General features: G+C 62.4%; 51 protein-coding genes and 2 pseudogenes (1 of these 53 only partly in view). 24 read left to right on the forward strand and 29 right to left on the reverse strand.

Features of this window, described 5'->3' with window-relative positions; genetic code table 11:
* A protein-coding gene (locus tag MNQ99_RS18515) for a FadR/GntR family transcriptional regulator (RefSeq protein WP_241915565.1) crosses the window boundary here: on the reverse strand, positions 1-356 show its start. It extends 373 nt beyond the left edge of the window; only the first 356 of its 729 coding nucleotides appear in the window; its start codon is at positions 354-356; the stop codon falls past the left edge of the window.
* An 81-nt stretch (positions 357-437) separates the two neighbouring features.
* Between MNQ99_RS18515 and MNQ99_RS18520 the strand changes: the two genes are divergently transcribed.
* The gene (locus tag MNQ99_RS18520; RefSeq protein WP_422387546.1) at positions 438-1,772 is read left to right on the forward strand and encodes an alpha-hydroxy acid oxidase; all 1,335 of its coding nucleotides are present in this window, start codon (positions 438-440) and stop codon (positions 1,770-1,772) included.
* A gap of 1,363 nt (positions 1,773-3,135) precedes the next feature.
* On the opposite strand, the gene MNQ99_RS18525 is transcribed toward MNQ99_RS18520, so the two are convergent.
* The 8 genes from MNQ99_RS18525 to MNQ99_RS18560 form a co-directional block, all read right to left on the reverse strand.
* Complete coding sequence (locus MNQ99_RS18525; RefSeq protein WP_241915584.1) at positions 3,136-4,149, reverse strand: Rid family hydrolase; 1,014 nt, start codon at positions 4,147-4,149, stop codon at positions 3,136-3,138.
* A gap of 19 nt (positions 4,150-4,168) precedes the next feature.
* Positions 4,169-5,653, reverse strand: a complete 1,485-nt coding sequence (locus MNQ99_RS18530; RefSeq protein ID WP_241915566.1) for an aldehyde dehydrogenase family protein — start codon at positions 5,651-5,653, stop codon at positions 4,169-4,171.
* 143 nt (positions 5,654-5,796) lie between these two features.
* Entirely contained in the window at positions 5,797-7,170 is a 1,374-nt protein-coding gene (locus tag MNQ99_RS18535; RefSeq protein ID WP_241915567.1) for an amidase, read from the reverse strand.
* Positions 7,167-8,711 carry a class I adenylate-forming enzyme family protein gene (locus MNQ99_RS18540; RefSeq protein WP_241915568.1) on the reverse strand — a complete coding sequence of 515 codons (1,545 nt, stop codon included), beginning with the start codon at positions 8,709-8,711 and terminating at the stop codon, positions 7,167-7,169. Before MNQ99_RS18540 ends, MNQ99_RS18535 begins: the two co-directional genes overlap by 4 nt.
* Entirely contained in the window at positions 8,708-9,511 is an 804-nt protein-coding gene (locus MNQ99_RS18545; RefSeq protein WP_241915569.1) for an enoyl-CoA hydratase/isomerase family protein, read from the reverse strand. Before MNQ99_RS18545 ends, MNQ99_RS18540 begins: the two co-directional genes overlap by 4 nt.
* Positions 9,508-10,002 (reverse strand): VOC family protein, encoded by a 495-nt coding sequence (locus tag MNQ99_RS18550; protein ID WP_241915570.1) that lies wholly within the window; start codon positions 10,000-10,002, stop codon positions 9,508-9,510. Before MNQ99_RS18550 ends, MNQ99_RS18545 begins: the two co-directional genes overlap by 4 nt.
* Positions 9,999-11,165: an LLM class flavin-dependent oxidoreductase gene (locus MNQ99_RS18555; protein WP_241915571.1), complete on the reverse strand. Its 1,167-nt coding sequence runs from the start codon at positions 11,163-11,165 to the stop codon at positions 9,999-10,001. The genes MNQ99_RS18550 and MNQ99_RS18555 overlap by 4 nt, the downstream gene beginning before the upstream one ends.
* 127 nt (positions 11,166-11,292) lie before the next feature.
* Positions 11,293-12,780, reverse strand: a complete 1,488-nt coding sequence (locus MNQ99_RS18560; protein WP_241915572.1) for a hypothetical protein — start codon at positions 12,778-12,780, stop codon at positions 11,293-11,295.
* Positions 12,781-12,800: 20 nt separating this feature from the next.
* On the opposite strand from MNQ99_RS18560, the gene MNQ99_RS18565 reads away from it, so the two are divergent.
* The 4 genes from MNQ99_RS18565 (at position 12,801) to MNQ99_RS18585 (ending at position 15,629) form a co-directional block, all read left to right on the forward strand.
* A complete protein-coding gene (locus MNQ99_RS18565) occupies positions 12,801-13,367 on the forward strand; it encodes an NIPSNAP family protein (protein WP_241915573.1) in 567 nt (188 codons plus the stop codon).
* Positions 13,364-14,476, forward strand: a complete 1,113-nt coding sequence (locus MNQ99_RS19115; RefSeq protein WP_338423138.1) for a flavin reductase — start codon at positions 13,364-13,366, stop codon at positions 14,474-14,476. The genes MNQ99_RS18565 and MNQ99_RS19115 overlap by 4 nt, the downstream gene beginning before the upstream one ends.
* Complete coding sequence (locus MNQ99_RS18580) at positions 14,473-15,213, forward strand: SDR family oxidoreductase (RefSeq protein ID WP_241915574.1); 741 nt, start codon at positions 14,473-14,475, stop codon at positions 15,211-15,213. The genes MNQ99_RS19115 and MNQ99_RS18580 overlap by 4 nt, the downstream gene beginning before the upstream one ends.
* 104 nt (positions 15,214-15,317) lie before the next feature.
* On the forward strand, positions 15,318-15,629 hold the full coding sequence (locus MNQ99_RS18585) for a hypothetical protein (protein WP_241915575.1): 312 nt from the start codon (positions 15,318-15,320) through the stop codon (positions 15,627-15,629).
* 191 nt (positions 15,630-15,820) lie between these two features.
* Here the strand turns inward: MNQ99_RS18585 and MNQ99_RS18590 are convergent.
* Both MNQ99_RS18590 and MNQ99_RS18595 read right to left on the reverse strand, forming a co-directional pair.
* Positions 15,821-16,309 (reverse strand): annotated as a pseudogene (locus tag MNQ99_RS18590) (IS3 family transposase); the annotation flags it as partial.
* 247 nt (positions 16,310-16,556) lie between these two features.
* A complete protein-coding gene (locus tag MNQ99_RS18595) occupies positions 16,557-16,832 on the reverse strand; it encodes a hypothetical protein (protein ID WP_241915576.1) in 276 nt (91 codons plus the stop codon).
* 141 nt (positions 16,833-16,973) lie between these two features.
* Between MNQ99_RS18595 and dctP the strand changes: the two genes are divergently transcribed.
* From dctP to MNQ99_RS18635, 8 genes and pseudogenes are all read left to right on the forward strand, one after another.
* Positions 16,974-18,080 (forward strand): TRAP transporter substrate-binding protein DctP, encoded by a 1,107-nt coding sequence (gene dctP / locus MNQ99_RS18600; RefSeq protein ID WP_241915577.1) that lies wholly within the window; start codon positions 16,974-16,976, stop codon positions 18,078-18,080.
* A gap of 57 nt (positions 18,081-18,137) precedes the next feature.
* Positions 18,138-19,493, forward strand: coding sequence for a TRAP transporter large permease (locus MNQ99_RS18605; RefSeq protein WP_241915578.1), 1,356 nt, complete (start codon positions 18,138-18,140; stop codon positions 19,491-19,493).
* Positions 19,490-20,029 (forward strand): TRAP transporter small permease, encoded by a 540-nt coding sequence (locus MNQ99_RS18610; RefSeq protein ID WP_241915579.1) that lies wholly within the window; start codon positions 19,490-19,492, stop codon positions 20,027-20,029. Before MNQ99_RS18605 ends, MNQ99_RS18610 begins: the two co-directional genes overlap by 4 nt.
* 81 nt (positions 20,030-20,110) lie before the next feature.
* Entirely contained in the window at positions 20,111-20,980 is an 870-nt protein-coding gene (locus MNQ99_RS18615) for an IclR family transcriptional regulator (protein WP_241915580.1), read from the forward strand.
* Between the two features lie 149 nt (positions 20,981-21,129).
* Positions 21,130-22,437, forward strand: coding sequence for a Rieske 2Fe-2S domain-containing protein (locus tag MNQ99_RS18620; protein ID WP_241915581.1), 1,308 nt, complete (start codon positions 21,130-21,132; stop codon positions 22,435-22,437).
* Positions 22,438-22,589: 152 nt separating this feature from the next.
* On the forward strand, positions 22,590-24,542 hold the full coding sequence (locus tag MNQ99_RS18625; RefSeq protein ID WP_241915582.1) for an alpha-ketoacid dehydrogenase subunit alpha/beta: 1,953 nt from the start codon (positions 22,590-22,592) through the stop codon (positions 24,540-24,542).
* Between the two features lie 780 nt (positions 24,543-25,322).
* Positions 25,323-25,663: pseudogene (locus MNQ99_RS18630) on the forward strand (Asp/Glu racemase); the annotation flags it as partial.
* A 137-nt stretch (positions 25,664-25,800) separates the two neighbouring features.
* The gene (locus MNQ99_RS18635) at positions 25,801-26,268 is read left to right on the forward strand and encodes a hypothetical protein (RefSeq protein ID WP_241915440.1); all 468 of its coding nucleotides are present in this window, start codon (positions 25,801-25,803) and stop codon (positions 26,266-26,268) included.
* A gap of 1,031 nt (positions 26,269-27,299) precedes the next feature.
* Here MNQ99_RS18635 and MNQ99_RS18640 read toward each other — a convergent pair.
* From MNQ99_RS18640 to MNQ99_RS18650, 3 genes are read right to left on the reverse strand one after another with little or no spacing between them, the layout of a single operon-like run.
* On the reverse strand, positions 27,300-27,602 hold the full coding sequence (locus tag MNQ99_RS18640) for a hypothetical protein (RefSeq protein WP_241915441.1): 303 nt from the start codon (positions 27,600-27,602) through the stop codon (positions 27,300-27,302).
* A complete protein-coding gene (locus MNQ99_RS18645; protein ID WP_241915442.1) occupies positions 27,581-28,060 on the reverse strand; it encodes a hypothetical protein in 480 nt (159 codons plus the stop codon). The genes MNQ99_RS18640 and MNQ99_RS18645 overlap by 22 nt, the downstream gene beginning before the upstream one ends.
* Positions 28,061-28,092: 32 nt before the next feature.
* A complete protein-coding gene (locus tag MNQ99_RS18650) occupies positions 28,093-28,473 on the reverse strand; it encodes a hypothetical protein (RefSeq protein ID WP_241915443.1) in 381 nt (126 codons plus the stop codon).
* Positions 28,474-29,217: 744 nt separating this feature from the next.
* Here MNQ99_RS18650 and MNQ99_RS18655 point away from each other — a divergent pair.
* The gene (locus tag MNQ99_RS18655; RefSeq protein WP_241915444.1) at positions 29,218-29,451 is read left to right on the forward strand and encodes a DUF1016 N-terminal domain-containing protein; all 234 of its coding nucleotides are present in this window, start codon (positions 29,218-29,220) and stop codon (positions 29,449-29,451) included.
* Entirely contained in the window at positions 29,448-30,077 is a 630-nt protein-coding gene (locus tag MNQ99_RS18660; RefSeq protein ID WP_241915445.1) for a hypothetical protein, read from the forward strand. Before MNQ99_RS18655 ends, MNQ99_RS18660 begins: the two co-directional genes overlap by 4 nt.
* A 372-nt stretch (positions 30,078-30,449) precedes the next feature.
* Here the strand turns inward: MNQ99_RS18660 and MNQ99_RS18665 are convergent, their stop codons facing one another.
* From MNQ99_RS18665 to MNQ99_RS18685, 5 genes are all read right to left on the reverse strand, one after another.
* Positions 30,450-31,043: a transposase gene (locus MNQ99_RS18665; protein ID WP_241915446.1), complete on the reverse strand. Its 594-nt coding sequence runs from the start codon at positions 31,041-31,043 to the stop codon at positions 30,450-30,452.
* Positions 31,044-31,269: 226 nt separating this feature from the next.
* Positions 31,270-31,980 carry an ABC transporter ATP-binding protein gene (locus MNQ99_RS18670; RefSeq protein WP_241915447.1) on the reverse strand — a complete coding sequence of 237 codons (711 nt, stop codon included), beginning with the start codon at positions 31,978-31,980 and terminating at the stop codon, positions 31,270-31,272.
* Complete coding sequence (locus MNQ99_RS18675; protein ID WP_241915448.1) at positions 31,977-33,764, reverse strand: branched-chain amino acid ABC transporter ATP-binding protein/permease; 1,788 nt, start codon at positions 33,762-33,764, stop codon at positions 31,977-31,979. Before MNQ99_RS18675 ends, MNQ99_RS18670 begins: the two co-directional genes overlap by 4 nt.
* Positions 33,751-34,611, reverse strand: a complete 861-nt coding sequence (locus MNQ99_RS18680) for a branched-chain amino acid ABC transporter permease (protein ID WP_241915449.1) — start codon at positions 34,609-34,611, stop codon at positions 33,751-33,753. The genes MNQ99_RS18675 and MNQ99_RS18680 overlap by 14 nt, the downstream gene beginning before the upstream one ends.
* Positions 34,612-34,681: 70 nt before the next feature.
* Positions 34,682-35,851, reverse strand: coding sequence for an ABC transporter substrate-binding protein (locus tag MNQ99_RS18685; protein WP_241915450.1), 1,170 nt, complete (start codon positions 35,849-35,851; stop codon positions 34,682-34,684).
* A 337-nt stretch (positions 35,852-36,188) separates the two neighbouring features.
* Between MNQ99_RS18685 and MNQ99_RS18690 the strand changes: the two genes are divergently transcribed.
* Positions 36,189-37,028: a helix-turn-helix domain-containing protein gene (locus MNQ99_RS18690; protein ID WP_241915451.1), complete on the forward strand. Its 840-nt coding sequence runs from the start codon at positions 36,189-36,191 to the stop codon at positions 37,026-37,028.
* On the opposite strand, the gene MNQ99_RS18695 is transcribed toward MNQ99_RS18690, so the two are convergent.
* A complete protein-coding gene (locus MNQ99_RS18695; protein ID WP_241915452.1) occupies positions 37,015-38,067 on the reverse strand; it encodes a zinc-dependent alcohol dehydrogenase in 1,053 nt (350 codons plus the stop codon). The genes MNQ99_RS18690 and MNQ99_RS18695 overlap by 14 nt on opposite strands.
* Positions 38,068-38,110: 43 nt before the next feature.
* A complete protein-coding gene (locus MNQ99_RS18700) occupies positions 38,111-39,208 on the reverse strand; it encodes an NAD(P)-dependent alcohol dehydrogenase (protein ID WP_241915453.1) in 1,098 nt (365 codons plus the stop codon).
* Between the two features lie 296 nt (positions 39,209-39,504).
* Between MNQ99_RS18700 and MNQ99_RS18705 the strand changes: the two genes are divergently transcribed.
* The 3 genes from MNQ99_RS18705 (at position 39,505) to MNQ99_RS18715 (ending at position 41,895) form a co-directional block, all read left to right on the forward strand.
* Positions 39,505-40,269 (forward strand): SDR family NAD(P)-dependent oxidoreductase, encoded by a 765-nt coding sequence (locus tag MNQ99_RS18705; protein ID WP_241915454.1) that lies wholly within the window; start codon positions 39,505-39,507, stop codon positions 40,267-40,269.
* Positions 40,270-40,844: 575 nt separating this feature from the next.
* Positions 40,845-41,339 carry a hypothetical protein gene (locus MNQ99_RS18710; protein WP_241915455.1) on the forward strand — a complete coding sequence of 165 codons (495 nt, stop codon included), beginning with the start codon at positions 40,845-40,847 and terminating at the stop codon, positions 41,337-41,339.
* A 181-nt stretch (positions 41,340-41,520) separates the two neighbouring features.
* Complete coding sequence (locus MNQ99_RS18715; protein ID WP_241915456.1) at positions 41,521-41,895, forward strand: acetyl-CoA carboxylase biotin carboxyl carrier protein; 375 nt, start codon at positions 41,521-41,523, stop codon at positions 41,893-41,895.
* A gap of 98 nt (positions 41,896-41,993) precedes the next feature.
* Here MNQ99_RS18715 and MNQ99_RS18720 read toward each other — a convergent pair whose 3' ends face one another.
* Positions 41,994-42,863, reverse strand: coding sequence for an SDR family NAD(P)-dependent oxidoreductase (locus MNQ99_RS18720; RefSeq protein ID WP_241915457.1), 870 nt, complete (start codon positions 42,861-42,863; stop codon positions 41,994-41,996).
* 268 nt (positions 42,864-43,131) lie between these two features.
* On the opposite strand from MNQ99_RS18720, the gene MNQ99_RS18725 reads away from it, so the two are divergent.
* From MNQ99_RS18725 to MNQ99_RS18735, 3 genes are all read left to right on the forward strand, one after another.
* Positions 43,132-44,022 (forward strand): AraC-like ligand-binding domain-containing protein, encoded by an 891-nt coding sequence (locus tag MNQ99_RS18725; RefSeq protein ID WP_241915458.1) that lies wholly within the window; start codon positions 43,132-43,134, stop codon positions 44,020-44,022.
* 211 nt (positions 44,023-44,233) lie between these two features.
* A complete protein-coding gene (locus tag MNQ99_RS18730; RefSeq protein WP_241915459.1) occupies positions 44,234-45,187 on the forward strand; it encodes an AraC family transcriptional regulator in 954 nt (317 codons plus the stop codon).
* Positions 45,188-45,192: 5 nt separating this feature from the next.
* On the forward strand, positions 45,193-46,116 hold the full coding sequence (locus MNQ99_RS18735) for a helix-turn-helix domain-containing protein (protein WP_241915460.1): 924 nt from the start codon (positions 45,193-45,195) through the stop codon (positions 46,114-46,116).
* A gap of 162 nt (positions 46,117-46,278) precedes the next feature.
* Here MNQ99_RS18735 and MNQ99_RS18740 read toward each other — a convergent pair whose 3' ends face one another.
* The 3 genes from MNQ99_RS18740 to MNQ99_RS18750 all read right to left on the reverse strand — a co-directional run bounded on the left by MNQ99_RS18740 (position 46,279) and on the right by MNQ99_RS18750 (position 49,749).
* Positions 46,279-47,928: a flavin-containing monooxygenase gene (locus tag MNQ99_RS18740; RefSeq protein WP_241915461.1), complete on the reverse strand. Its 1,650-nt coding sequence runs from the start codon at positions 47,926-47,928 to the stop codon at positions 46,279-46,281.
* Positions 47,929-47,940: 12 nt separating this feature from the next.
* Positions 47,941-48,858 (reverse strand): alpha/beta hydrolase, encoded by a 918-nt coding sequence (locus MNQ99_RS18745; protein ID WP_241915462.1) that lies wholly within the window; start codon positions 48,856-48,858, stop codon positions 47,941-47,943.
* Positions 48,859-48,999: 141 nt separating this feature from the next.
* Entirely contained in the window at positions 49,000-49,749 is a 750-nt protein-coding gene (locus MNQ99_RS18750) for an SDR family NAD(P)-dependent oxidoreductase (protein ID WP_241915463.1), read from the reverse strand.
* Between the two features lie 204 nt (positions 49,750-49,953).
* Here MNQ99_RS18750 and MNQ99_RS18755 point away from each other — a divergent pair, with 204 nt between their 5' ends.
* Positions 49,954-51,450 carry an aldehyde dehydrogenase family protein gene (locus MNQ99_RS18755; protein ID WP_241915464.1) on the forward strand — a complete coding sequence of 499 codons (1,497 nt, stop codon included), beginning with the start codon at positions 49,954-49,956 and terminating at the stop codon, positions 51,448-51,450.
* Between the two features lie 597 nt (positions 51,451-52,047).
* Here the strand turns inward: MNQ99_RS18755 and MNQ99_RS18760 are convergent.
* Genes MNQ99_RS18760 through mobC form a run of 3 tightly spaced genes read right to left on the reverse strand, consistent with a single transcriptional unit; the run spans position 52,048 to position 55,334 of the window.
* Positions 52,048-53,280 carry a hypothetical protein gene (locus MNQ99_RS18760; RefSeq protein WP_241915465.1) on the reverse strand — a complete coding sequence of 411 codons (1,233 nt, stop codon included), beginning with the start codon at positions 53,278-53,280 and terminating at the stop codon, positions 52,048-52,050.
* A 30-nt stretch (positions 53,281-53,310) separates the two neighbouring features.
* The gene (locus MNQ99_RS18765; protein ID WP_241915466.1) at positions 53,311-54,942 is read right to left on the reverse strand and encodes a relaxase/mobilization nuclease domain-containing protein; all 1,632 of its coding nucleotides are present in this window, start codon (positions 54,940-54,942) and stop codon (positions 53,311-53,313) included.
* 2 nt (positions 54,943-54,944) lie between these two features.
* Complete coding sequence (gene mobC / locus MNQ99_RS18770) at positions 54,945-55,334, reverse strand: plasmid mobilization relaxosome protein MobC (RefSeq protein ID WP_241915467.1); 390 nt, start codon at positions 55,332-55,334, stop codon at positions 54,945-54,947.
* Positions 55,335-55,901: 567 nt separating this feature from the next.
* Between mobC and MNQ99_RS18775 the strand changes: the two genes are divergently transcribed.
* Positions 55,902-56,225: a hypothetical protein gene (locus MNQ99_RS18775; protein ID WP_241915468.1), complete on the forward strand. Its 324-nt coding sequence runs from the start codon at positions 55,902-55,904 to the stop codon at positions 56,223-56,225.
* 374 nt (positions 56,226-56,599) lie between these two features.
* On the opposite strand, the gene MNQ99_RS18780 is transcribed toward MNQ99_RS18775, so the two are convergent.
* Entirely contained in the window at positions 56,600-56,752 is a 153-nt protein-coding gene (locus MNQ99_RS18780) for a hypothetical protein (RefSeq protein WP_241915469.1), read from the reverse strand.
* Positions 56,753-57,071 lie beyond the last annotated feature (319 nt).

The raw sequence follows: 57,071 nt of genomic DNA on the forward strand, positions 1-57,071 counted from the left end.
TCGAGAGCCGGAACCCCATGCTTTGCGTGCAGAGCCGCCCACGACTCAAGGAGTACTCGGGTCTCCACGATGTCGGCTATGGACAAGTGCTGTGTAGCAACGTGTAGCCTCAGCGCAGACCCGAGTGCTGTTGCCGGATTCGCTATCACCACCGTGCCTGCATCCTTTCCTGAACCCACCCCCGCCTTGATCACGCCCATAGCCTCCAAGACTCTGAAGGCTTCCCGGACCGAGGTCCGCGAAACGGATAGATGTTCAGCGAGTGCGCGCTCCCCCGGCAGCCGGCCTCCTATAGCAAGTTCCCCGTCGAACAATTGCTTCTCTACCCATTCCAGAACCAGCTGATACGCGCGCATGTGTTAAGTCTAGTTGAGTGGTCTGACCACATGTAATACTGTGGTTAGACCACATAAGCTTCTGACTGGCCAGAGGAAACAATGACACAAGCGCTTGAATCCGCTCACCCCGATATGCATGCGACCACGGCCGAGCCCGCGGCCGCCAACGACGTCGGCGGACATCGGCGGACGCCCTCCGCGCTCCAGCCGGCCATGAAGCGCCGCTTTCCGAAATATTCGGACCTCGCTCCCTTGATGCAATTCAAGAAGCCCGCATTCAGTCGTGATGCACGATTACGGCGGGCTAATACCATCTGGGATTTGCGTGGGATTGCTAAACGCCGCACGCCCAAGGCTCCGTTCGACTACACCGATGGCGCTGCGGAAACCGAAACCACTCTCCGCCGGGCTCGCGAAGCCTTCCTTGATATCGAGTTCCAGCCCGGGATTCTTAGGAATGTTTCCGCTATCGACCTCAGCACTGAGGTTCTCGGAAGGCTCTCCCGGCTCCCCGTTGGCATTGCCCCTACAGGATTCACGCGCATGATGCAGTCCGAAGGTGAGTACGCGGGCTCCCAGGCTGCAGAAGCCGCAGGCATCCCATACACGCTGTCTACGATGGGCACAGCGTCCATCGAAGACGTTGCAGCCGCGGCGCCCCATGGACGTAACTGGTTCCAACTCTACCTGTGGACCGATCGCGATCGGTCGTTGGAACTTATTGAGCGCGCTGCAAAGGCAGGCAACGATACTCTAATGGTGACGGTGGACACCGCCGTCGCCGGTGCTCGCCTCCGGGATGTCCGCAACGGCATGACCATTCCGCCTGCGCTAACGCTTAGGACGGTGTTTGATGCCTCCTATCGTCCTACCTGGTGGTTCAACTTTCTCACCCATGAACCCTTGACGTTCGCATCCCTCTCCCGATACACAGGGACGGTCGCGGAACTCATCAATTCAATGTTCGACCCCTCGCTCACCTTCGACGACCTCGATTGGCTGCGCGAAACATGGAAGGGCAACCTGGTGGTCAAGGGCATCCAGACCGTCGAAGACGCGCGCAAGGTGGCTGATTACGGCGCCGATGGTATCGTGCTCAGCAACCACGGCGGGCGGCAGCTCGATCGAGCACCCATTCCGTTCCACCTTCTTCCGAACGTTTCAGCTGCTCTCAAGGCGCAGAACAGCAAAGTGTCCGTTATTTTGGACACCGGAATCATGAGCGGAGCCGACATCGTAGCTGCACTCGCCCTCGGCGCAGACTTTACCCTGATCGGTCGCGCATACCTCTATGGCCTCATGGCGGGAGGCCGGGCGGGTGTGGACCGAGCCATCCAGATCCTGGAAAAGGATATGGCAAGGACCATGGCACTGCTGGGGGTCAGCCGAATCTCCGATCTTAGCCCGGACCACGTCCGGCTCTTGAAAGGCTAGAGCGCCGGTAGTTGATTAAGCGGCTCGTCGCAGATGGGAGTTAAGGCGGGGGGCGGCATGTCACACACCGTCGCTCCGGAAGACCTCGAAGTGCCTGACATTACCTTCTCCTGCCCTTTGCCGTCTGGACGAGCTCGGTTTGGAAATCGTTAGGCATCATCTGGCGCCCAGCCGGGCAGTGCTGGCCTGCTAGATGGTGCACAGTGATCAGTGGTGCCGCCCCCGCGGGCCGAGGAGCGCGCACCGGGGGACGGCTACCCGGCGCTTGGTGCAGTAACTGCTCAGGTCGCGTCCGACGATGCTGCTGATCCGCCTGCGCCGTTACCAGCGTGCCGGCCGGTGTCATGTCTGGCGGCAGGACACAGCCCAGGCCGCACACCATGCGCGAAGCTCTTTCGCCGGAGCCGCGGCGGCGTTGCGGGCCAGGGCTTGAGTAAAATTCAGTCAGTTATTCGGTCTGCCTGATGGTCAGATCGAGTCGGTGGGTGAACTTGGACGGCGAAAGTTTTGGCGCGCGATGCTATCCCGAGCGGGTTCCGAGCTCGCGGCCGCGATTGCTCTCGATTTCCGCTGCCCAGATAAGACCAGGGTGATTTTGTGCAGCTGGTAGTTGATCGATTCGATCTGATCCGTAGTGTAAAAGATCTTGCGGATTTCCGAGGTGAAGGCCGGGAATGGTGTGAGGTTCTCCTACGTGCCGCCATACCATTTCCGCGAACTGAACCGCCGGTTTCCGTCTACCTTCCGGACCCGCGGGACCGCGCCGGCCGACGCCGCATACAACATCCCACGAATAACACACGACTACGCTCGAATTGTTCCACTCTCGATTTCCCTTCAAATGGCACTCTGAAAGTGCCCTAAGTGGGGCCATTTCAGAGTGCCGTACTCGAGCGAGAGGATTATCTTCCACCCGCCCAGCTGGCGGACCAGCTTGGGAACGCACACCATCTGGAAGGAGCCGTTCTGGTCACTCGGCACGATGATCTCCACCCGCTCATGCAAGATGTGAATGGACATCGTGGTCTTGCCGCTGTGAGAGTGCCTGTGCCCTGTCGGGCGGCGTCCCGGACTTGTAGCAGAGTGGTCCGCTGATCTCGGTTCCTAAGGCGCGTTGAAGGACGGCCTGGCTGCTGCCAGGAACGCGAACTGAGCAAGGCGACCACCTGAAGATCGGCGTAAACCGAAACATCGGCATAATCAACGACCGCCGCGAGCATCTACGCGCGGCTTCGTCCTCGCAGTTTCGGAACTAGGCGAAATTCATCGCCCGCTCGCTCCCATGCGGAATCAGACCCTGGCTACGCGCTCAATGGCTATGAAGCCATACCGGCTGTGTCCTGCGCATCAGTCCTTGATCCGACTACACGGCTATCACCGCCGTCGCTTCGACCTCTCCCACCGTGAGGTTGGAAGGGACGATGACCCGTGCGGGCGGCCGAGATGTGTCCAGAAAGGAGCTATATATTCGATCGAACTCGGGGGCGTTCGACATGTCTCGAAGGTAGACAGTAACCATCACCGCCTGGCGAAGACTCCCGCCCCCTGAAACAGCGATCCTTTCCAGATTCTCGAGCACATGGCGTACCTGCGACGAGAAAGGCTCATCCATGAGTCTGACTCCTGAGGCTAGCCGCGGGGTCTGCCCGGAGATATACAGCATGTTGCCATGGCGCACGGCCTGGCTGTATGCACCGGCCGGCGGTGGAGCACTATCGGACTTAATCTGCTCTATCATCGGAGCAGCATTCGGTTGAGTCGCAACTTGATCTGAATCCGACACACCAGCAGTGCTTCCCTCGACGAGAGCTCCTTTAACAAAGAGTGAGTGGAGAGTCTCGCCGATCTTTTCGAGCGAATGTCGGCCATCTGGCCGATACCATCGGATGGTTCCGTTGAGCATGTCCAGAAGCGCGTGTGCAAGGATCTTACTCTCCGACGCGCCTACGCGCAGGGCCGGGACCGATGAGATCAGGTTGGCAACCGAATCCTGGTAAGCCCTCTCGTCGGCGATGATGATCTCAAGGTCCTGGTCGGGGAAGTGCGAGCGCTGGGAGAGTGCGACGTCGAAAACGGCCCGGTCGCCCATGATCGTGTGGAGGTGCCCTTGTACGAACAATCGGAGCTTCTCTTGTGGATCGTAGTCCAGCTCACGGATCTGTTCCAGCATCGTCGAGAGGTTCACGCCGGCACGGCGGAGCACGAGATAGGCTAATTCCTCTTTGCTCTTTACGTAGTAGTAAAGAGCTCCCCCCGTCACTCCGATTTCGGCGGCGATGTCTTGAATAGTCGTACCGGCGTATCCCTGCGCCGCAAACATCTTCGCGGCCGTTGCAATGATCTCATCGCGCTTGAGATCGTGCTTAGTCGATGCCATCGAAACCACGTTCTACTCCTCAGGTATCAAGCGCGACGACAACCGTCTTGCTCTTCGTATATTGTTCGATCCCGGCGCGACCCTTCTCTTGACCCCACCCGCTCTGCTTAAAACCGCCGAACGGGAGCGCTATGTCCATCGATTTGCCGTTGATCCAGACGGATCCGACATCCACAAGCTCTGCCATTTTATGCGCGGTGGACACGTTGCGGGTCCAGAGTTGTGCGGTAAGGCCGTATTCGGTGTCGTTCGCGATCGAGGCTGCTGCCTCGATGGTGTCGAATGGCATTGAGGTGATGACCGGACCGAACACCTCGCTCCGAGCGATCTCCATGGTCGGGTCAACGTTCGACACGAGCGTCGGTTCAAGGAAATAGCCCTTACTCGGCAGACGGCTGCCCCCTGTAACTATCGTCGCTCCCGCGGCCCGGCTACGTTCGATGAAGCCTTCAACATGTTGGAGATGCGACTCGGAGACGAGGGGCCCGACTTTCGACTCGGGTTCCATGCCCGGGCCTACAGACAACCGCGAGATCGCCCCAGCGAGCCGCTCGTCGAACTCTGCTTTGATGCGTTCCTGGACGAGGATGTTGGAGGGCGCCGTGCACACCTGCCCGGAGTTGCCGAAGGCAGATTGGAGGATGCCCTCGACCGCACGATCCATGTCGGCATCGTCGAGAACGATGCTCGCGTTCTTCCCTCCAAGCTCGAGCCCTACACGTTTGAGATTTCCCGCCGATGCCCGCACGATCGCCTTGCCAACCTCGGTACTCCCGGTGAAGGAGATTTTGTCGATGCCGTTGTGCTCGACCAAAGCAGTCCCCACGACCGAGCCCGAGCCGGTGACGATGTTCAGCACTCCTGGTGGGATGCCCGCTTCGAGCGCGAGCTCGCCGAGTCTGAGCGCGGAGAACGATGTGAGCTCGGCGGGCTTGAGGACAACGGCGCATCCCGCAGCCAGCGCGGGCGCGATCTTCCATGCTGCCATCCCGATCGGGAAGTTCCATGGAATGATCTGCCCGACAACGCCGATCGGTTCGACACGGGTATAGGCGTGAAACTGACCGGAACCGCCTATGTTGAACGTCTCACCGTCTAGTTTCGTGGCCCATCCTGCCATATACCTGAAGGTCTGGGCGCTCCCAGCGACATCGCCGTTTAGCGCAGACAGGTACGGTTTGCCTTGGTCGAGAGTCTCGAGTTCGGCGAGCTGAGCGCGATTCTCATCGATAAGGTCTGCGAGGCGCCAGAGCATCTCGGCACGGCGGGCAGCGGTAATGCCCCGCCATGCCGGGGACTCGAATGCGCTTCGAGCGGCGACGACTGCATCGTTCACATCGGAATCTGACCCGGAAACGATTTCACCGATAGCTTGGCCGGTCGCAGGGTCGAGCGACTGGAAACGCCCGGTCCCCGTGCCGTTGACCCACTCGCCACCGATGAGGATTCTGGCAGGCCGATTGAGGAATCGCTGAGTATCTTCGCGGATAGTGGTCGTGAGCATCACAATGCCCCCTGTCCTGCGCCGCCGGCCTTACAGAGCGTGAGCGTGGTATAGGTCTTTCGGGGTGGGTGTTGAACCCCTTTTCGAGTATGGGCAGGAGCGGTCTCTGCGCTCATGATGATATTCCTTTCCCTTGGTTCGCTTCAGTTTCCGGAGGTCTGTAACAGCGGCGCCGCCGGCAGCCACTGTCGCGCCGCCTCGAGGGCAGCGGCGAGATTCAATAGCCGGTGGTCATCACCCGGTTGTCCGATGATCTGGACAGAACTCGGCGGCTTCCCCGGGACCTCACCGATCGGAAGCACAATTGCGGGGTGTCCACTGTAGTTCCAAGGCGAGAGCTCGGGTGATTTCGGGCCGAGCCCGAGTCTGTCGACGGATGCGGGCAGAAGCACCGGCGTACTTCTGGTGGCAGTGAGCACCACGTCGTACGGGGCGGCCCAGGCGGTGAGCCTGCGGGCATACTCGGCGGAAAGGTTCAGCACTGAGCGGTACTCCCACGCGAGCGCCTTCGCGCCTTGCTTATACAGCGGGAGTGCGTAGGACGTGAGGAGTTTCGCGTTCCGGTCGAGGAATCCCGGCTGGAGGTCGTTGGCCGCGGCGAAGTGCTCCGCCCCAAATGGCCATAGTCCATCACCGATCGATTCCGGCAGCGGACTGGTAGGTAAAGGAGCGGCTTCGATAATCTTTGCGCCGAGCTGTTCAAGATAACCAACGGCGGCATCAACCGCTTCGTCGTCGTCGCGCCCAATCACTCCGACGAGCGGGGCTCCGAATCCAGTGTCAGTTTGGTGTCTGTGGCCGCTCAGCGTCGCGAAGGTGAGTCGCGCATCGGCGATAGTTCGGGTTATCACCCCGGGGTGGGAACGTGTAGGGGACGCCCGCCAGCGCTGGATGACCGGGATCGCCCCCCGAGTGGGTTTCAGACCGACCAGCCCTGTAACCGCGGCTGGGAACCGGATCGAACCTGCGGAGTCCGTGCCGATGGCGATTGGCCCGAGGGCGGCAGCGACCGCCGCCGCCGCACCGCCGCTGGAACCGCCCGGCGAAGCCTCGAGATTCCACGGGTTCCGTGTGGGCGGAGCGAGACGGTTCCACGTGACCGAGGACAGGGCAAACTCAGACGTGTTCGTCTTGCCCAAGATTATCGCGCCGGCCTCCCGCAGCCGGGTCGCAATCATCGAATCCTCGCTAAGGTGCTCCGCAAAAGCCAGCGATCCGTATGTGGTCGGCATCCCGCCGACCTCGATCGTATCCTTGACCGAGACGGGTACGCCGCACAATGGGCCGGGGGCCGGGCCGCGGCCGCGGCGGAAGTCTCTCCATGCCCGATCAGCCTGTACAGCCGCTTGCTTCGCCCCCACGCTGTCGACGGCGAGGAACGCGCTGAGCGTTGGATTCACGGATTGCACACGGTCGAGGATCTCTGCGGTCACGTCGATCGGAGATTTGGCTCCTGATCCGAAGTCTTCGAGCAGCGCCGCAGCGGAGCCCGCCCCCACCACTCCAGCCGAAGTCATGAAATCAACTGCCGTATCGTCGCCATCGATCGGACTTCGCCCCGGACTATTTTCCCGGAGGGACTGCGCGGGATGCTCGCCACAAAGACATACCTTCGAGGGCGCTTGTAGTCCTCGAGATCGCTCGATCGGCAGTGCAGGTCGAGCGCCTCTTCGCTCGTTCCGGCGCTGCCGCGAACGATGACGGCGGTCACCACGTTGCCCCAGGATTCGTCGGGTACACCGATCACTGCCGCATCGACGACGTCCGGATGGTTCATCAGCGTGGCCTCGACCTCGGCCGGTTTGATGCTTTCCGCGCCTGATCGGAACATCTCATCGAGGCGGCCATGGTAGAAGTAGTTACCGTCGGAGTCGGCTCGGAACAGGTCACCGGTACGAAACCACCCGTGATCGACCTTCTCGACCGTCTTGGCCGCGTTCGCCCCCCAGTACCCCTCGAAGACACCGGGGTTCAACATGTCGACCAACAGTTCACCGACCTCGCCAGGTCGTACGAGATCATCCGCACCGCCCCCGGATGTTACGATTCGGACGCGCTGGTCCGCGGCTAGCCGCAGCGTGCCGGGTGCTTGCCCCGCCATTGAAGAGGTCATGAAGGGAATGGACAACTCGGTGGTGCCGTAGCCTTCGTGGACGAGCGCGTTGGGGAAACGCTCGAACAGCAACTCGAGGAACTCTGCGCCACCCGGCGCGCTGCCAAACACGACCTCCCTGAAAGACTCAAGCTTCTCCGACGCCCCCAGATGCGAGATAAGCATGCGATATAACGTCGGCGGAGCGTGCATGTAAGTCAGGCGCTCGGACTTAACGACCTCCGCAGTTTCTGCATCGATTCGCTCGAAGGGGTAATAGGTTCCGCCCACGAACACCGTGTAGTAGAACAGCCAGTGCAGCCCGACAGTGTGGTAAAGCGGGGTTGCGCCGACAGTGCGGGTTCCATCGTCGAAGTGCGGGCCGACCGTCGAGGTATGAGTGATGATCCGTTCGTACACGGCTCGGTGTGTCACCGGCACGCCCTTCGGCAGCCCTGTGGTCCCAGATGTGTAGATGATCGCCGAGAGATCATTCTCGTTGGGCAACCGGCTTTCGTCTACAGCACCGTCAAGGTCCTCGAATCTATGCTCGAACGCTGCCGGGTCACCCTTGGCTCTGACCCAGTGGCACTCGACGCCCTGCCCACGCAGCTTGGCGGTCGTATCGGGCGAAACGGCGTCGTCAACGACGACGACTTTGCTCCCGGAGTCCTCCAGCACATGCTTGACACCCGCGGGCTTCAGCCGATAGTTGAACGGGACTGCGCATGCGCCGATCATCTGGGCCGCATACTGTAACGTGGCATGCGCGATGGAGTTGCGCATCCCAATCGCGACGCGATCGCCGCGGGACACACCCAGCGCCAGCAGCCCGCCCGCGACCCGTTGGATCTCTGCGTACCACTCCTGGTAACTCAAGTGCCGATTAGTTGTCCAAATCGCTGTTCGGTTCGGAAACCTTTCCACCGCCAGCGTGAGCGCTCGCCACAAACGTGAGTCGTTCATCGACGCTCCTCAGCGGAGGCGCGAGGGCGGCCCAGATGAGTGTTCAAGCTGCTCGTGGCTTCCTCCGTGCCGTAGTAGCTTTCGAAATCGGCGGCGGTCATCTCTTCGAGTTCGGCGTCCGACATCGTCATGCCTTGATTTACCGTTCGCTTGAGAGCGCGGAAGATGTGGGCCGGCTTCGCCGCCATCTCGGTGACCCAAGCGTCAGCACGGCCCAGGAGATCCTCGGGTTCGACGATCTCGTGCACGAGCCCGAGTTTCTCGGCCTCCGCGGCCGAATATATGGAGCCTTCGAAAAGAACTTTCTTCGCGTTGTTGTAGCCGAGCACCCTAACTAGCTGTTGGATTCCTCGCGCCATTGGCATGAGCCCGTGGTTGATCTCCGGCATGCCGAATCTCGCGGTATGGGAGGCGACGCAATAGTCCGCGAGTGCCGCCATCTCCATCCCCGAGCCGACCGCGGCGCCATTGACCGCGCACACGAGTGGGCATTCGAGCGCGCCAAGCAGCGATTTGAGCTGCGAACCGAGTCGAACTCGTGCCACGCCTTCGGCCGGGGTGATCGTTGCGAACTCCTTCACATCACCACCGGCCGTGAAGAATTTGTTCCCGGCGCCGGTGACCACTACACCGCGCACCGTGTCATCCGACACGACCAGGCCCAGCTCTGCCACGATCTCTCGGAGCAGCGCATTGTTCAGTGCATTTGCCGGCGGGTGGTCCATCGTCAACCAAACGACATCCGCGCGCCGTTCAACGTGCAACATTCGCTTCCTCGTCCCATTGATTTCGAAATTCATGATCTGACAGCCTCGGCCCTCGTGAGCCGCTGGTCGACACGCACTTCACCCCGGAGCTCGACCACCTCCAGCAGCACTCCGCCGAGTTCCTTCGGCAGCGCCCAGTTCAAAAGTGCCCGATCCGCGACGTAACGGGCCGCGCGTCCGCCCGGGATCTCGATGGGCTCCGGGACGGCCCATCGCAGGCCGAGCTTCGCCCAGTCCTCCATCGTCGCCTCAATGTCGTCCACGCGCAGTGCGATTGAATAGACCCCCTCGCCCCGCTTGTCGAGGAAACGGCCGACCGGTCCGAGCCCGGCTTCATGCGGCGAAATGAGTGAGATCCCTGTACCTCCGGGGACATCAAGGGTGATGTCGGTCATTGCGATCGGAAGCTCCGGCATGACCGACGGCTCAAGGTCGGTGAGCCCGAGAGCGCGGTAGATCGGCAACGTCACGTCAAGGGATGTGACTGCAACGTTGACCGTGAGAAACTCGACGACGTGGCTCATCCGTGCACCTTCCCCCGCGACGCCTCAAACTCGCGAAGCTTCTCCTCATGTACAGGCCGGAGCGCTCGGATCTCTTCGAGCGCGTCATCGGCGGACTTCGCGAGTGCCCAGGGCGTGCTGAAGTGGGGGATAACGTACTTGCCGATGTTCGCGATCGTGCGCATGATCACGTCGTGGGGCATCGAATCAATGCGCATGATCAGCGTGTCAATGCCGAGATCCGCAAACTTTTGGACCTGTCGGATGCACTCGTCTGGATCTCCAACGACGAATCCTGCCGATTCGTTCAACATGAAGTTGGTGTCGTGGAAGTCGACCCCGCTCACGGCGCCCATGTAGGCGTAGTCTTCCGAAAGCTTTGCAAGCCGCTCGTAGGCGCCTATGGCCTGTTTGGAATACTCGATCGCGGGCCCGACGTATTTCATCGCCTCTTCCATAGTCTCGAGGCAAATCACGGCGCCAAAATTGACTGCAGCCTTCGACCGCGTCGTCGGAAAATCAAAGGTCAAGCCGTCGTAAGTTTCGTCGTAAAGAGCCAACGTGTTCTTCATGTACTCGAAGCCCATGAAGCTCGACGAGGTCATCACACCGATGCCCTTCTGTGCTGCTTGGACGTGCGTTCCGGGACTCGTCGCTGCGACCGAAAGGGGTGGATGTGGCCACTGGACCGGCTTCGGAGTGAGGCTCCGCGGGGGGACCTTGTAGTGTTCGCCTTCAAAGTGAAAAGGATCATTCAGGAATGCGGCACGGATGAGGTCGAGTCCCTCAGACCATTGGGATTTGTTCTCGGTGACACCGACCTCGAACGCACGCAGCGCGAGCGTCGTGTTGCCGCGGCCCGTGCCGAGTTCGACGCGCCCATTGGAGAGGATGTCCTCGGTTGCGACCCGCTCGGCTACGCGCAGGGGGTGGTTGAAGTTCTTCGGAAGCAACGTGACGGCATGTAGGAACCGGATCCTCGAGGTGAGTGCCATCGCATACGGGTAGAGCGTCTCTGGCGCAGCCGAGGCGATCCCACCGATCGCGAAGTGCTGCTCTGACGTTCCGAACACTTCGAACCCGACCTTCTCTGCGAGCAGGATCTGGTCCACCAACTCGACGTATCGCTGGCGGTGCGTGGTTCCTGGAGAGGTCTCAGCCTCACTAAGAAATGCGAATCTCATTTTGGTTACCCTTCATCGAATGGTGAGCGGATGTTACTCGGCTTGATACCGAACGGAGACTCTCCGATGCGGAGAGGGTGCTGAACTCGTGGTTCAGGTAGATCAACGAGTGGCGACATGGCGAAGATCAGCCGATCACTGCCACCACGACTGCCGCAACGGCAAACCCCGAAACTACGGGGATGAACATCGAGCGAACGAGGTCGACGACTGGAACCCGGGCGAACGCCGCTACGGCGATGAGGCTCGACCACGTCAGGAGCGTTCCCCCGCCGGTCCACACAGCCGCATTCTGCCCCAGCGCGGCGAGCAAAGTCGCATCAATTCCGACGTGGTCAGCGATCTGCACGCTGATTCCTCCCACCAGCGGCAGCCCAGCCCAACCCGACCCGTCAAGTGAAATGAGCATGCCAATCAGAACAATGGCAAACGCCCCGATGAAAGCATTAGCTGGAATGTACGGTTGAATCGCTGCAACCGTATCGAAAAGGAACTGTGGGGGCGGAACTTCCTCTGGGAGGCCGAGGATGGCTCCGGAATAATCCGGGATGCCCAGGTAGAAGAACCCTCCGATCGGGACAACCACGCCCATCGCCTTGAACGCGTAGGAGAGCCCGTCGATGAGGTGCGTCGAGCCGTCCTCTAGCGCTACTTTCCGTTGGGACGTCACGAGTACTAGGATCATCAGCACCACGGCCGCGCCCCCGACAAACGCCGCTCCGGCCCCGTCGTCCCACGGCACAAGATCAGTGAACCGGCCCAACAGCATGTACACGAGCACCAGGACAAACGCGATGGGGACACCGACCGCCCATATTTTCGCGAGGCGACTGTACTGCCGGGGGAGTGCGCCATGCTCGGCGCTGCCGCCTGACGGTGCCTCCCCGGAGGAGCCACCGCCTGCCCCACTCGAGCCGCCGTCCATCGACCCTGCCGAAACCGTTTCAAATACCCGCAGCTCGGGAGCGATTCGCGCTTTCCGAATGAGCTTCCGCACGACCAGCACGTAGGCCAGCACGAATGCCACGGCACCGATGACCCAGGAAATCAAGAGGCTTGAGATAGCGACCGACTCGGCCGCGAGTTCTGCTGAGCCACTCGCCATGATGGCCGGTCCCATCCCTATCACATAGTCCGAGGCGATCGCCATGCCCTGACCGGCCAGTGCGATGGCTATGCCGGAGGCGAGCGGCGGCAAACCTGCCTTCACCGCGGCGGGTAGCAGCAGAGCGGCGACGAGCGCCAGCGCCGGCGTCGGCCAGAAAACTAAGGAGAGGGGGTACGTAACTGCAAAGAGCACTATGTAGGCCGTCGGGCCATTCAGCATGATTTTCGTGAATGGAACCGTCATTAGCACGTCTGAGCCGATGTTCCGCATAGCAGCGATCATCGCGGTGATACACGCGATTACAACGAACAAATCGAACAACGCCGTGCCCGCCTGTATCGAAGCCCGGAACACCGCCATCGTCGCCTGCACGACGTCGCCGTTATAGAAGAGCGCTGTTAAGAACGTCGCCACGATAGCCGGAACAACCACGTTCTTGCGGCACACCATGGCGACCACCAAAGCGAGAACACCTAAGAGAAAGACAACTGTTGAGGGGGTCATCATTGACAATCCTTGTTTGAACAGTGGATCAAATTGTGGATCGCTCGAAGTCTACACACGTTCAAACTTATTTATCAAGCATTCAATTTGAGGCCGCTTCTACCGCTCTCTCTCGTCGCGACGGCTGCGACGTGGCCGCATGTCCGCGCAACGGAAAGCGCACCCGCATCATCATCCTGCAACCTGTTGACACCAGCATCAGACTATTGAATGATCATTCAATGAAGACTGAAGTCGCGCCCCGGAATATGAACGTTTGGGAGCTTCGGCGTTATCGTGCCCCAGCTGGCCGAGCAGAAGACCTCCGTCGCCGCTTTTTAGAAGCTGCCCTGCCCGGATTCGAGCGAAATGGGATGCGCCTGCTCGGCCTGTGGCAATCGTTCGACAACTCCCACGAGTTCTGGTACATCCTCGGCTTCAAGAGTAAGCAGCACCGGGAGGACGCTTGGAGCAGTTTGCGACAAGATCCAGTCTGGCAAGAAGCTCGAGAATCCAGTGAGTTCCACGGGCCCATAGTCCTCGAGCAGGACAGTGTGTTGATGAGGGGTCTCGCCGAGTGCGAGACGTTAATTGAGGAGGTTCAGGAATGATTCCGTCTGCAGACCATAAAGTCGTCGATGCTACTACTTTTCGTCATGTGTTGGGGCACTACCCGACCGGGGTTTCCGTGATCACGGCCGCCGATCAACACGGCTCGCCCCAGGGAGGCATGGTCGTTGGAACATTCACTTCGGTCTCGCTTGACCCTCCATTTGTAGCCTTCCTACCGGACAAGGGATCGTCGAGTTGGCCGAAGATAGAGAAGACGGGACGTTTCTGTGTCAATGTTTTGAGCGAGGACCAGGAACAGGTTTGCCGCCAGTTCTCGTCGCGAGGCGGTGACAAGTTCGCAGCCTCAAGCTGGCGGCCGTCCCCCTCAGGAAATCCGATTCTCGATGGGGTTGTTGCCTGGGTCGATTGTGCCATCGAGCAGGTTGTCGAGTCCGGAGACCATTACATCGTCGTCGGACGGGTGCTCGACCTTGCTCTCGAGAGAGTCTCCTCGCCGCTGACATTCCACCGGGGACGTTTCGGGCAGGTGACGGAAATGGCCCCGGAGGCCGCTTCTAACCCAAAGCAGGAAATCAGCCGTTTGACCGCCACCTTATTCGACCAGGATTTTGCGAAGGACTACCAAAGCGAGATCTCACGGCTCGCCGCGCAGTATGTCGACGGCTATGAGCATACGGCTCATTCACGGTCCGAACTGGTCTCGAAGGTCCTCGTCGACTACCTCGAGCATCTCGTTGACAACTACGAATTAGCCCAGTGTCACGAGGACCCGGTGAAGCGCTTGGCTGCGATGGTGGAAGTTACCTTGATGGCCACTCGCGATCACCGAGCAGCGGCGATCTTGTACCAAAGCGAACGTCAGACCCTAGTGGACGTCGACACCACTTCCCTGAAAGCTCTCGAAAGTTCGGCACAAGTGATCTGGGTTGAGACAATCAGCGAGGGGATACAAACCGGGCGGATGCGCAATGTCGATCCGAGAATTGCCTATTTCCTGTTCCGTGATGCCTTGTTCTTGGTCGCCCGCTGGTATCGCGATAGTGGCCGACTCGACCTCGAAGAGATCACGGCACGATATCTCGATCTAATTTGTCATGGCCTGCTGACCCCAGACTCGTCTGCTGACCGCCCGGAGACTACACAATGACGGGCGCGAGGTTGGATGGAAGGACGGCGCTGATCACCGGTGCGAGTGCAGGTATCGGTCGGGCCACTGCACTCGCCCTGGCGGAGGCCGGCGCCGCGCTAATCGTGACAGGGCGTCGTGAGGCCCAACTCAGGATCGTGGCAGAAGAATGCGAGGCGCAGGGCGCGAAGGTGTGGGCAGTCACCGGCGACCTGAACGACCCGGCCTTCGTACGCAGGCTTGCGGACGCAGGCACGGGGGTCGACATCCTGGTCAATAATGCAGGCGTGCTGACATATGCGCCCATTTTGGAGACGCCGCTCCCTGACTCTGAGGCGATGTTCCAGACGAACGTGTTGAGTGCCCTACGACTGATCCAAGCGATTGGCCCAGCTATGGTGAAACGCAAGCGCGGCCATATCGTCATGATGAGCTCGACGGCGGCGCGGGAGGTTTACCGACTAGGCGCCGTTTATTGTGCCAGCAAGCACGCCATGTCCGCGCTCACCCGCGGCCTGCGGCTCGAGTTGCAGGCAAACGGCATCAAGGTCACCGAGGTGGCACCCGGCATTGTGGACACAGGTATTCGAAGTGCCAGTGACCACCCGGACGTCATGGCCGCCCGGGAGGCGGCCGGCACCGTCTTGTCGCTGACGGCCAAGGATGTCGCAGCGGCGGTCGTCTACGCGTTGACCGCACCAGAGGATTGCTGCCCCGACCTCATTGAACTGCGTCCTCGCGGTGCGGCAACGGGGTGAACCGCAGGCAAATATTGTTCTCGCCAGCACCCGGAATCTCTCAAACGCGGTAGCGAAGCGGGCCTCAAGTTCGATACCCAATCCCTCCAGACCAAAGGAATCCAATGATCGTTGTAATCCATAACCAAGCCGTTCTCCTCACCGAGGCCAACGATTTCCAGCGGTTTTCCCTCGACGTGGGCGGGTCCGGCCCGGCCGACGTCGACTCGGCACTTCGCACAAACAACGCCGGCTACCTCAAAGACGAACACGCATTCATCAGTGCCGACTTCATTCGGCAGCATGCCCCCGACACGGGTGAGCGGGAGTCCTGGCTGTCTCGGCTTCAAGGGATGGTGGACTATGCCAGTTCAAAGGGATGGTTGTCCAGGGAGGGCGACATCCGCGCGCATATCAACAACTTCGCTGCCGAGTAGCCGGTGGCGGACTTGGTTCCGCTACTTCAGTTCGATCTCGACGAACGCGAAGAGCGTCGGAGACGCGGACGACGTTGTGCTCGCTGCCGTCCATCCGCGTGTTAGACGCTCCAGGCAGTAACGGGCTGTCGGCCACACCTAAGCGTGCGGCGTTACCTAAGTTTGTGAGACAGTTTGATTGATTTTTCTTCTTACGCTGCTGCTTGTTCGATCTGGTTCTGGTATTCGCTCAGGGCCTTTGCCGGTGGCAGTCCTTCGTTGTAGGAATGGGGCCTGCGCCGGTTGTACCAAGATTCGATGTATTCCATGACCGCTGTCCGTGCTGCCATGTGGTCGGGAAAATTGTGGTGGTGGTACATTTCGGTCTTTAGGTGCGAGAAGAACGACTCGGCCACCGCGTTATCCCAGCACACACCGACCTCACCCATGGACTGGGTGACGTTGTTCCCGGCGCACCATTTTTGGAAGCTTCCGGAGGTGTATTGGCTGCCGCGGTCGGAGCCGAAAATGGTCCCGTCGGGGTGAAGGCGGCCATGGTCGCGGGCCATGGCGATGGCGTCGACAATCAGCTCTGTGCGCATGTGGGAGGCCATCGACCAGCCGACGACCATCCGGGTCGCCAGGTCGATGACGGTGGCCAAGTACAGCCAGCCGGAGTCGGTTTTCAGGTAGGTTATATCCTATGCCGACCGTCGGACGATGCCGATGATGGCTGGGGGTGCCGGGGTCGGCAGGGGTTTTTGGGGTAGGGATGTCGGCATAGTCAAAGTGGGGTCATGCTTCAGGCACGGAGTGTCTGGAGGTGAGTTCCGTGACGAAAAGATCGCCAACGGCTCGGCCGCAAGTGGAACGTATTCCGCGGACTCCGATCGGACCGTTGGCGCCATCGGTGCTGGCCGAGTGTTCATCTTGGTTGGCCGGGCAGGGCTATTCGCCGGGTACGGCAGCGGGCATCGTGAACCTGGTCGCCCGGTTGAGCGTGTGGATGCAGGCGGAGGCCGCGAGCGTCGACGACATCTGTGAGGAACTGCTTGGCCGATTCGTGGCCTCGGAGCGGTCGCGCCCCGTGGCGGCGGCTGCGGTGAAGACGCCGATGAGGACGATGCGCAGGTTCTTGACCGACGCGGGATACCTGAGCGCGAACCAGAGCGAGGCGTGCGCGGCCACCGGCGCGCGGGCCGCCCAACGCGCCTCGTGGCGCACTGGTATTACTCAAGCTTGACACGTAGATGTGACGCAGGGCACGATGACTTCATCGTTCATGAAATTTGATTTCATCATATGAAATCCGACACGAACTAGGCCCGTCCCCGTTGGGCTGAACACATCGACAAGGGAGTCTCCATGAACCGCAAGATCGGACTAGTGGTCCTCGCAGTAACAACACTCGGCCTGGCGACAGCGTGCAGTCCAGCAAACACCGACGCAGCTGAAAGAGAGGTCATCACGTTGACCTTTGGGGTGGGACTTCCCGCTCAACACGTGATCATCTCCGACTTGGCCGAGCCCTGGCTGGAGCGCGTCGAAGAACTGACGGATGGTCAGGTTGAGTTCGATATGTTCGTCGGCGGTGAACTTGTCGAAACAGGTGAGGAAGAGGCCGCCCTGAACGCCGGGACGATCGACATGGGAATGCTTCATCCCCCTTATGCCACCGCCCAGTACCCGTTGGGAGGCGTGTCAATGCTGCCACTTAGCGATGCCACGTCAACGGAAGCGAGCTCGGCCTACCTTGCCATGCTCAACGGAGACGATGAGTTCAGCGACGGGACGACCTTCAAGTCCCAGTTCACGGACAAAGGATTCCACGTCTGGCCAACGCAGCTGGCGGTTGCCAACCGGCTGGCGACCGTGGATAAGCAGCCCTACTCGGTCGACACAATCAAAAAACTTTCACTCCGTGTCTCGGGCCAGGTACCGGAAATGTACGCAGCCAATGTCGGATACAGCACCGTCACGTTGCCCGGCCAGGACATGTTTGATGCGGTGAGCCGTGGAGCAATCGACGGAACCACAGGCTCGACGTCCGATTGGGTGACCTACGGTCTGCACGACACCCTCAAGTACGCCATTGCAGATCTTGACCTGGGCCACTTCGCTTCGGTATTCGCCATCCCGCTAGACACTTGGAATAAGCTACCCGAGAACGTGCAGGATGCGATGGAGCAAGCGTTTGAAGAAACGTACATGGACGGCACTCAGGCGCTTGACGACGCCGGCGAGGCAGCCGTCGCAAAGTTCGAGCAGGCCGGTGGCGAGATGAAGTCACTGGCCGAGATCGATCCAGACGCTCGGGATCGTTACCTCTCTGCGGTCACGGACACCTGGATGGACTTCATCGACGACCTCGAAGCCAATGGCCACCCGGGCAAGGAAGTAGCACTGCTGTGGCGTGACCACCTGGTCGAGGCTGGAGCTGATGTGCCCGACGGAATCATGAGCCTCAAGTGACATCCATCCAGCACAGGTTTACTCCTCGACCTCTTCGAAAGCCCGGAGGAGCCCCACATGACGATTGAACTCGCCGTCGGAATCGCAATGGCCGTCTTCATCCTGTCGCTCCTGTGCGGAATGCATATTCACTCGGTCCTACTCCTATCCGGCGCTGTCGGCTTGATATGCATTGCCGGCACCGGACTTCTCGCAGGTCTCATCGGGGCGCAACCCATTGGCGCGGTCTCCTCATACTCCCTGAGCACAATTCCACTCTATGTATTGATGGCACAGTTCATCGTACAGGCGGGAATTGTCAAAGACCTCTTTCAGGTCGTCCACAAACTCTCTCGGGGCCGAACGGGAGTTCTCGGGGCCTTGACCTTCGGCGCGGGTGGCGTGTTCGGCGCCGTCTCGGGGTCCGGAGTAGCAACGGCAGCAGCGCTTGGCCAGGTCGCTGTACCGGAGCTCAGGAGCCGAGGCTTCAGTCCCCATCTGGCGGGCGCAACCGCGGCCGCGGCCGGCTCCCTGTCCAGCATTGTTCCGCCCAGCCTCGCGCTGATCGTGTACGGCGTCGCAACGGAGACGCCGATCGGCGATCTGTTCATCGCTGCCGTGATTCCAGCGCTCCTCATGCTCACGATCTATACCATGGTGATGATCGGGCTCCTCCGGCGGGAGAGCAGGGCTGCGGGGATACCCCGAACGAAGATGAGACTGAGCGAAGGTGGCGAGACGATTTCACGCTATCGCCTGAGCGTGGCAATCGGCGTCGTCACGATCGTGGGCATTGTGATTTTCGGCGGAATCTACTTGGGGTTCGTCACTCCGACAGAAGCGGGCGCCCTCGGCGCCTTCACCGGCCTCGTAGGTGCCTTTCTGATCGGCCGCGTGGACCGAAACTATGTCGTCAGAAGCATCTCCGAGACGGTCAAGCTCACCTCAATGGTGATGCTCATCCTCGTCGCTGCGCAGATATTCGGACGCTTCATCTCAGTGTCTCGCGTTCCGCGAGACCTCATCGCGGGGCTGGCACCTCTGGTGGAAAGACCTGCCCTGATGCTTGCGATTCTCGCCGTCGCCTTCTTTGTGGCGTTTATGTTCCTTGAGGGTGCGGCGGTCATCCTCATGTCTATTCCCGTGGTGATTCCGCTGGTGGAGACCATGGGGGTGGATGTTCTCTGGTTTGGAATCTTTATCTGTGTGATCTCGACGATCGGACAGTTGACCCCGCCTGTCGGCCTATGCGTCTACGCCGTGTCCAGCACGGCGCGAATATCAGCCAATAAAATATTCCGACCGGCGCTCGCTATGGCGATCATTGCAACGATCGTCATGGCGGCGGCTCTGGTCCTTTTCCCCGATATGACAAATTGGCTGCTCGATGCAGACGATGGCGGCCTGATGACAGAAGGGAGTCCATTCAAATGATTCTTAAAGCTTACAAAAGTTTCGAGCACGCCAAACGGGCCGGCGTCTATGTCAGCGGTGCTGCCATCATCGCCATGATGCTGCTCATCGTCGCCGGCATCGTTATGAGAAACACGGCCGGGCATTCGATTCCGGCAAGCTACGAGATCGTAGAAAAATACCTGATGCCGCTGGCCGTGTTACCGCCCCTTGCCTATATCTACGGCGCCGGGTTCATGCCGAGGATGGACCTGCTGCTTCCTCGTCTTTCCTCGAAAGCCCGAGGTTACGTTATCTCCGTATTGACCGTGGTCGAGATTGTCCTCTTCTCATTCGCCACCGTCTTGACGTGGAACTACGCTGTCAATGGAATCCGTGGAGGCGACAGCTTTACCGCGGCCGGCTCCGTGTATATCCAGTGGCCAGTCTACTTCTTAGTCCCCCTAGCGTTCGGTGCCATCGTCATCGAGCTCTGCTTCGTGCTGGTGTCGAACCGTCGTCGGACGGAGAAACGTTGGACTGTGACGGATACGGGGGGAGATTTCATCGATGTGTGAGTTTCAGGTCAGTGCGCTGGATCGGGTCGTGCCGAAGGGCGAATCAGGCAGCGTGGGTGCTCGTAGGACAGGCGACCGGGCATGACAACGCTAGAAGAGGGCACCAATATGTCGAACCCGGACCAGTCGCCCACCCCGGGTGAATCCAGGGCGGCTCCTACCCGCATCAGGTCTGTGGAGCGCGCCGTCTCGTTGCTCATGAACATCGCGGAGCAGGGCCCGAACACAGGGAAGAAGGTGGCCGAATTGACCGGCTTGGCGCAGTCGACAGCGCATCATCTGCTCAATACTCTGGTCCAGCAAGGGCTCCTCATCAAGGACGCATCAGCCATTTATCGGCTCGGCCCTCGTATCGCCTTGGTATCCGATGCATACTCAAGGGACACCACCCTTCCCCCGTACCTCGACAAGCCCCTGCAAGCGCTTGCCGAGGGAACGGGAGAGACGTCCTTCGTCGCGAGTATCCGTGAAGGAGAGATCAAGCTCCTCGGCTCGGTTCCAGGTGCCGGGGCGGTGCGCGTGTCGACGCCTACGACCGGACCCTATGAGCATCCGACGGCGCGAGCCTCGGGCAAGTTGCTGCTGGCGCTAGGTTCCAGCTCGCGGTGCGACCGTACCCTTCGGGAACCTCTACAGGCCCTTACCCCGCAGACGGTCACGGATCCCCTTCAACTCCGGCAGGAGTTCGCGAGAATTCGCGAACAAGGATTCGCCACGGATCAGGAGGAGTTCCAAGTCGGGGTGAGCTGTATCTCGGCACCGATCAAGGATGGGGACACAGTGGTCGCTGCCCTGGCCGTATCCATGCCCAGTCAGCGAATGCGTGATCAATTCGACGAGATCCTTGGGGTTCTCCTTGGTGTGTGTCGGGAGGCCCAGGCCGAGTTCTACCCCTCGGGGGTTTCCGAGATGGTGTCATCAGTAACGGTAACGGGAAGGAGGGATGACTGAATCGTCTCACGGTTGCTCTTATCGAAAATCCGTCCACCAAGTGCGGCGGTAGGGCGTCTTAGGACGTAGGCACGGAACTGTCAGTTCTTCATAGTTTTGAAAGGTGATCATATATGTTTACGCAGGAAGATTCGCATAGGCTAACGAAGGTGGGTCCGTCCACTCCGATGGGCAAGCTGATGCGCAACTACTGGCTGCCGGCGTGTCTGTCGGAGGAGCTGCCCGAACCTGGTTGCGATCCGATTGAGGTGACATTGCTGGGTGAGGAGCTCGTCGCCTTTCGTAACGAAGACGGCGAAGTGGGCCTCATGGATCGATACTGCCCGCACCGTCGCGCAAACCTCGCCTGGGCCCGGCCTGAGGGCTGCGGACTCAGATGCATCTACCACGGCTGGTACATCGGCGCTGACGGTCAGGTGATTGAGACGCCACCGGAATCCCCGAACAGTCAGCGAGCCCGGACAGCAAAGACGACGTCCTACCCCACGCGCGAGCACGCAGGCATCGTCTGGGCCTACCTGGGCGCCACTAAGGGGAATGAGGTCCCCGACATGCCGCCCTTCCCCTTCATGGACCTGCCCGACGATCGGATCGTGAGCTTCAAGCTCGTACAGCCCAACAACTGGGTCCGTGTCCTAGATGCGGAGATGGACGCAGGGCATGCCGGATACCTTCACTACTCCGAAGATCTGCACAAGTCCGAGCTTGAGAAGCACTACGACGGGCACAAGTTCCTCTTCGACCCGGTGCCATCAGTATGGGTCAAGAGGTACCCGTGGGGCTTGGAGAACGTCATGCGCTTCGGGCTGGAGGACCCGGACCGGTCGACGTTCTGGGTAAGACACTTCATCGCTCCCTGCTTCGGCATCTCTGGACAGAAAGACGGGGCACGAGGCCGCGTCGTGGCCAAGATCCCCAATGACAATAACTCCACCACCGTCTACTACATCTACTTCCGAGCCGATGCAGCCATGTCCCGTGAGGAAGTCATCGCCCATGACAAGTACCTCTTGGCCACGTCGGGCGACCCGAACAACGACTACTACAGCACCGAGTGGATCGACGGCGTCGGCTACGTCCAGAACCGACAGTCGATGCGAGACGGCAAGTCGTATAGCGGAATCCGCGGAGTGGCAATCCAGGACCACGCGGTCACCTGGAGCATGGGCGAAGAAGTCGACCTCTCCAAGGAGCACCTGGGAACTGAAGACGAGATCGTCATCAAGGTCCGACGCACACTCCTGGACCTGCTCGACATCATCGACGCCGGCGAAAAGCTCCCGTCCGTGGACTGGAGCAAGGTCCAGTACCGCTGGGTCGTCAAACCCACAGACACGCCACTTGCCGACATCTCAGCCCATCCAGAATGGGCCACCACCCCCGAGCCCGTCCCCGCCGACTGGCAACCCGCACAAGCCGCTTGGCAGCCAATCTTCACCAATAGCAGCAGCAAATAGAGCTGCACGACCTAGACCGACCGATCGACCTAGGCGCCGCTCTGGCGCCATGTTCAGATCACTGGTCAATTGTCAGCCGAGCGAGTTTTCGGCAGTGATTAGGAGTGGTAATGCGTAATACACAGCTCACCGTAGAGAGAGCATACCGAAATATGGCATTTATCCGCCGTATGGAGGAGCGTGTGCTCGAGTTGTCGGTCGAAGGAGTTATATCGGGTTCAGTTCATCTGTGCCTTGGTCAAGAGGCGATACCGGTCGGAACTATGGCGGCGCTACGGGATGACGATCGGGTGATGGCGACATACCGGGGGCATGGTTGGGCACTGGCCTGCGGCTCCGATCCGACAGAATTACTCGCGGAGATTGCCCAACGTGCCGGTGGCACGAATGGCGGTCGAGCCGGCTCGCCGATGCTCAGCGACCCAGAAATCGGCTTCTTCGGCGAGAACTCGATCGTGGGTGCCGGCGTCCCCATAGCGGCGGGCGTGGCCCTTGCCGCGAAGCGCCAGGCAACCGATCGGGTGGTCGTCACCTCGTTCGGGGAGGGGGCGATGAACCAGGGCGCGACGACTGAAGGCATGAACTTCGCGGCGGTGAACCGACTTCCCGTGATCTTCGTGTGTGAGAACAACTCGTGGGCGGAGATGACGAAGTTCTCGGACACGACCCTGGGAGACGACCTCGTCGCGCGAGTCGAGGCTCTCGGGATCGTGGGGCGAGAGGTCGATGGCTGTGACCCGTTCGCCGTGGAGAGCGCCGTGGCCGAGGCTGCGCAGCTGTGCCGTGACGGCGAGGGGCCCGTCTTCCTCAATTGCCGGACCACCAGACTCAAGGGGCACTACAACCTGGACATCGAGCACTATCGTCCCAACGATGACAAGCTTGCGGCCGCTGCGGCGGATCCGATTCCCCGGCTTCGCAGGACAGCCTCTGATGAGGGTCTGTTGTCTGAGGAAGAGTTTGCTGAGATCGACGCCCAGATCGTGGCGGAGATCGATGCGGCGACTGCTCGTGTTCGTGAGATGCCGTTGCCCGATCCAGCGACCGTCTATGACGACCTCTATGGCGATCCGCCACCGTTGGCTGGCAGTGATGAGGATGCAGATTTTCGCGAGCTCACGTATCAGCGCGCGGCGAATCTTGCCCTCAAGACCGAACTCACGGATCGGCCAGAAGTCGTGCTGTACGGCGAGGATGTCGGTTTCCCAGGTGGGATATTCGGTGTCTCTCGAGGACTGCAGAAGGAATTCGGTCCCGAGCGGGTCTTCGATACCCCGATCTCCGAGAGCGCGATCCTGGGTTCTGCGGTGGGTGCTGCCATGGAAGGCATGCGTCCCGTCGTCGAGATCATGTGGGCCGACTTCTTCTTCGTGGCCCTGGACCAGGTGGTGAACCACGCGACGAACGTTCGTTACATCAACCGCTCCAAGCTGGCTGCACCTCTGACGATACGTACGCAGCAAGGTGTGACGCCAGGCTCGAGCGCTCAGCACTCCCAGTCGATCGAGGCACTCTTCGCTCATCTTCCCGGGGTCAAGGTCGGTTTGGCGTCGACACCTCAAGATGCCTATGACATGTTGCGCGCTTCCATTGCCGATCCAGACCCGACGATCCTCATCGAGGCGCGAGAACTGTATCAGCAGAAGGCACCGGTCAAGACGGGAGGTGTTGTCCAGCGGGCTGAAGGGGGTCGCGTTCATCGGGAGGGTACGGACGTCGCCATCATCACCTGGGGCGCCACTCTCGAACGTGTGCTGGAGGCGTCGGACCAGCTGGAAGCCGAAGGTATTGCTGCAACGGTTCTGGACCTGAGGTGGCTGCGGCCACTCGATGATGCGGCGATTGCTCAGGTCGTTCGGGACTGTGGTGGCCGGGTGCTTGTAGTACACGAGGCGACCCAAACAGCTGGATTCGGCGCAGAGGTTGCTGCCCGGATTTCAGAGAAACACTTCAACTTGCTCGCCTCTCCCGTGTCCCGTCTGGCGACAGCGGATGTCCGGATGCCGTCTGCGCCCAACTTGCAGGAGGCGGTCCTACCGACTGCCGAGAAGATCGTCTCGCAGGTCCGTGATCTGGTGAACGTCTCTTCCGTCATCGCGCGATAAGTAGCTGTCGAGGGAGGACGGGGACGGTGCTGACCGCACGGAACGTCGGCTCAGATATCCGCCTGCGGGCTGAAACGCCTCCAGCATCGACCCCTCTCCCTCGTCCCGGTGATCTGCTGAAGGCCGCCGCCGTCGCCGGACCATCGATCGCACGCCATCATCTCCGGCTTCGGGACACCGTCTACCGGGGGAGGCAGTAATGAAATTCTCATTTTCGAACCAGGATGGCGACCGTTGGAGCTGCAGGCATTCTCCTAAGCGTAACGCTCAGTGCGGACAGACTGCTAAGCCGCCGGAACAGATTTCGACAGTCGATTTATGCAAGTCGTTGCGACCGCTCAGCAACTGGGAGTCCCGTGGGGTTGTGCAGCTTCGATATCCGAAGTGTCTTCCAGGGCTATTCAGGGCGCCCAGCTCCTAGCGACGGGGGCCGACTAAAGTATTCTCATGAGTGCGCTTTCAGCACACGTGCAAAGCACCGGATTAGCTGAGTCCCCGTCGGTTGGCGCGTTGGGGTGACCCCCGTTCCTCGATCAGGCTGTCTTTGAAGGGGGTTCGCGGCCGGTGTCCGTTGCGCATGCAGAACGCCTCCTCGTTTGCCATCATGGCTTCCTGAACGGGGCGCACAGATGTTTCCGGGGCTCCGGGGATCCGATTGAGACCGTGCTACGGTTCGTCGCTCAGATCCCCGGACTACTTCCAATCTGCATCATGTCGCCGGTTGGCCTCCAACAGGGCCGCATCGCGGGTGATCGAACCGCCCAATTCTCAAGGAGGGACATGAACAATTACCATGTCGGACTGATCGTGCCCAGTTCCAATACCACGATGGAGACTGAAATTCCGGCCATCCTGAAGGCCCGCAAACAGACGCACCCTGAGAGGTTCAGCTCTCTTTCCTCTCGAATGCGCATGAAGCGCGTGACACCGGAGGAACTGAGAGCGGTGGACATGGATTTGCGCTGCACGACAGAGTTGGCGGACGCACGGTGGATGTCGTGGCCTGCGCCTGCCGAGTCGCGATCATGGCCCAGGGACAGGGTTATCATCGGGATTCCCAAAAGAAACTGGCAGCTGTCGAGGAGGACGAATCGGGCAAGCGGATTCCGGTGGTCTCCTCCACGGTTCTGGACGCGGTGCAGCAGAATTTCGACATTCCCGTCATTTCTGCCGCATCGGCATCGGTATGGCGCATCCGGAACGACCTGGGGCTCGAGGCAGTGGCGCCGCGGGCGGGTGCTTTGCTTGGAGGTGGATAATGTCCGGAGCTGATGTTTTGATGGAGCCGACGGCACTTGTGGCAATTAACCTCGGGACCCCATTGTTTCGCCAGCAGCGGGATGCCCTGCAGGAGTGGGCAAAGGCGACGGCCACCAACGTGAGCGAGTATCCGGATACCTTTGTCACTCGACAATGGCTCAGGGGCATCGCAAACAATGCGGCTGGTAGCTCCGAAACGAAACAACACGCCGATGGCGGCATGCCAGTGGTGGCGGTTATAGGCTACGAGCCGCAAGAGCTGTGGTCGCTGATCGTTCTATTGTCCCACCTAGAGTCCGGTGACGCGCAAGGAACGGAAGTCGTGCTAATCGCTGAAGGACCTGTTTGGGCGTTGCCCGTGCTAATAACCGACTTCCCCCGCCTGACAGTTGTACCGCCTGGTGCCAGTGGCCGTGAACCGTTTGTCGTCGCGCTTCAGCAAGCCCTCAGCCGGGTTTGCTGCTGATGTAGCTGGCAGGACGCCGCTCCTGCATCGCAACGCGTTCTTTCCGACGGCGGATCCAGTGGTAACAGATTTCGGGTCCTTTGCTCCAGTAGAAGGAGCGATTCGCAGTACGCAGGCTCGGCCCACGGAGTCGTAAGCGACGATCGAACTCCACTGCTTCGACCCAGTCTGGTTGGGCAACTGGCCGGCTACCATCGAACGCCACGCCACTGACTCGGCCGCCGCCTACGCCGTGGAACGGGAGTTCTCGCAGCTACTTCTACTCCCGTACTTTATAAGCCGATAACCTACCTTATGTAAAGTAATTGCCTCAGGCAACCGTGCAGACTGCACAAATCCCACGCCTCACTCGAGGGCTTCAGTTTCCAGCGCTGTGGCTATCGCTTCGAGCGAAGAAACGCTTCCCGGTCAGTCGCCTGGAAGGTCTGTCTCTGTGAGATCAACATGCTGTTCAAGCTTCGAAGTCGCATGAGCCGAATCCGAGGGCGGTGTTCCAGGGTGTTTCAGCCATGCATTAGATTCCGAGTCTCCATGCGCGACAATTTCGACAGCAACAGAGTCCCAACGATAGACGATGCTCCCTGCTGCTGGAATCTGGGACGTGATATAGAAAAGTCCGGGCCAAGCAAGGGCTCCGATAGGCGGCCCGTCCGGGTCAGGGTTCGCTAGCGTCACGCCGGCATCGCTTGCCACATCTCGGCCAACATGAAATGGCAAACCCACAACATCCGGGACCACAACCCTATCGGCGGATCTCTCGTTCATTATTAAAATTTGCTTCGGATACCTGTCCGCAGTAACGGGTGAGCGCCGCTGACAGGAGGTCCATCCGGAAAGGGCCATAAGTAAGAGCTGGCGTGATGCACGAATACCTACGACGTTGATCCGCCAGAAGGGCAGTAGGTGCCTTGGGCAACCCTGCAGACACTGTCTGCACAGTCTCCAACTGCACTGATCGGCGGCGGTGCCAGCGTTGCGGCAATCGCTTCACAGCAGGGAAATCACTGCCGGGGCTGCCTGCACGGCAAGTCCTAGCGCGCGCCCAGGATGGGCAGGTCGTAGAACTTGGCCATCGCGAAGAAGTCCGGATCCGGCCCGACGTTCTGTGAAGATAGCTGCTGCAGGTCGTTGCTGCCCGGCGGCAGGCCCTCATCGGTCCGACGGTCCCAGTAGGCCCAACAGCGGCCGGTCAGGGTCCGGGATGCAAACGCGATTCCCAGGGGCTCGCTCCCGTCATCCAGGCGCTGCTGGCGGATGACATGGGCAAGCAACGTGGTCAGGTCCCGGTCCAGTCCGGTCACCTCGGTGGCGGTCAGCATCTTGACCTCGCCCATGGCGCCGGCCGCAGCAGGCGCCAGGCCTCCAGGGCCCGGAGGGTGTCAGGGTGATCAATCTGCACCCACCAGCCATGCCTGGGGAGGCGGATCTCATAGATGGACCGGTCCATCTGCCAATCCACTGGGATGGCCCAGGGCACGTCGACGCCGTTGGCTGCCGCGTCAGCGGTGACAGCCTCGATGTACTCATCCAGCCGCATCCCGATGGACGCCGCCGTCCGAGCGATCCTTGCCCGGTGCATCCGGAAGCCGACCAGCACCTCCGCGTAGGCAGACCTGCGGGAGTCGGCCAGGCAGATCGTTGATCCAAGGGTGTCGTACCGGCCGCGGGAATCGCCCACGCCCGGGTCGCTGCCCACGGGCAGCGGCCCAACGTGGTCATTTTGGCGGACGGACAGCGCCCCATACCGGTCCTTGGCCACCCGGTAGGCGGTTTCGCCGGCAGTTTCGACCAATCGCAGCTGAGTGCTGGTGCAGGTGCGCTCCGTCACGCAGCGTGCAGGTCGTTCACGAAGGCGTCGGCGGCGCCCAGCACCTCGCGGGTGCGCTGCTGCTGGATGTACATGACCGGCAGGTCTTCATCCAGTCGAGGGTTGGAGCCCAACAACCATGCCAGGGCAACGCTCCGGCCCTCGGCCGATTCAAGGGTTTTCCATACGCGGTAGCCCAGCCGCAGTCTGGCCTCCACCTCGGGCCGCGGTTCCGGCCCGTCGGGCTGTGCCCACTTGTGCGGCGACGTCCGGTCTTTAACGCCGGCCATGGTTTGAACCACCGTGGTGCCGACGTTGGCGTTCAACTCCCGGACCAGATCGTGGATATTCATCCGGGTAGTGTCCCGGAAAATCTGGTTGCGTGTGGCTGATTCCATATCAGGATCGTGTCAGGAAAAATCCCCGCAGTCAACCAAAAAGCAACACAAAAGCAACGGCCGAGCCAATCGGCTCTGCCACGCGGCCCTTGGGCCCGGCCTCCATCACGTGTCATGCGCCCCCGCTCCCCCGGGTCGCGCAGGACACCGGCGGTGGCTAGGTGCGGCGGGCTCGCCTCGAAGCCAGCCAATAATCGACGCATGGCAGATGGTCACCTCAGACAACCGCCTAGTCGTGCCGTTCATGTTCTTGTCTTTGCTCAGCCTGGTGCCCGAAGGCAGGTTTCCCGACATCCGGGCATGCAACCATAAGCCCTGCCGGGACCGGATCGAGGCTCAGGCCCGTACGCCCGAACCGAGCAAATGAATATGAATATGTCCACAGGCTGTGGCGAAATTACTGGCCCTGCCCTCCTGCCGCACCGACGAGGATCGGACGGCGCGGCCCCCTGCGAGCCGCGGCCAATGCCAATTGTCCAGACAGTGTCTGGACAATTGGGGCCAGCGTGTCATTGGTGCACATTAGGGTGGAAGAGTGACCCAGATCGAGCCGGACCTGCCGAATGACTACGCGGCCGCGCTCACATCCCTCAAGGACTTGGTGTGACAGACACAGTTCAAGGCCCAGCGCGTAGTTAACAGTGCCATGATCGAGCTGTACTGGAGCATCGGACAGACGATCCTGGAACGGCAAGCGAACGAGCCCTAGGCAGCAAAGTCCTGGACAGGCTGGCACGTGACCTGTTGGCGGAGTTCCCGCACATGAAGGGATTCTCCCGCACGAACGTCTACAAAATGCGCGCCTTCGCGGCCGCATGGACCGGACCTGAACCAATTGTCCAGACACCGTCGGGACAATTGAGCTGGAGCCACAACGTCATCGGCCTCCGGAGAGCCGCCAGCAGGCCCCGCAGGAAGGGCGCTGCGCCCTACACTGGTGGCAGTAACCGGCACTCCACTGAAGCGGGGCAGCAATGATCATCGTCGAACCTGAGTACATGACGCTGTCCTATCAGCTGGAATACCAGGGCCTGCCCGACGACCGCCAGTTCCCGGAGACCTACCCGCTCACGTGGCAGATCGGCATCCGCGCCGAGGTCTCTCAGGACGACGAAGATGACGGCGACGAGCACACTATTGGCTCAGCCGTGGTTTACACCGTTCCGGACGCCGGACTGATCGATCTGTTCAACACCCTCGACGCCGTCGACCAGGAGCTGGCCTCATTCGGCGAGGTCTTAGGCATCATGCGCCCGGACCTGCTGGAAGAAGCCGGCATGAAGGACTTCGGCGGGGACCTGTTGATTCTGTCCAGCCTGGAGATCGGGCCCGACTACCGGGGACAAAGGCTCGGACACCATGTGCTGCGGGCCATGCTTGCGACCATCGGACGCAATGCCGGCCTGATTGCGTTGCGCGCTGCGCCGCTGCTTGAAGACGACGGACCGGATGAAGGGACGCCGGAGCATGAGACCGCCAAGGCGGATCTGCGCTCCTACTGGGAGTCCTTCGGCTTCATCCCCATCCTCAAGGGAGCCTTCGGCGATTACCTCGTCTATTTCACCCCGAGTGACGCCGACACGGACATGGACTTCTCTCTCTGACAGGGCCGTGAAGCCGAAGGCGCCGGCGTCAATTGTCCAAAGTTCTTTGGACAATTGATTGTGCGGCTCAAGCGTTCGTCTTTGGATAGTTCAAAGAACTTTGGACCTCTAGGGCAACGGCGTATATGGCGTCTGCAGGAATCCCGAAGGGAACCGCCAGAAACCGGATAGAGGGCCGGTCTCTGCCCCTCTACACAATGGGGAGACCGCCACGGAAGTCACCCCCCTTCGTTGGCCGGGCGGCCTATGGGAGGGGCCGCTCTTAGTCCGCTCCGCACCCATGGCTGCCCCTGGGCGGGTCTTTTTTGCCTTGGCTGCGCCTTTACCCGGGTCTTCGCGGTTCGTGGGGAACGGCCTGCTGTAGCTGAGTGTTCATGCTGCCGTCCGGGCCGCACTGGTCAAGAGGGTATGCGATCGGTAATTTCCTGTGTTGCGATAGCCGCTGCCGACGCGTTTTCTGGCTTTTATGCTGACATTGTTCGATTCGACCTTCGCTGTCGTCGCACCGGTGACAATGAGGACCTCGATCTCTTTCCACCAGCGGCAGACGGTGCGCCAGAGCCGGGTGGTTTCGGGCTGCCCGGCCCGCTCGACCAGCTGCTGCAGTTTGTCCTTGGCAGCCGTCGCATCGGCGAGGGAACCGGTCCGTAGCAGGAGGCGAAGTTGCTCTTTGACTTCCCACGCGGCCTGCAGCTTTCCGGTCGGATCGTCGACATCGAACACGGTCTGCAACCGGTTCCGTGCCCGGTCGGAGAGCTTCTCATCCGCCTTCAGCAACAGCATGCGGATGGCCCAGACCGGGTCTTTGGCCCGGCCGCGCCTGCCCTTCGTCTCCTGGGTCAGGCGTTGGCGTACCTCGGTGACCAAGTTGTTCCCGGGCATCGCCAGATGGAAGTGGTCGACGCTGACAGCGGTGCGGGGCAGCCACATCCGCAGCGCTTTGCGGAACGCGGCCGTGCCGAACACCCAGCCCTCCCACCCGCCTAGCACCTGTCACGGAGAGCGTCAGCGACTGCAGGCCACGCGACCGCTGGCGCTCTCCCGCACGAACCCCGGCGCTGAACTTCACGAACGGGTGGCGCTCCAAGCTTCAAAAACTCGTTTTCCCGGAAGAAGAAACAGCTAAAAACCGACACGGTTCAGAAGTGCGATCGGCGCAATGAATGACCATTCGCACAGAGCAGGCTCGGTCTCAGACCGCCCGGTCGCCACCCAAGTAGGCGCGGTGGAGCAGATCGGGGTCCGAGCGCAGTGCCTCAACGGTGCCCTGGTAATTGACCGTGCCGCTGGCCACCACGAGCGCTTCGTCCGCGATCCCGAGGGCAAGCTCGGTGAACTGCTCGACAAGCAGCACACCCGTGCCTGCCTCCGCGAGCTTCGAGACGATCGGCAGCAGCCGCATGAATACGACCGGCGCCAGGCCCAGTGACATCTCATCGATGAGCAGGAATTGCGGCTGCGCGGCGAACGCACGGGCAAGTACCACCATCTGCTGCTCGCCACCCGAGAGCAGTCCCGCTGCCGAGTCGATGCGCTTCTCCAGTTCGGGGAAGTGCGCGAGAGTTTCCTTCAGTTCCTGCGGGGTGCGGGCAGTCAGCGACAGGTTCTCGCGCACCGTCAACGAGGGAAACACTGCCCTGCCCTGTTCGATATGTGAGATGCCGGTCCGCGCCCGTTCGACACGGGTAAGCCGGTCGATCCGGGTTTCTCCCAGCATGATGCGGCCGGCGGAGTTCGGTGTGACTCCCGAGATTGACTCGATGAGGCTCGTCTTGCCGGCGCCGTTCGGGCCGACGAGCGCCACGATGCGACCGGGATGGAGCGCGAACCGCACCCCGGATATCACCGGGCCGGCCCCACGACTTACGGCGACATCTTCGAGGATGAGGGGGTTGGCGTTCATCGCAGTATCTCCGTATCTCCCATGTAGGCCTTCGTGACCACCGGGTCGGCGAGCACCTCAGATTGAGGGCCCGAGGCCAGCACCCGCCCGAAGTCGAGCACCGTCAATTGCGGGCAAACCGAGCGGACCAGGTCCAGGTCGTGCTCGATGATGATGATCGACAGCCCGTACCGTTCGGGGAGATCGCGCAGCCTGGAGGCGAGCGCCAAGTGCTCTTTGTGGGACAGGCCCGCAGCGGGCTCATCAAGCAGCAGCACGCGCGGCCGGGCGAGCACGTGCGCGGCCACCTCGATCAGGCGACGGGTTCCGACGTCGATATCGGAGATCCGTGCGCTGCCTGGCGGACAGTCGAAGTAGGCAAGCGTCTGCTCGATTTCTTCCCCGCCCAGGCGACGCCGGGCGACGTAGCGCACGAATGCCGAAACGGTTAGCGACGGCGGTACACGATCCTGCTGGAACGTGCGCCTCAGTCCGGCGCGGGCACGCCGCGCCGGGCTCATCCCGCTGAGATCGTCAGACCCGAGCATCACGCGGCCCTCGGACTGCGGCAGGAACCCGCTCACCGCATCGACAAAGGTCGATTTGCCCGCGCCGTTCGGTCCGATCAGCCCCATGATGGAGCGCGGGGGCAATGAGACGCTGACATCGTCAAGCGCCTTCAGCGACCCGAAGGTCACCGACAGCCCTTCGACCCGTAGTACCGCGTCGCCCGAGGCCGCTTCGGGTTCGACCGCAGCAAACAGTGGTTCCGCGGACAACGGGTCTCCCGCCGGAAGGGTGGCATGCTCTGTCCCGGCCTGTGCGATGACCGGCGACTTCCGGTCCCCCAGCTTCCACCACCACGAGCGGAGCGTCTGCCCAAGGTTGGTGCCGCTGGCCAGGGACTGCATGCCGAACAAGCCGAAGACGACGAACGCCCAGTCCTGCGGAATCCCCCAGCGCTTCAGCAGTTCGGGAACCAGCACCCAGAGGATGCCGCCGAGAATCGCCATATCGATGAGCTGTGTACCCATCATGACGGCAAGCACATAAATCGCCAGCGACTGCAGCGTGTTAAAGCTCGACGCAAAGGGAAGCTGCACCTGGCCGGCGAGAAGCCCGCCGGCGATGCCCGCGAGCGCCGCGCTCACTGCGAAGGCGGTGAGCTTGGCCGAGCGTACGCTCTCCCCTGCCGCTGCAGCGGCGCGCTCCGAGAATGCGACCGCCTTCCAGCTTGCGCCCCAGCGTCCCCGCTGGATGAAGTAGACGGCCAGGGCGCACAGGGTCAGCACGATAAGGCTGAGGAAGAAGAACGACGCATCACTGGCAAAAAGTGCCGGACGGGCGATGGGGATTCCACTCGTCGCGCCGGGAAACTGGATCTGCACGAGTGTCGCTTCGGCTGCTGCTGCGAAGCCGAGTGTGACGACTGCCAGGTTCACTCCGCGCAAGCGAAGTGCGGGCAGGCCGACCAGGATGCCCATGAGGCCAGCGCCTGCGGCGCCGGCGATCAGCCAGATGAGGAAACCACCCGGGGCGTCCAGCAGGTTCAGCAGGGAGACGATCCAGGCGCCCACCGCGGCGAAGGTTAGCTGGCAGAGCGCGATCATCCCGGCCGAACCCGTGACGATGCCCAGGCCCAGGATGGAGATCGAGGCGGTGACCGCCGAGATGCCGAGGAAGACGAAGTAGTTCGGCAGGGTAGCGCTGAGCACCCATGCGAGCACGATGGCGAGCGCCGCGACCAGAAAGGGAATGCCGAGGCGGAGGCGGGTGCGGGTGCGGGTAAGGCTAACGGGCGACATCCCAGACCTCTTTACGTTGTGTCCAGAGCAGTAGTACGACGATGAGCAAGAAGGGGAGGAAGTTGCGCACTAGGGCGACTTCCTCGACTTGGGCGACCAGGCCGCTGAGCATCCCGAGCACGATTCCTCCGATGACAGTGAGGGAGAGACGGCGGAAGCCGCCGAGCAGTGCCGCCGCTGTGGCGGGCACGATAAGCATTGACAGGCTGGTCGCATCGTTCGCCTGGCTGGGCGCAACGATGACGACGACGAGTGCGCTCACGAACCCGGTGACAAGCCAGACCGAGATCGACAATGGCCGCGAGCGGATGCCGAGCAGCTCGGCGGTTGTGGGCCGTTCAGAAAGGGCACGCAACTGCGTGCCGACCCGGGTGCGGCTGAGCAGCAGGTGTGCCGCCACCGCGATCACGATCGCCAGGAGCACTGTCACGACGGCGACCTGGCTGATCACCACGCCACCGACCGTGAACGCCGCCCCAGCGATGATCGGCGTGAACGGTTGCGGGCGGTTGCCGAAGAGAATGAACGACATCGAGATGAGCAGCAGCAGCGGCCCGATGGTCATGGCAGACCGTACTGTGGTGGTCGACTCCGACAACCAGGTTGCGGCGATCCATCCGATCGCCGCCGAGAGTGCTGCGCCAAACAAGACGCCGACGAGAGAGCCGACCCATACGGGCAGGTCGAGGTGGGTTACCAGCCACACGGCCGTGTAGGCGCCGAACATGGCGGTCGCCGCCTGCGCGAAGTTAACCACACGCACCAGTTTCGACATGAGCGTGAGGCATACCCCCAGCACGGCATATAGACCGCCGGCGGCGAGCCCGGCAAGAGCTCCTTGGATCATCCGATCCTCCTTTCAGTGAGGAGTGGCCCGGCAGCGCACGTCGGCGCTGCCGGGCCACCCCGAATCGGTATCAGCTCAGGTGGAACCAGTTATCGGAGGCGTTCGCCCATTCATTGGTGCCACTTTTGAGTACAATGGGCCATCCCGACAGCGGGATCTGGCCAAACTTGTAGGGCTGGCCCGCCATCGGATTGGCGATCGGCTGCGCATCGCGGATCGCCTGTGTGACAGAATCGCGGGTGATGTCGCCGGGGATGGTCTTGAGGATCTCAAGGAAGTACTTCGCGGCGAGGTAGCCCCCCTGGCTGAACGAGGTGAGCGGCACGTTGTTCTCGGTCATGAGCTTGCGCCAGTCAGCGTTGATCTCGTTGTCGGACGTGAACGGGTAGAACGCGACGGGCATGTACATCCCGCTGCCGATCTTGGAGACTGCCTTGGCGAAGTTAGCCGAGTACATGCTCGGCAGCCCGAGCCAGGTCACGTCGGTCCAGCCCTGTGAGTCGGCGGCCTTGGCCATCGCGGCCCCGTCCGGCTCGGTGAGGTTGATCGAAATCGACGTGCACCCCGCCTTCTTGGCCTTGACGATGTACGGCGTGTAGTCGGAGGCACCGTAGGGCAGCGTGTAGTCGACCAGCAGCGGCTTCGCCCCGGTGTTGGCCTGCCAGTCGGCGATGACCTTCTCGTAGGAGGGCCGCGAGGAGCCGGCGATCGCCACCATCACGCAGGTGTCCTTGAGGCCGAGCACCTTCGAGCCGTAATTCAGGGACAAGGCCAGGTCGTTGAACGGGCCGGGGTTCACCGGGGAGATGTTCTTGTTCTCGAAGCAGCCCTTGTCGACACCTGTGCCGGGGATGCTGAGGATGCCCTGCTGCGCGTAATAGGCGGCGTTCAGCTCGCACTCGATCATGCTCGCGGAGCCAACCATCGCAACGGCGTTGTCGCCGCCCACTGCTTCGCGCGCCGATGCGGTGGCCGTTCCCGGGTCGAGCTTGTCATCGAGCACCCGGTAGTCGATCTTCCGGCCGTTCAAACCGCCAGCTTCGTTGAATGCCTTGAACACGGCGGCGGCTGCGGCGGACGATTCCGGGAAGGTGATCGCGCCGCTCAGCGAGTTGATCGATCCGACCACGATGGGGCCTCCGGAGCCGTCGGCCGAGCCCGAAGCCGCGGTGCCGCAGCCGACCAGGCCGAGGGCCGCTGCCGCAGTGAGCGCTATTGCGCCGAGTACTGCTTTCTTCATGTAATTTCTGCCTTTCAGACATGCACTGCTTCAATGTGGAAACGGGATGTAATGCTTCGCTGCGGTGGTTCAGACGAACTCTCTGAGCGGCATACCGGGACGGCCTCGGCGTTCTCGACGACTCTCGGATTCGGGCGCTGGGCCGAAGAAGGCTCCATGTGCGGTTGACGCTCTACCGAGACTAGGGATCGAATGGCGGTTCCGTCTGTCACGTCAGTGCAGTGAGCTTTCGAAACCACGTAGCATTCGAGCAGTCCGCCGATCCGGTAGCGTACCGTTCGAAGACTCCCACCGGGAGCGCAACACCCCCCCGCAGCGGATCCCTGAGGAGTCGATCATGCACCTGCACATCTCCGCAGGAACGGAACCCGATGTCCACCTGCTTGCGGCTCGCGAGAGCTGTTCGCTGCACCGATCCTGCGAGATGAGCGGCAGGGCATTCGCCCCAAAAGATGGCATCCGCGTCGTCGTCGCTGCCATGGATGGCGTGCGCGTGGAAGGTCTTGCGGACCCGCTCGTGCGCGATGACACGATCTTCGTGATCGGCCACCCCCTCGAGACAAGCGAGATCTCCGGAAACGCGGTGGCGCTGAGTATTGACCGGTCGTTGTTGCCCGCTTCGCTCGCCGAGGCTGAGAAGCGTCTCGCCCGTGTATCAGTCCAGGAACTCTCCAGGTTCCTCTGCGGCCTGATCGGCCAACTCGGCCAGCTCGCTGCCGCCGCGCCGCGAATACCGCCATCGAGCACGCAGGGCATGGCTCGCGCCATACTCAGCGTGCTGAGCTCGATTTACCTCGAAGAGATCGCGCGCGGCAGCATCCAGGTTCCACGCACCCACTCGGGCAACCTCCATGCACAGGCGATCGCCGTCATTAGGGACCGGATCACCGATCCCGAACTCTCCCCATCCCTCATCGCCGAGGCCTGTGCCGTGACGCCGCGCTACCTCCACATGCTCTTCGAGAAGCGGGGCGAGACGATCTCGACCCGGATTCTCAGCGAGCGGCTGGAACGTTGCCGAGGGGACCTCGCCGACGCCGCGCTCGGCGAGTCCTCGATCTCCGAAATCGCGGCGCGCTGGGGCTTTAACACCCCGTCCCACTTCTCGCAGAAGTTCCGGAGCCGCTACGGCATGACGCCGCGCGAATGGCGCAACAGCGCACTCAGGGAACCGTGACGAGGTACTTCACCACATCGGTGCCGCCCGCCGCGATCGCAGAATAGGCGTTCACGATCTGGCCGAGCTCGATGGTCTCGGTGAACATGACGCCCGGCTCGAATACGCCTGATTCGATCGCCGTGAGCAGCGTTCCCATTCGGGTAAGGTCTCCGAGCCCTGCCCACACGGTGGTGCTCTTGTAGAGGAGCGACAGGAAATCGACCTCGATCGGTTTCGACGCGAGGCCGAGAATCGCGATCCTGCCGCCTATGCCCAAGGCCTCAAACGCTGCGGCGATGGTGGCAGGTGCGCCTGCCGCATCGACCACGCCGTCTGCCCCACGCCCCCCGGTCAGCTCCCGCACCATCACCACGGCCTCCTCGACCGATCCGAGTGCGGCAGACGCCCCCAGTTCCACGGCCAGCCGGCGGCGCGTCTCGTGCAGGTCAACGGCCACCACATGCCTGACGCCGTGCAACTTCGCGGTCGACACCGCTGAGAGCCCGATCGGCCCGCAGCCAAGGACCAGCAGCACTTCGGTTGGCCCGTTGATGACCCGCCGCACGCCAGACCAGCCGGTCGAGAGCGCGTCCCCGACGGCGAGTGCCTGCGCGTCGCTCACGCTATCCGGGATGACGGCCAAGGCGAGGTCGGCGAACGGCACTCTGATCCACTCGCTCTGGGCACCACCGAGGCTGCCGAACTCGGGGCCGCAGCCGAAGATCCCGCCATTGGAGCAGAATGACTCATTGCCGCGGCGGCATTCGGCGCACGATCCGCACCACACCGCGGCTGGCCCGACGACGCGTGTTCCGAGAGGCAGCCCCCCGACACCGTCTCCGGTCTCCTCGACGACACCGACGAACTCGTGCCCGATGGGCGAGCCGACCATCTCGGGATGGTCGATCATGTGCAGATCACTGCCGCAGATGCTAGTCGCGGTCACGCGTACGATCGCGTCGCGCGGGTGGCTGATGCCCGGCTTCGGTACGTTGAGGATTTCAACTCGGCCCAGTGCCGTACATACAGTGCTTCTCATGGTGGTTTCGCCCTTCATGGCTGTTCCCCTGGGATGTGGAATGGCTGCAGTCGGACCTGGGTCAGAATACGACGACCGGTTTGAGGGTGCTGCCGGCGGCTGAATCTTCGAACGCCTGGTTGATCTTCTCGAACGGGTAGCTTGTAATGAGCCGGTCGAAGGGGAAGAGACCTTTTGCATGCAAGTCGACGAGTTTCGGGATGAAGTTCGTCGGGACGGAATCGCCCTCGATGACCATGGAGATCGTGATGCCTCGCGGGAGCAGGGATCCCATGTCGAACTGGGCGTTTGTGCCGATCGCCGCGGCGCCGACCACGGCTCCGTGGCCGCGCGGTGCGAGAGCCTTAGTCATCTGGGTGAACGCCGCAGGCACCCCGGTGGTGTCGAGACCGTACTGCGCGCCTTCAGCGGTGAAGGCGTGGATCTGCTCGACGACGTCGGGATCGGAGGCTTTGATGGTGTGCGTTGCCCCCAGCTCGAGCGCCAGGTCGAGCCGCGACTGGTGCATGTCGACCGCGATGATGGTGGTGCAGTTCGCGATCTTCGCGGCGAGCAGGCCCGAGAGGCCCACCGCTCCGGCGCCGAAGATCACGATCGACGATCCGGCCTCGGGGTTGAGGGCATTGAGTACCGCACCCGCGCCGGTCTGAATGCCGCAGCCCAGCGGCGCGAGCACTTCCAGCGGGGCCGCGGCCGGCACGGGCACCACCGAGCGTGCGGAGACATTCGCATAGCGGGCGAACGAACTCTGCCCGAAGAAGTGGGACGACACCGGGGTGCCGTCGAGCGTGAATGCGGTGGAACCGTCAGCACGCCGCCCGCCGAAACTCAGCGCAAACATGTTCTCGCAGTAGGTCGGGAGCCCGGAGGCGCACCGCGAGCAGCGGCCGCAACTGTCGACGCTCAGCAGCACGGAGTCACCGACCGCGATGCCTGTCACTCCCTCACCGAGCGCGTCGACGATGCCGGCTCCCTCGTGGCCGAGCACTGCGGGCAGCGGGGTCGGGTACCACTGGTCACGCACGATCGCATCGGTGTGACAGACGCCGCTCGCAACGAGGCGGACCCTTACCTCGCCGGCCCGAGGTTCGTCGAGGTCGATGTCTACGATCTTGAACGGATCGCCTTTACCAAGGGTGACTGCTGCGCTGGTCTTCATCTTGCATCCTTCTCTTTGAGTGCCTGCGGCCGCATCTTGGGGCCGCCCGGTATGGTCACCCAAGCTACGGTGCGGGGCGCTGTGGGAACAGACATTTGCGGGAGTCTGCATGGAATAACGGCTTTTCGTGCGCGACGAGGCAAATCGAGCCGGTTCAGCCCCTATGCGCCCGGCGCATTCCGCACCCCTGCACTCATCGCCTGAAGGTTGCACCCGCACGGACAAACCCGGCCCCGAGCGAGCCGGTACCTTGGCTCGCAGCACTCGTTGGAAATCAGGTAATTAAGGAGAAGATCATGCGCGGAGAGTTCGAGAGCCGGGTCGCACTCGTCACGGGCGGAGGCTCCGGCATCGGCAGGTGTGTCGCACTGCAACTCGCCGCGTCAGGTGCAAGCGTCGCTGTGCTCGACCTGAAGCAAGAGACCGCGCATTCCGTCGTCGATGAGGTCGGGGCGACCGGTGGCACGGCGATCGCCATCACCGGCGACGTTTCCGATCCGGCGGTGAGCAGAGACGCCGTGGACCGTACGGTGAGCGCCTTCGGAGGGCTGCACTGCGTGTTCAACAACGCGGGCATCGGCGGCCCGCAGGGCCCGATCGGGGACTACGACGACGGCGACGACTTCCGTGCATACCACGATGTGATCGGGGTGAACCTCAACTCCATCTTTTACGGCCTCCGCTACCAGATCCCCGCAATGCTGGCATCGGGCGGCGGATCGATCGTGAACAACTCATCGATCCTCGGCCTGGTCGGCGAGGGCCACGTTTCGGCTTACACGGCCGCCAAGCACGGTGTCGCCGGCCTCAGCAAGTCAGCGGGGCTCAGCTACGCGTCACAGGGTATCCGCATCAACTCGGTGCATCCCGGATACATCGACACCCCCTTGCTCGAGGGCCTGCCGAAGGAACATTACGACGCACTCGTCGCGCAGCATCCGATCGGTCGGCTAGGCAAGCCGGAAGAAGTTGCCGAGCTGGTGGTGTTCCTGCTGAGTAGCAGGGCGAGTTTCGTGACAGGCGCCCAGTTCGCCGTCGACGGCGGCTATACCGCCGCTTAGCATCCCTTGCCTTCACACGAGTTCGAATGCGGATCGTCGGGTCAATGCAAGAATCAGGAGACACATCATGACAAGTAGCCAGGTGAACATCGCCTCCGGGATGGCGAACGAGGGCCGGCCTCCGCGGAGCCGCCGCGAGATCAAGATCATCGATACGACGTTGCGGGACGCGCATCAGAGCCTGGGGCGACACGGATGCGCACGGAAAACACGCTTTCGATGATCTAGCACTTCGATCAGGCCGGCTTCGAGCAGGTCGACCCCATGGCGCCGACCAGTTCGATGTACCGGTCAGGTATCTGAAAGAGGATCCCTATGAGCCTGTGCGGCTCATGCACGAGCACGCACGAACACCAAGTTCAGGGCGTTGATCCGCTTGCAGGACCTCGCTGCGGTCGATTTCCTGGCTGACGACGTGATTGAGGGTTGGGTCGCGCCGGGATTGATCCGGGCCAAAGAGCTTGGCGCGTCCATGTTCGGCGCGGTGTCGTTCAGCGAGAGTCCCGTGCACACGGATGAGCTAGCCATCGCGAAAGCCCGGGGAGCTGATCGAGAAAGCCGATGTCGACGCCATCATGCTGAAGGATACGGGAGGACTCCTGACGCCGGACCGTATCCGGACGCTGATCCCGGCGCTCAGCGAGGTGATCGGTAAACGGTCCTTGGAGGTGCACACGCACAACTTGACCGGGCTCGCGCCGCTGGTGTGTCTCGAGGCGGTGGAACTCCGGGCGGATGCGCTCCACACCTCCATCGCGCCCCTTGCCAGCGGCAACGGACAAACCTCCACGCAGGGAATCGTGCGGGATCTGCGCACCCTCGGTACACGGTCAACGTCGACGAAGACCGCACCGCCGCGATCAGCCATTGGATCCGCTAGATCGCCGAAGCGGAGAACAAGCGCTTGGGGTGCCGATCGAGTAAAACGGCATGCACTACATGCACCGGACGCCCGGGGAATGCTCTCGAACTTCAAGTCGCAGCTGGAAACCACCGGCCTTGCCGATCGTTTTGATGAGCTGCTCCACGAGGTGGCGCGGTGCGGTCGGAACTCGCCTACCCCATCATAATCACTCCGTTCGCGCAGCTCGTCGGCGCCCAGGCTGTGATGAACGTGATGGCAGCTGAGCTGTACAAGGTAGTCCCAACGAGAGCAAGAAATAATTCCGCTCGTGCCTGCCCCAGTAGAGGCGATGCTCCCACAGCTACGCGAACGCCGACGTTCGAGAGATCTCGTTGAAGTCCGGCGAGGTGGAACTCTTCGTTTCGAAGAACCACCGCGCCGCGGCTCCAGCGGCGACGGCCCCTGCCCCCGCGGCCCTGTCAGCGCCCGCTCCTGCGGCGGCAAGAACTTCAAACGAACTCGCTGCGGGCGAGGTGCTGATCACTGCGCCGACGGTGGGCATCTTCTACGCCTCCCCGCAGCCGGGCGCCCCCGCGTTCGTGGAGGCCGGGGACGCGGGGACCGCTCACACCGTGCTGGGCATCGTCGAGGTGATGAAGCTGATGAAGCTGATGAACAACATCGAGGCCGTGATCGAGGGCGCCGTCACGAGGATCCTCGTCGAGAACGAGCAGGCCGTCGAATACGATCAGCGTCTGTTTGTGATCTCCGGCAAGGCCTAAGGCCGCAATGGAAACACGAACAGTCGAACCGTTGCGCAGCGTGCTCATCGCCAACCGGGGCGAGATCGCGCTGAGATCATCCGCGCCTGCATGAGCCCCTACGGCCGGTTGCCCATGGTTGCGAGTGCACCTCCATCGACAGGGATACCGGCACCGTGCACGTAGCTCGCAGCGTCAGAGAGCAGGAACGCGGCGACCTCACCGACCTCCTCCGGCCGGGCAGCGCGACCGATCGGTGAGACCGACTTTCCAGCCTCCTGGACGCCGAGTGCGGGGTCAACCCCTGGTGCCAGAACTGTCGTTGTGGTGCGCAGCATTTGCGTGTCCACCATGCCGGGCAGCACGGCATTGATGCGCACTCCGTGGGGCCCGGCCTCGGAGGCGACGGTGCGCACCAATCCGAGCACGGCATGCTTGGAGGCATTGTAGGCCGCCGTCAGAGGGAGGCCGCGCGCGCTGCCGATCGAACCGGTGCACACGATCGAACCGCGCCCTGCACTGTACATCACGGGCAGTACGTGCCGCAGGCTCAGGAACACCCCGATCAGGTTGACATCGATGACGGAGCGGAACTCCGCCTCCGTGCGCTCCGCGAAGGGGATCACCGCGCCACCGATCCCGGCGTTCGCAAACAGCCCGTCGATGGCGCCGAAGCTCTCGAGCGCGGCTGCTGTGAACCCGGCGACCGCGTCCTCATCGGTGACGTCCGCGGCGAACGCCCTCGCGTCGCCGCCAGCCTGTTGCAAGGATTCCGCAGTCAGGGCGACCGCCTGTTTGTCTTTATCGACGAGCAGCAGCCTTGCGCCCTCACGCGCGAGAATCCGCGCTGTTGCCTGACCAATGCCGTTGCCGGCACCCGTCACGATGATGCTCCGATTTTCGAGTCTTCCGGTCAAAACAATGCCACGCTTTCTCATTCTGGGTTTATCGACATCAGGGTTTATCGACGGCACCAGTGTTCCGGTCACGGCCTCCGTTGCAATAGGTTGTACGTGCATTCTGCGCAAGCGCAACACAGCTTTTCCCCCGCGTGATATTTACTTCACGCCGGCTCGTGCGAAAATGGATGGATCGTTGCCGGCTCCCCCGATCCGGACTTCGTCCACTGGACCAAAGACTCAACGGAGAGCCTCCCCATGATGTATAACCGGAAATGCCGTGCGGGCAGAAGCTGTCAGTAGGCTCGGCGCGGTGCAGCGCTGGCAAATGGACTCGCTCCACTCGTGGGAACACACGATGACCCGCAGCCTGATCCCGGTTTCGGTCGAGCACACATACGCCAGGCGCTTCTCGGCCGTGATGCGCAACCGGGAGTTCGGGGCACTGAAACTCAGTGAGATCGCGGTCTCGGAGAGTGCGCTCTACCGCGATCCCGGGCAGGAGCACGATGTGTTCCCCTCATACATGCTCTGCTACCAGGTTGAGGGAATGGCAGAACTGTTCCAAGGCGGCCGGAGCGCCACACTCCAGCCGGGTGAGTTCACTGTCTACGACGCCAAGCGCCCGATGCGCATCGAGTACGGCAAGGACTTCCGTTGCCTGGCCATGCTGGTGCCCCAGCACCTGGTCAATGCCCCGCCGGACGCGATGAGCCACCTTACTGCCGTGCGCATGGGGCGGTCCAGTTACGCAGCGAACGTCATCGGTTCGCTGCTGCACAGCGTGGACACGGTGCTCGACTCCTTCACGCAGGCCGGCAGCGTACGATTCGCGTCCGGGGCGGTGGACGCGATCAGCGCGACTTTCGACAGCCTTCTCGGCCTTGAGCTGGCCGCCAGCAGGCTCACCCGCCAGGAACGCCTCCGTATAGACATCACCGAGTACATTGAGCAGCACCTCAGCGATCCCCTGCTCTCGCCGGATTCGGTCGCCAAGCATTTCTTCATCTCGCTGCGCACCGTCCAGCAGTTGTTCAGTTCCGACGGCGGGGTGGCCACCACCATCCGCGAGCGGAGACTCAGCCGCGCCGAACGTCTTCTCGAGGATCCCTTCGACGCCTCGCCTGTGGCAACGGTTGCCAGGCGCTGCGGCTTTGGCAGCCACTCCCACTTCAGTTCTGCATTTAAGGCGAACACTGGGGAGAGCCCTGCCGCCTACCGGGAACGCCACCGCGCGCTCGTGGGCTGAGCCCCGGCTCCTAAGAACCGCCGAGACCTAAGAACCGCCGGGATTTGCACGATTTCGATAACGCACTTCCGTGCAGGCAATGCGAACCCCCACGCCATTCCCCAGAATAGTGAGAAGCTTCACATCCCTGGCCGTTAGCGGCGGATGGGCGGGTGCCAGCAACGTCCGCATTCAGGCTGCGCGCGCAACAAACCAAAGGAGGTCGCCGGGAATGTCAACTCTTCTTGCCTCGGCACCGATCCGGATGACGGAGTCGCTCGACACTGCCAGCTGGGCAGCAGCGCTGGGTGACGTGCTGCTCCCGGTGGACGTCACCGGCTTTGGTGCGGGCGCATCCGCCGCTACCATCGTCTCGAGCCTGCTCGGGGATATCCGGCTCAGCGTCGTCGACGCGCCGTCGCATACCGTGCACAGGCACCTCGGCCACATCGCAGCGGACGTCCGCCGGGAAGCGGTGGTATGTTACCAGCTCTCAGGCGTGGTCTGCCTGGAGCAGGGCGGCATTGAGACCATCGTGCAGCCGGGGGAGTTCACGATCTTCGACTGGGAAGCCTCGTTCACCCTCACCGCGGCGCAAGGATACCGTGCGGTCATACTCCAGCTGCCGGTCAACGCGATCCTGATCCCGTTCGAGGCCTTCCGCAAGAAGGTCTCCCCCGGAATACGGCCCACCGTCGGGCTCGGCCTGGCTGTTTCCCCCTTTTTCACCAAACTCGCGGAGAACGCGGGCCAGCTGCACGGCTGGGCGGGCGAGCGGGTGGTGCGTTCCGCCGTCGAACTTGCCTGTGCGGTGTTCGCAGAGCACGTGCGCTCCGCAGAGAGCGCACCGTCCTGCTCGCCCGATTTCGTCAAGGCTGCCGCTTATGCGGAGGCAAACCTTATCGACCCTGATCTCGACGCACGCCGGATCGCCGCAGCCATCTTCGTTTCCACCCGGCAACTGCACAAGATCTTCCAAGCCGAGGGCACGACGGCCTCTGCCTGGATCCGCGCCCGACGGCTCGCGAAGTGCCGCAGCATGCTGAACGATCCGGAGTATCACTGGATGAGCGTCGGCGACATCGGCGCTGCCTGGGGGTTCTTCAACCGGGCGCACTTCTCGCGCATCTACCGTGCAGCGTACGGCTGCAGCCCCCGCGAGCATCGGGGCGGGTGTCTGGAGTGACCGGCTTGCCCACCATCACAGCTGCGAGCATCGAGGAGTGGCGGACGGTGATCGCTGACGCGTTCAATCCGCTCGACGTGGAGAGCGCGCACGAATCATTCCTGGGGAAGCTGCGCGTCATGCGGCTGGGTGCCAGCGCCTCCGTCAACCATGTCTCCCACACGCAAAGCACGACGATCCGGACCCGGCGCGGGATCAGCCTGAGCGACGACAACAGCCTGTTCCTCTCGGTGTGCCGTGCCGACCCCTTCACGGTGAAGCAGGCCGAACGCACCGTTCAACTCGATCGCGGAAGCGCCTGTTTCACCGCCAGCTTCCTTCCCTACGACCTGGTCTGCTACGGCCGCCTCGAGCAGATTGTGCTCAAGATCCCGCGCGCAGCCCTCCCCGTCCCGCAAGCCGAGCAGCTGCAGGTACTGACCCGGCCGTTCAATGCCGCACACGCGGAGATGGGCATGCTTCGATCTTTCGTGGAAGGCCTGATCGAATCCGACGGATCAGTCGGCGAGTCCCCCTCCGAGATTTTGCAACAGACCATCCTGGACCTCAGCGCACTGGCCATCCAAAGCGCTGTGGGCCGGGCGGCGCCCGCCCACATGGAACGCACTTCCCTCTACCAGGCGATGTCCGCTTTCATCCGCACCAATGCGCACGAGCACCACCTCACCCCGCTGACACTCGCCGAACGGTTCCACGTCTCCCGCCGCTTGGTGTTCCAGGTGTTCGAGGAAAACGGCAGCAGCCCGGCCGCCGCGATCCGCTCCGAGCGGGTCCGCCGCGCCGCGTTCCTGCTGAGCTCCTCGAACATCAGCATCAGCAAGATCGCCCGGCAATCGGGCTTCAGCGACCTCTCGACGTTCGCCCGCGTCTTCCAGCGGGAGCACGACGCACTGCCAAGCGATTGGCGAAACGCGCGCCTGGCAGCCTGACCGCGGCGCCGTACGCCAGCACGGGAACGAGCCACCAGCACCGCGCGCGAAGGGCCCGGACTCCACTGGAAGTGGGTCCGGGCCCGCCTTGCCCCCGGGGGGGCATCCCCCGGGGGCATCCCCCGGGGGCATCCCCTGGGGGGATCCGCATCGGATGCGGTCCTACTTGGCTGCGGCGCCCACGAACTCGGGCTGATCGGCAGCCACGATATGGAATCCGCGGTAGTTCTCCTTGGCGCACTCGAGCAGAATGCGCTCGTACTCCGAAACTCCCCCCACCCACTGCAGCACAACGCGGGGCTTTCCTTCGATGTTGCTGCCCGTGTACCAACTGTTCGCGTAGCGGAACAGGGTGGCATCAGCCACTTCGGCGACCTTGTCCACCCAATCCTGCTCGGCATCCGGGTCCGCGTTGAAGCTCGTGGCACCCTGATCACGCAGCGTGGTCAGGAAGTCCCCGATCCACTCGATGTGCTGCTCGATGTTGAGGACCACGTTGCTGATTCCGGCACCGCCCAGCGGGCCCACCACGGTGAACAGGTTCGGGAACCCGGAGACGGCGATACCCAGGTAGGTGCTCGGCGATTCGTCCCACTTCCCGCGCAGGGTCCTGCCTTCGCGGCCCACGATGTTGATGGCGCGCAGGGCGCCGGTGAAGGCATCGAAGCCGGTGGCCAGGATGATCACGTCCACCTCGTAGGTGCCCTTGGTGGTCTCGATCCCCTCTGGGGTAAGGCGGACGATCTCCTCCTCGAAGAGGTCAACCAGCGTGACGTTGGGCCGGTTGTATGCCTCGTAGTAGTTGTTTTCACTGCAGAGCCGGCGGGTGAGGATCGGGTAGCCACTGGGAATGAGCTTCTCCGCAACTGCCGGATCCACAACGCGGGAGCGGATCTTGTTGGCCAAGAACTCCGCCGCAGCCTTGTTGGACTCGGGGTCCATCAGCAGGTCGTTGAAGGACGAGCCGAACTTCACGGTGCTGCCGTAGTCGTAGGCCTTCTGGAACTCCAGCTCGCGCTCCGCCACGGTGACCTCGCTGGCGTTCTTGCCACTGCTCCCGGTGAAGACTCCCAAGGGTGTCTGGCGGGCCCGTTCCCGGTAGCCACGGTAGTCGCTCTTGACCTCGTCAATGTGGGGCTGCTGGAGCAGATGGTTGTGGGCGGGCACTGCGTAGCTTGGCGTGCGCTGCAGGACGAACAGCTGCTCCGCCTGCTCTGCCACGACCGGAATCACCTGAACGCCGGAGGATCCGGTGCCGATGACGGCCACCCGCTTGCCGGCGAAGTTCTGCGGCTCGCGCGGCCAGCGTGCAGTCGCCAGGATTTCACCCTTGAAGCCCTCGGCGCCCTCGAACTCCGGGATCTTGGGAGTAGACAGCGGCCCGGTGGCGCCGATGATGAATCGGGCGTCCAGCACGACGCCGGTATCGGTGTTTACGCGCCAACGCTGGCTTTCATCGCTCCAGACGGCGTCCGTGACCGAGGTGTTGAACAGGAAAGACTTGCGCACGTCCAGCCGGTCTGCCACCCACTCGAAGTAGCTCAGGATCTCGGGCTGGGTGGAGTACTTGCGCTTCCACACCCACTCCTGCTGCAGTTCCTCGGAGAACGAGTACGAGTAGTCGATGCTCTCGATGTCGCAGTACAGGCCGGGGTAGCGGTTCCAGTACCAGGCGCCGCCGACGCTGCTGCCGCGCTCGAAGCCGACTGCCGAGAAACCGAGTTCGGTCATCTTGTGCATTGCGTAGATTCCGGCGGCGCCGGCGCCGATGACCGCAACATCGACGGTGCGGGGGGTTTCTTCAGTGCTCATCTATTTTCTCCTCTATGAAAAGCTGTTGGCGGTGATTCCCGCGGTGTGACGGCGGGCGAACGCGCCGAGTTCGGCGATGGCCTCCGGTCCTTCGGAGAGGGCGAACCAGAGGTTCGGAAATACATGCACCATGCCCCTCCAGGTGCGAAGTGTCACGTCGACGTTGGCCGCGGCAGCGCGCTCAGCGAGGCGGGTGGCGTCGGAGAGCAACACCTCGCGTGTGCCCACCTCGATCAGCAGGGGCGGGAAGCCCGTGAAATCGCCGTACAGAGGGGATGCTCCTGGCGCGGCGGCGTGGGCGTCGCCCAGATAGACCTGCGCGCAGTTGGTCAGGCCCTCGGCGCTGATCAGCGGGTCTGCCTCCGACTTCGTCTCAAGCGTGGTCCCCGTTCCGTCGAGATCGACCCAAGGCGAGAGCAGGGTCACGGCGCCGGGCAGCGGAAGCCCGCGGTCTTTGGCGGCCAGCACTGTGGCTGCGGCGAGGCCTCCGCCGGCGGAATCGCCGGCGATGGTGATGGATCCTGCCTCATGGCCGGCGTCGAGCAAGCCCATGTAGGCGGCAAGCGCGTCGTCCAGGGCTGCGGGGTATACGTGCTCGGGTGCCAGCCGGTAGTCGGGCACAAAGGCGCGGCCTCCCGCGGCTTCGGCGATCAGTCCGGCCAGGCCGCGGTAGCCGGCGGCGCTGCCGCTCACGTACCCACCCCCGTGCAGATACAGAATGACCAGGTCTGCTTCCGCCTCCGCAGGCACGGCCCAGATGCCGGGCACGCCGCCAACCACGGCATTCTCGAAAGCGAGGCCGTCTTTGATGGGCAGGCCGGCAAGCATGGTGTCGAACCGTTCGCGCACCTCAAGCGGGGGAAGTCGGAAATCCGGTGCATCAGGCCCGGTAAGCACGGGCATCAGTGATTCGAGTTCGATCAGTGACATGGTAACTACGCTCCTTCGTCGATAGGGTCTGCATCACATAATCGCGAAAAGCCCGCCCTGACGTTTGACTGCAGGCGTCAGAACCGACCGCATCCAGCGCAGTCTGCCCCGACCCTCGCGCAGGCGTTCGCGCCGATGAGCTCAGAGGGCGGTGAACCCGCCGTCGATGGGGAGTTCGACGCCTGTAATGAACGAGGCCTCGTCGGAGGCCAGGAAGAGCACGGCCCTCGCCACCTCGATCGGGTCGCCCATCCGGCCCAGCGGGTACATCCGGCCGAGTTCCTCGACTGACAGCTTCGTCGTCGCGGAGGCGTAGTCGCTCATCGCGGTACGGATATAGCCGGGGTGGATCGAGTTCACACGGACGTTCCAACGGGCATACTCTGCCGCGGCGTCTTTGGTAAGGGTGCGGATCGCTCCCTTACTTGCACCGTACGCAGCATGGTCCGGGGCGCCGATGATGCCGGCCACGGACGAGGCGTTCACCACCGCACCACCGCCACGCCGCGCCATCTCGGGCAGCACGTGCTTGAGCCCGAGGAAGGAACCTGTCACGTTGACTGCGAACATCCGCTCCCACTCAGCAACGGTGCTCTCTGCCAGACTCGCGATGCGGTAGATGCCGGCATTGTTGAACAGCACGTCGACCCCGCCGAAGCGCTGCGCGGCCGAGCCGACGATCTCACGCCACCGCGCCTCATCGGCCACGTCATGGGATTCAAACACGGCGCGGTCGCTCGCGAGCTCAGCTTCGATGCTGCGGCCGCGTTCCGCGTCAACATCGGTGAATACGACGACGGCTCCCTCCTCGAGGAATAGCCGCACCGTGGTCAGCCCGATGCCCGCGGCACCTCCGGTGATAATCGCCACCTTGTCCTGCAGACGTCCCATTTCGCTCTCCTTAGCACTTGTCATAACGGCTTGCGATTCACCAGCATCACAGGCAGCGACGGCGGCGGACGGGCACTGCACCGGATACCGGTGCTTCCTGCACCGTGAGCCAAATGCTGAGAGGGCGGCAACGCAACAATCAGAGGATGAGAATCGACCCTGTTGCCGAATGGACGGCGTCACAGGACTAAGGAGCATTTCGCCATGACCACTACCAATTACCAGACTGCATCCGTCGGCTTCGCCGATCAGATCCCCCCTCGGCTCTTCATTGGCGAGTGGCGCGAGGGCCGATCCGAACGTGAACTGGTCACCCGCGATCCCTTCGACGATCGGCCCATTGCCACGATCCGCCAGGCCTCCGTCGACGACGTGGATGAAGCCTATGCGAGCGCTGCTGCCGCGCAGCCGCAGTGGGCGGCCGCGACGCCACGCGAGCGCACGGCGGTGCTCAAGCGCGCAGGCGAGTACATCGACGCGCACCGCGACGATATCGCAACCCTGATCTCTGCCGAGTCAGGTTCGTCGGCGCTCAAGGCCGCCGTAGAGGTGGGGCTGGTGCTCGACTCCGTGCAGGAGGCGGCGACCTTCCCGTCACGAGTGCACGGCCGGATTTCTCCGTCGAATACCCCGGGCAAGGAGAACCGTGTCTACCGAGAGCCGCTCGGCGTCGTCGGCGTGATCAGCCCGTGGAACTTCCCCTTCATCCTTTCTGCCCGGTCGGTGGCGCCCGCACTCGCGCTCGGCAACGCGGTGGTGCTGAAGCCCGCATCCGACACCCCGCTCAGCGGCGGTTTGCTGCTCGCGAAAATATTCGAAGAAGCGGGCCTCCCCGCCGGGGTGCTGAACGTCGTTATCGGCTCGGGGGCTGAGATCGGGGATCATTTTGTTGAGCACCGCACTCCTTCGCTGATCTCATTCACCGGTTCGACCTCCGTGGGCCAGAACGTGGGCCGCGTCGCAATCGGCGGCAACTACATGAAGCGCGTCGCGCTCGAGCTGGGTGGCAACGCACCGTTCGTCGTGCTCGCCGATGCCGATGTCGATCTCGCAGTGCGCGCAGCGGCGATGGCCAAGTTCCTGCACCAAGGGCAGATCTGCATGTCTGTGAACCGGATCATCGTCGAGGCTCCCGTCTACGACGAGTTCGTGGAGAAGTTCGTGGAACACGTCGCGACAATCAGCTACGGCAATGTCGCCGACCCGAGCACCATCATCGGCCCGATCATCAACGACCAGCAGCTCGACAGCATCGTGGGCAAGATCGACCGAGCCCGCCACGAGGGTGCGCGCCAGGTGCACGCGGGCCCGATCGAGGGCAGAGTGGTGGCACCCCATGTGTTCGCCGATGTGACCGCCGAAATGGAACTCTTCACGGAGGAGATCTTCGGTCCGGTGGTCGGCCTTGTACGGGCAGAGAACCAGGAGCACGCCCTGGAACTCGCGAACGACACCAACTACGGCCTCTCCAGCGCGGTCTTCACGAGGAACATCGAGCGGGGTGTCACCTTTGCCCGCGGCATCAAAGCCGGTATGACCCACATCAACGACATCACCGTGAATGACGAGGCACACGTGATGTTCGGGGGCGAGAAAAACTCCGGCCTGGGCCGCTTCAACGGCGACTGGGCGATCGAAGAGTTCACCACGGATCACTGGATCGGAGTTCAGTCCGCACCAGTGAATGCCTTCCCCTTCTAGATGTACCTGTGCTTGCATTCGCGGCGCCTCGATCCTTGGTCGGTAGGTTGCGCGTATGAAGCTTGTCTGAATCGCGGCTCCGAAGACGACGGTCGTCGATACGAACCAGATCCAGATCGGCTCGCGGACCGTGTCGCGGATCACGGCCGCCGCCCAGGTCGTCGGACCGCCCCTCCCCAGGAGCACACCCCACGACCAACCGGGCAGGCAAAAGTCGACGTGCACGCCGCGAACCTCCTAATCTCCGGCATGCTCCATTGCGGACAGCAAAGCTGAAACGAGCGACCGAGGAGGATGGCTCCGCAGACCTGGCTTAACTTCTTGAGCGGGCTAATGTGACGCATTAGTCTTTAGCAGCTCACGCCACCCGGCGACGAGCCCAAGGTTCTATCGGGAGATCTCCCAGGAAGGAAACGGCCGGCAGCCGCTGCCGGGAACTGCTGCGTCCGCTGGTCTTAGCCCGGCGCCGCTGTCGGAGCCGCCGCAGCGGCGCTCAGTATCGCGATCGACGTCGAGGACCCAGCCACCCTTCTTGCGGGGTTGATAATGATCGCCGGGCATCGCTGATTCAGTCCGACGAGGGGAGCAAGATTTGTCCTATCGTGAGGGAGCGCTCCTAGCCCGCTCCGCACCTATAGCTTCCCCTGTACGGGTCTTTTTTGCCTTGGCTGCGCCTTTGCCCATGGTGACGGCTGCGCTGGGATGGGTGCCCTCGCCGCGCTCTGCCGCTGCGCGGCCCCGGATCTGATTTGCATTGGCTCCGGTTGTTGCCAGGGAGGCGGCGAAAGCTTCCTGACGCTCCGCTGAACCATACCCGGCGGAGGAAGCGGTTTCTGCTCGGAGGCCTTGGTCTTTGAGCCGGCTGCTGTCGTTGCCGGTGACGCGGTTCTCGAAGTTGCGGCCGACGCCTTCGAGGCGGGTGAAGAGTTCCTTCTCGACTCTCTCGTAGCGCTGTTCCATTGACGCGGACTGGGAACCGGTGAAGCCGCCCTCAGCCAGGAGCCTGGTTTCGCGCATCTCCTTAACGACTTTGACGAACGCGGGATCCTTGAAGTGTGAGTCGTCGGCACCGTTGATAGTGGCGGTGGTTTCTTTGCGCAGTTGGTCAATGTCGGGTCCATTGACCCCGTCCTTGCGGATGAGGAACAGGCGTTCCTTGATCTCGGCATCGGCCGCTGCAACGGCGTTGGGGGTTTTCGCGCTGTGCGCCCGCTCCAAGGCCTGGGCGAGCTCGGGGTTGGCCAGGTACTCGACGGGTACCTGATGGCGTTCCATTTCCGCGGCCAGTTTCTCTGCCTGGGCGCGGAGTTCTTCGGCACGGGCCGCTGCGAGCAGCGCCATGGCCTTCTCGTGTTCGGCGGCCGCCTTGCGCGTCTCGTCCTGGCTGGCTGCCAGCGCGTCCTGCCGCGCCTTTTCCGTGGTGATGGTTTGGATATATGACTCCAGATAGGCGGCATCCGCACTGACGTCGTGGGTGTCAACGGCGTAGCGCGTCAGGACTTCCTCACGGATTCTTTCCGAGGCTGCCAAGGCGGCGGGGTCATGGTCTTTCCAGCCCTCCGCGACAGCATGCGCGACGGCGATGTCATTGGGCTGCGCTTTGTCCCACCACTGGTCTTTCTCCACTGGCGCCAGTGCCGCGCGTGCGGCACTGCGCTCGGCCGCGAGGCGTGTCCCGGCGTCATATAGTGCCTGGTCGTCCCGGTGTTCCTGCTGCCGTAAGGATTCCTGCCGGCGGCGGGCAAGTGTTTCGGCAAGGCGTGATGCCATCAGCAGCGTCTGCCGCATGCCGTTGTCCAGGACATCATCCATTCCGTCGGATTCACTCATGGCGTTCCCCTTATCCCTTGGCGTGGTTCTTTATCGGTCGAGCACGGGTCCGGACTCGCGCCCGGTGTGTTGGCGGGTTCTGGCTGCTGTGGGAGTGGTCGGCACGGCCAACCCTGGACGGGTGGGAGCCAGGCCGCGAAGGCCAAGCTCCACCCACTTCGGCACAGGCCTCTGCCCGGGTGCTGCCTGCTCCGGTGAGCCGGCCGGGACAGGTCGGGGCATGGACGCTGCGAACGGTTTCAACTGCTCGGTGACGATGGCACGGATCCGCTGCGCTTCCCTCGTTCGCCCGGACTGTTGGTGCATTTCGTGGATGGCGAAGGCCGTGTTGACCAGCTGCAGCATGAGCGCTGATTGGGCAGCCGTTTTGTTCTTGCCCGATGCCGCCATGAACAGCATCGCCGTCCCGGCAATGGACGGCAGGGGGACGGGTTTTCCGTGTGCCTTGGGTGCGCGGAGCTGGGCTGTGCGGGACAGTTCAGCCGCGGTGGCCGCCAGCGGTCCGGGCGTTGGTTCCAGTTGGTGCGACCATGCCGCGAATGCACCGGATACTTCCCGTGCAGCTTTCGCCCACGTGGCGTGATCATCATGCGGCAGTGCCCGCAGCTGCTGGACCAGTTGCGTTGCGTTGCGGGTGTACTCCACCCACATTTCTGCCGGAGGCATTGTCTTCTCGGGGCCGGTCCTGGACACCTTGCGCTTATTGCGTGCAGCTGCGTTCCATTCGGCTGCAGCTTCCATCGCCAACTGTGGCGAGTCCCTCCATCCTTCCCGCAGGGCGGTGAGCTTGAGGTCGGAGGCGAGGGTGCCGCCACCGAACCAAATAGGCCGCTCCCCCGGTCTGGGCCGCTCGGCTACGGAGTACCCAACAATGACGTCCGTGGTGTTCTTCGCGTAGCGCGGCCGGACCAGTAATCCGGTGTCGCGGGCGCGGCGGACGAACTCCGCCTCGGATACTGACGCGCCCGCGCTGGCACGCACCTTCCGTGCCAGCGACCACCGGTGCATTTCACGGTCATCCCTGACCGCAGTGGCCTTCTCCGCACGATCGTAACCACGCGCGGCGTGCACCGTGGAGAGCTGTTCCAACCCGTACTTGACCTCCAGCTCCCGGCAGGTCTGCTGAGCCCGCTTGTAGTCACCATGCGTGGATGCCTTGGTGCCGTCCTCACGGACCAGGGACACCGCGATATGGATGTGGTGGTTGCCGTTCTCGCTGGTTCCGTGGTTAATCGCAGCCCACCGGCAGCGAGCCTTGCCGCTGGCCTCGGTGAAACCCATCGAGTCCACGAAGTCGTTCGCGATATCACCCCACTGCTGGTCGGTCAGCGCGCCTTCCTCTGCGCGCAGGCTCAGCGAACAATGCCACACGCTCGCGTCCTTGTAACCGACGTGGACGCGCTCCTTCCTGGCCGCACCCCACTGCATGTCCTTGATCTGAACCGAAACTCCGAACGCCTTGCGCGGCCGGTCCAGATGCTTGGCAATCGCCAGGGCATCGTCACGGTCCAGTACGCCGTTGTCGTACCAGGCCATGATGGCCGCATCCCCGGCCACCAGGTGCGGCTCGGTGTGTGCGTTCTTCGTCTTGTCGGTGTCCGTGGAGGCGAGGTAGACCATGAGGCCGGCCATCCGCAAACCGCGGGTGATGTTCGGGATCATCCCTACATCAGCCCGTCAATGGCGCCGTCAATCCGCATCGCCACTTTGCGGACGTGCTTGAGCGCTTCACGGGCTTCAGCGGGGAACTCGCCGGTGGCGTTTGCCTGCCGCGCAAGCTGGTTGATGTTGTTCGAGGACCGGGCCAGCAGGTTATGCAGAGACATCAACTCCGCGGCAATGGCCCGGCGCTCGGTCGGTGAATCGGAATGCTCCGACAGCGCTGCGGAAACCAGCAGGTTGGGCACCGTCACCCGCTCCCTGGCCGCACGCGCGATGAGAGAGGCTTCCTCTTCTGCCGTGACCCAGACGTCGCGGCGCTTCTTTGTCCCAGCCGGCGCGTTTGCGCGGCGCCGGCGCGAGAGCCGGGAGCGGGAGGAATTCTCTTCGTTCACCCATCTCCCCTTCCCATCAACAGCCCAGCGCAGCGACCCCGGCACGGGGACCACACTCACCAGTGTGCCCGAGAGACAACTCTTTGTCGAAAGGATTCACCACTTACACGGGTGTAAGTGTATAGCTTGCTCCGCAAGCGTAACGCCGACTGCGGAGCAAGCTACTTTGTGCGGGGGCTTGACCCTAAAGCATCAAAGGTGCGCTGTCGCGCTCGAATCTCTGACGGCTTTGCCGTTCTGTGTCGGCGGTGGAGTGTACTGTCCTCCCTTCTCTCGGCAAGTCTCCACCGGCGGCTTTCGCGGCATATCCTCCGCTCGCTGCGCTCCCTCCGGTATTCCACGGACCACCGGCTCCGACTGGCCGATTCACTTCGCGGCCATGTATTCGAAAGCGTGCCGAAAAGAACGGGGTAGGGAAAACACATCAGGAAGCACTCACCACAGAGCGAACCGCATCTAAGCGCCGGGACGCGCAGTCAACCCATCTTGGCCACGAAACCCGATGTAAAGATGACGCACCGGGCTAACCTTCGAGACTCTGTCGGCGCCACGACCTAACGTATAACCATGGCGATCATCAGCATTGAAAGCACCCAGGAAAGAGCGCGGCAACTACTCAACTCCCGGATCGAATCCGTTACCGCCCTCGTCCAGGCACGGCAGCGGATCGCCGACCTGAAAGAACAGTTGGCCGAAGCCGAACGCGAGGACAAGCGGGCCTACGTCCGCGCCACGCGGGACGGCTGGAGCGAAGAAGAACTCAAAAAGCTCGGCCTGGAAAACGCAGCAGCCAAACGCCGCAAGCGTCCCTCAGCTCGGCCCGAGAAACCGTCGCAGGCTCCTACCAACGACACACAAGGGGAAAGCCCACTGGCCGACTCTCGCTCGTAGCGATAAACGACCAGAGGCGGTGTGCCCGACCTTCGTCCGGCACACCGCCTCTGGTTTTCAGATGGCTACTGCAATTTTCAGTTGCCGTCAACGGTCGCAGCCGTTCCTCTGCACGTTCCGATCGGCCGGCCGGGTCCGGGTCGCGGGGCGGGCGACGGCCGGGGATGACTTCCCGGAGCCGGGCCGGCTGGGGAAGCTGGCGGCATTAAGCCTCCTCATCTCCGCCAGTCTTGGGTCTGTGGCTTTACTGCCTCTTCCTCGTTCGTTGCGGCGGCTTTTGCCGGCTCGAGGGACGCCTTCAATTTGTCATCGAGCTCAACGCAAGTCGCTCTCGCCTGATTGAGCTTGTCCTCGTACTTGAACGGTTTCCCTTCCTAGCTCTCGAAGTCGGCCAGCACCGCTTTTTTCTCGTCAATCGCCTGGCGCAGCCGCGACTCGAAATCAGCGAGGCCGGCTACTTTGTTTTCCAGTCGGGTGATGATGCCGATAATGCCATTACAGGCGATGCTTCGGACTGCCCAGACCATCACGGGTGAGTTCGACGCCGTGGGAATCGGTTGCAGGATCGCGATCCTCGGTCTGGCATCGAGGTCGACGGAGGACGATTTCCTCCAAGTGCTTTACAAGAGCACGACCGTGTGGGCTGGGGGGATCTCACGATGATGCGCACGCTGCTCGCGGCGATCGACTCGGGCATGCTCGACCCGAGCTCGATGTTTCCGAGACCATCGAGCTCAGCGCGATCGCCGACGTGCTCTCTGCAATCGCGGCGGACCGAAGCGACGTGATCAAGTACCTCGTCACTGTTCCCTGAGCGCAATGCTGTGCCACTCGCCCGGCTTCATA

This window comes from Arthrobacter sulfonylureivorans (genome assembly GCF_022637435.1).
Lineage (GTDB): Bacteria > Actinomycetota > Actinomycetes > Actinomycetales > Micrococcaceae > Crystallibacter > Crystallibacter sulfonylureivorans.

Bases quoted from the DNA above. Each gene is read 5' to 3' on its own strand.
- MNQ99_RS18520 (WP_422387546.1), top strand. From the start codon at position 438: ATGACACAAGCGCTTGAATCCGCTCACCCCGATATGCATGCGACCACG.
- MNQ99_RS18525 (WP_241915584.1), bottom strand. From the start codon at position 4,149: ATGGCATCGACTAAGCACGATCTCAAGCGCGATGAGATCATTGCAACG.
- MNQ99_RS18530 (WP_241915566.1), bottom strand. From the start codon at position 5,653: ATGCTCACGACCACTATCCGCGAAGATACTCAGCGATTCCTCAATCGG.
- MNQ99_RS18535 (WP_241915567.1), bottom strand. From the start codon at position 7,170: ATGACTTCGGCTGGAGTGGTGGGGGCGGGCTCCGCTGCGGCGCTGCTC.
- MNQ99_RS18540 (WP_241915568.1), bottom strand. From the start codon at position 8,711: ATGAACGACTCACGTTTGTGGCGAGCGCTCACGCTGGCGGTGGAAAGG.
- MNQ99_RS18545 (WP_241915569.1), bottom strand. From the start codon at position 9,511: ATGAATTTCGAAATCAATGGGACGAGGAAGCGAATGTTGCACGTTGAA.
- MNQ99_RS18550 (WP_241915570.1), bottom strand. From the start codon at position 10,002: ATGAGCCACGTCGTCGAGTTTCTCACGGTCAACGTTGCAGTCACATCC.
- MNQ99_RS18555 (WP_241915571.1), bottom strand. From the start codon at position 11,165: ATGAGATTCGCATTTCTTAGTGAGGCTGAGACCTCTCCAGGAACCACG.
- MNQ99_RS18560 (WP_241915572.1), bottom strand. From the start codon at position 12,780: ATGATGACCCCCTCAACAGTTGTCTTTCTCTTAGGTGTTCTCGCTTTG.
- MNQ99_RS19115 (WP_338423138.1), top strand. From the start codon at position 13,364: ATGATTCCGTCTGCAGACCATAAAGTCGTCGATGCTACTACTTTTCGT.
- MNQ99_RS18580 (WP_241915574.1), top strand. From the start codon at position 14,473: ATGACGGGCGCGAGGTTGGATGGAAGGACGGCGCTGATCACCGGTGCG.
- MNQ99_RS18585 (WP_241915575.1), top strand. From the start codon at position 15,318: ATGATCGTTGTAATCCATAACCAAGCCGTTCTCCTCACCGAGGCCAAC.
- dctP (WP_241915577.1), top strand. From the start codon at position 16,974: ATGAACCGCAAGATCGGACTAGTGGTCCTCGCAGTAACAACACTCGGC.
- MNQ99_RS18605 (WP_241915578.1), top strand. From the start codon at position 18,138: ATGACGATTGAACTCGCCGTCGGAATCGCAATGGCCGTCTTCATCCTG.
- MNQ99_RS18610 (WP_241915579.1), top strand. From the start codon at position 19,490: ATGATTCTTAAAGCTTACAAAAGTTTCGAGCACGCCAAACGGGCCGGC.
- MNQ99_RS18615 (WP_241915580.1), top strand. From the start codon at position 20,111: ATGACAACGCTAGAAGAGGGCACCAATATGTCGAACCCGGACCAGTCG.
- MNQ99_RS18625 (WP_241915582.1), top strand. From the start codon at position 22,590: ATGGCATTTATCCGCCGTATGGAGGAGCGTGTGCTCGAGTTGTCGGTC.
- MNQ99_RS18635 (WP_241915440.1), top strand. From the start codon at position 25,801: ATGTCCGGAGCTGATGTTTTGATGGAGCCGACGGCACTTGTGGCAATT.
- MNQ99_RS18640 (WP_241915441.1), bottom strand. From the start codon at position 27,602: ATGGGCGAGGTCAAGATGCTGACCGCCACCGAGGTGACCGGACTGGAC.
- MNQ99_RS18650 (WP_241915443.1), bottom strand. From the start codon at position 28,473: ATGGAATCAGCCACACGCAACCAGATTTTCCGGGACACTACCCGGATG.
- MNQ99_RS18660 (WP_241915445.1), top strand. From the start codon at position 29,448: ATGATCATCGTCGAACCTGAGTACATGACGCTGTCCTATCAGCTGGAA.
- MNQ99_RS18670 (WP_241915447.1), bottom strand. From the start codon at position 31,980: ATGAACGCCAACCCCCTCATCCTCGAAGATGTCGCCGTAAGTCGTGGG.
- MNQ99_RS18675 (WP_241915448.1), bottom strand. From the start codon at position 33,764: ATGTCGCCCGTTAGCCTTACCCGCACCCGCACCCGCCTCCGCCTCGGC.
- MNQ99_RS18680 (WP_241915449.1), bottom strand. From the start codon at position 34,611: ATGATCCAAGGAGCTCTTGCCGGGCTCGCCGCCGGCGGTCTATATGCC.
- MNQ99_RS18685 (WP_241915450.1), bottom strand. From the start codon at position 35,851: ATGAAGAAAGCAGTACTCGGCGCAATAGCGCTCACTGCGGCAGCGGCC.
- MNQ99_RS18690 (WP_241915451.1), top strand. From the start codon at position 36,189: ATGCACCTGCACATCTCCGCAGGAACGGAACCCGATGTCCACCTGCTT.
- MNQ99_RS18695 (WP_241915452.1), bottom strand. From the start codon at position 38,067: ATGAAGGGCGAAACCACCATGAGAAGCACTGTATGTACGGCACTGGGC.
- MNQ99_RS18700 (WP_241915453.1), bottom strand. From the start codon at position 39,208: ATGAAGACCAGCGCAGCAGTCACCCTTGGTAAAGGCGATCCGTTCAAG.
- MNQ99_RS18705 (WP_241915454.1), top strand. From the start codon at position 39,505: ATGCGCGGAGAGTTCGAGAGCCGGGTCGCACTCGTCACGGGCGGAGGC.
- MNQ99_RS18710 (WP_241915455.1), top strand. From the start codon at position 40,845: ATGCTGAAGGATACGGGAGGACTCCTGACGCCGGACCGTATCCGGACG.
- MNQ99_RS18725 (WP_241915458.1), top strand. From the start codon at position 43,132: ATGACCCGCAGCCTGATCCCGGTTTCGGTCGAGCACACATACGCCAGG.
- MNQ99_RS18730 (WP_241915459.1), top strand. From the start codon at position 44,234: ATGTCAACTCTTCTTGCCTCGGCACCGATCCGGATGACGGAGTCGCTC.
- MNQ99_RS18740 (WP_241915461.1), bottom strand. From the start codon at position 47,928: ATGAGCACTGAAGAAACCCCCCGCACCGTCGATGTTGCGGTCATCGGC.
- MNQ99_RS18745 (WP_241915462.1), bottom strand. From the start codon at position 48,858: ATGTCACTGATCGAACTCGAATCACTGATGCCCGTGCTTACCGGGCCT.
- MNQ99_RS18750 (WP_241915463.1), bottom strand. From the start codon at position 49,749: ATGGGACGTCTGCAGGACAAGGTGGCGATTATCACCGGAGGTGCCGCG.
- MNQ99_RS18755 (WP_241915464.1), top strand. From the start codon at position 49,954: ATGACCACTACCAATTACCAGACTGCATCCGTCGGCTTCGCCGATCAG.
- MNQ99_RS18760 (WP_241915465.1), bottom strand. From the start codon at position 53,280: ATGAGTGAATCCGACGGAATGGATGATGTCCTGGACAACGGCATGCGG.
- MNQ99_RS18765 (WP_241915466.1), bottom strand. From the start codon at position 54,942: ATGATCCCGAACATCACCCGCGGTTTGCGGATGGCCGGCCTCATGGTC.
- MNQ99_RS18775 (WP_241915468.1), top strand. From the start codon at position 55,902: ATGGCGATCATCAGCATTGAAAGCACCCAGGAAAGAGCGCGGCAACTA.
- MNQ99_RS18780 (WP_241915469.1), bottom strand. From the start codon at position 56,752: ATGGTCTGGGCAGTCCGAAGCATCGCCTGTAATGGCATTATCGGCATC.